The organism is Mucilaginibacter flavidus (assembly GCF_024055575.1).
Lineage (GTDB): Bacteria > Bacteroidota > Bacteroidia > Sphingobacteriales > Sphingobacteriaceae > Mucilaginibacter > Mucilaginibacter flavidus.
The window spans coordinates 634385-692055 of record NZ_JAMXOE010000001.1 but is presented as its reverse complement, the minus strand read 5'-3'; the positions used below and the strand labels follow the sequence as shown (position 1 = coordinate 692055).

Genomic DNA, 57671 nt, shown 5'->3' with positions numbered 1-57671 from the left:
ACTGGATGCGCCACCGAATGGAAGAAAAGTTTGAAAACATGACGCCCGAAGAACGCGAAAAGTTTAAGGCCCGCATGGAAAACTGCGGTCGCGGCCACTGGGGCCGTCATGGCGACCACCCTTACGCCAAATACTGGCAGGAAACAAAGGCGGAAGAAAAGCCGGCTGCTGAATAAGTCATTAGTCTATAGTCTTGAGTCCTTAGTCGTACGGCGGGGCTCAAGACTAAATAAATATAGGTGCTTTTGTCCAATATTTAAGTTGCTGATAGTTATTGATATAAAAGTTTAAATAATATACCATAAGTCGGCGGCCAACGCAGTTTTTCTGACTCAAGACTTCCGACTTTAGACTTAAGACTCACAAAAATGGACATCCTGATATTCACAACAAGCGTTGAAAAACCCGAACAGGTTACCGAGGTAAAACCCTTGCTAACCTCCGTTCCGGCTATTACCGGCTGGAATTTTGATTTGGAAGATTGCGACAACATCCTGCGCATCGAGGCCCACGATGTATCGCCACGCTACATCGAGTCGCTGCTGCAAACCGCCGGCTACCATTGCCGCGAACTGGAGTATTAAATCAGCAACCAATGAAAGCATCAACCGAACGTAATGTAAATACGCTGGGTGCACATTATCTTAAGCATCCCCGTTATCGGTTACATTTACGGCCCGGTTGCACAGCTGCACTATGCCGCGCTTGCGGTTAGATGGGTGTTTTTTCCTGTCATAATTATCTCGGGTTTTTGGTTGTGGAAGGGGTATTGGGTTAAAAAACAGTTCAAGAGCGTTTAACGGTAACCTACCTTCACCACGTACCAAAATATACCCAACCCCCGGTATTTTCAACAGGCAAACTAAAGGGTAAATTAGTACTAAAGAATCCCTCTTTATGAAAAAGTACTTATTTGCTATTTTGCTATTTGCCGCGTGCCATGCATCGGCCCAAAGTATTGAAAAATTGACGGAAGGCGCCCGCCCGATGGTGGATTCCATTAAGAACCTTATTAGTGAAGCCAACACTGGTTTTAAAAACCGGCTGGGGCAAAAAACGCCACAAGCCAACGGTACGGTACAATACGCTGTAAACCCTATTAAATGCTTTGATGCTGCCAGCCAGTACATCTGCCAAAAAGATGGCAAAGCCTTTTATGTTATAACCGTTAGCGGCAAAAAGCAATTCGCCTATTTCGACAGGGCTATTTACCTGCTTACCGGTTACTACAAGGATGTTGAAGGGCCATATAACATCGTTTCTGATTATATCGATGCAAATAACGATGCCCAAAAGTCATTGTATCACGGTGATGACGCTATATTTAACGGCACCAACGATGGCTGGAGCACCGCAACCGTTACTACAAAGAAAAGCCACACCATTTTGGCCCGATACCGGACCAGGGATAAGGACAATAAAGCCATTTTGATAATAGGCCCCGTGGTCGACTTTCACATTGAGCGGGACAGGCTAGCAGCTAAAAAGGATTCTGCCTGGCGCGACCGTACCCGTAAGGCTTACAAAATGACGGGCTATGCCGAGCAGGACTCGATAGGTATATCGCACTATGGCGATATCTGGGGCGATGGCGGCATTGGCGCAGCGGTCGAAAAACTGTACGGGTTACAAGCCAACAACGATTACGACCATACCATTGGCGATGCCTACAAAACAGCCGACGGCGAAACCCGCTACCGCGCACCAGCCTGGCTAAATGCCGATGCCGCCTATTACAAAAAGGATACCAGCGGGCTTGGCACCATGCTTTATGTTTACCTGAAAGGGGGGCAACCCAAAACACTGGCTTTGCTACAGGCGATACGCCGGATATACAGCCCCAATAATTATAAAGTTTATGGCACACCTGGCCCGCATGAAATTTTATACTTTAACCGCGAGGGCTCAACCATGATGTACCGGCACGATACCACCGCAACCAGCGTTTATAAGGGCCTCACCATAATTGTAATGCAAATGTGGAAGCTGAAAGAAAAAATAGCCGAGGCTAACCGCGCCCGTAACGCCGAGGAAGCTGCGGAACGCTACAACAATCAGCACGCTAACGATAATACCGGGCACGTACAGTTAAGGACCTGCATTTGTTGCCACGGCCGCCGCACGCAGCCTCAAAAAACCGACAAGGTTTATGCTACCTACGATAGCTATGGCAACAAAACGGGAACTTCAACCTACATAGATGTGCCCTGCCAGTGTTGCAACGGTACGGGGTTGGAGTGAGTCGGGAGTCTTGAGTTTAAAGACGTTTCAATGAGTGCCTACAGTCATCACGTACCCAAATATACCCAATCCCCGGTATTTCAAACAGGCAAATCAAAGCGTATCTTTAGTACCTAAAGAATCCCTCTTTATGAAAAAGTACTTATTTATTGTTTTACTATTTATCGCCTGCCAGGCATCGGCCCAAAGTATTGAAAAACTGGTTGAAGGTGCACGCCCGATGGTGGACTCTATTAAAAACCTTGTTATTGAAGCTAACAATGGCTTTAAAAGCCGGCTGGGGCAAAAAACTGCACAGGCCAACGGCACGGTGCAATATGCCGTAAACCCTATCAAATGCTTCGATGCTGCCAGCCAGTACATCAGCCAAAAAGACGGCAAAACCTTTTACGTGATAACCATAAGCGGTAAAAAACCTTATGCTTATTTCGAAGAAGCCATTTATTTGCTCACCAACTCTTACAAGAACGTTTATGGGCCTTATAACATGCTGGATGATTACATAAATGACAAAACACCCAAAGACATGTACCGGGATGATGATGCTTTGTTTAATGGCAATAACGATGGCTGGCGTACCCAAACTATTTACCAGAAAAACAGCCAAAGCACCCTGGCCCGTTACCGCGCCACATTGAAGGACCATAAAGCTGTTTTGATAATAGGCCCCGTGGTTGATTTTCATATTGAGCGGGATAAAGCGGCAGCTAAACAGGAGGCCGCCTGGCGCGAAGATACCCGCAAGGCCTATAAAATGACCGGCTATGCCGAGCAGGACTCGATAGGAATATCGCACTATGGCGATATTTGGGGCGATGGTGGTATAGGCACCGCGCTCGAAAAACTGTACGAATTACAGGCCAACAACGATTACGACCATACGGTAGGAGATGCCTACAAAACATCAACAGGTGAAACCCGCTACCGGGCACCCGCCTGGCTTAATGCCGATGCCGCCTATTACCAAAAAGATACCAGCGGACTTGGTACCATGCTTAATATTTACCTGCAAGGCGGGCAACCCAAAACCCTGGCTTTGCTGCAAGCTATACGCCGGCTTTACAGCGCCGCAAACTATAAGGTTTTTGGTACACCGGGCCCGCACGAGTTTTTATACTTTAACCGCGAAGGCTCGAACATGATGTACCGGTACGATACGACTGCAACCAGCGCTTATAAGGGACTTACCATAGTTATTATGCAAATGTGGAAGCTGAAAGAAAAACGTGCCGAGTATAACCGCGCCCAAAGCGCCAATGATGCCATGGACCGGTATAACAATCAGCACGCTAACGATAAAGGCCAGCCGGTATATCTTAACGCCTGTAGCTGCTGCCACGGCAGCGGCAAACAACAAACGAAAACTGATAAGACTTATTCCACGGTTGATAAATATGGCAATAAAACCGGCACAACAAGTTATATTGATACGCCCTGCCCGTGTTGCCATGGTACAGGGAAACAATAATGCCAGGAACGGTATTTTACGCTAAGCAATGTATTGTTTTACAATTGCAATCAGTTCGTTAATATCAAATGGTTTTGATAAATAGGCATCGGCCAGGCATTCTTTGGCAACGTCTTTAATCTCATTCATGGCTGATACCAGGATAATAGGGTATTTGGCGGTCGATGGGTTGCTTTTTAGCTTACGGCAAAGGCTGGAACCCTTTTCATTAGTAAGGCTGTTGTCGAGTACAATCAATGCGGGGGCGTGTTGTTCAACCTTACCGAGTACACTGCCATCTACTGAAGAAATTACTTCGGAACCCTCATCTTCCAAAATGTATTGCATAAGGTCGAGGATATCACGGTTATCCTCAATAACAATTACCTTTTTTGCCACGGCGGTGTAATTAACAGTTAATTAGTAACTTAACAGCGACCGTAATTTAGCTATAAATATTTAGTTATTACTAAAATACTTATTTTAATAACGTTACAGTTGTGACTCAATATCCTCTGGCCGTGTTATGGCTTCATTTACAATGATCATCGCATTGCTGTTTTAGGACAGCAATTTCTTTTTTGAGCACTGCTATGGCGATAATAATCAATCGCAGCTGTTACGGCGCTTATAAATCTTGACTCTTGGTTCTTGACTCTTGGCTCTAAATCTTCACCCCTCCAATATTCTCCGCAAATAATTTATCTGCCCTAAATGATAAGTTAAGTGCCCGTAAAGAGTGGTAAGGTACCAGGCTGTACTTTTTGGGCCAAAAAATTCAAGTGGATAAATGGCCTCCAGTTGTTGTTGGGTAAGGCCGGGAAGGGTGTTTTTTACTATTTCAATTACCCCGTCGATACCTGCAATAAGTTGGGCACGCGGTACGTCCGTTGCCGAAAATTCAAGCTCACGATTGCGTACATAGCCTGTGTTACCCAGCGTGGTGCCAACGCAAAAGTTAAGGTTGCCTGTTAAATGCAGCACCAGCGTTCCGGCCGAATTGCTTACACCATCTTCTTTGCGCCACAGGTTATCATCGTCTTTAAAGTTTTTGATTTCGTCGCGCAGCTTTAGCAGGTCGCGTTCATAAAGTTCGGCAAAGTAGTTTTCCATAGGCCCCCCAGCCTCCGCTACATAGCGGAGGAGCGTAACAGGGTGGTCAAATATCGTAAAAAAAAGCCCCCTGACCCCCTAAAGGGGGAGAAAAAAACAGCTAGTCAAAAAACTTCCCTTTTAGGGGGCCGGGGGGCATGTTAAATTATGTTAATCTTCTTCCACTTACCTGCTTATACCCTATTTTTAATCATCCAAACAAAAACATAACCTTATGCTGCAAAATTACTTCACTATGGCCTGGCGCAGTTTGTTAAAAAACAAAGGCTTTTCAATCATTAATATCCTTGGCCTTTCGGTAGGCATCGCTTTTACATTGCTGATAGGCGCCTATGTTTGGGGCGAATTGCAGGTAAACCATGATTTAAAAGATGCAGACAACCAATACATCATCCAAAGCAAATGGAAAGATCCTAACCTGGGTTTGGAGCTTACCACTATTGCACAACTGCCCAAAACTTTAAAAGAGGTTTACCCTGGTTTGGTTGCCAATTATTACCATTGGGACGGGGTCGGCTCGATAGTTTCCAGGGGCGACAAGCACTTTCGCGAAAGCATCCAGATTGGCGACAGCACCCTGTTGAGAATGTATGGCTTTGGCCTTGCGCACGGCGATGCACAAAAAGCGTTTACCGATCCATTTTCAGCAGTGATTACCGAGCGGCTGGCAATAAAATACTTCGGTAAAACAGATGTGGTTGGGCAAACCCTTACTATTGAAAGCTTTAAAGGTGATAAACACGGTTTTACTATTTCGGGGGTGTTGGATAAACTGTCAAAAAATTCGGTAACGAACGTGAATGATAACAACCAAAACAATATTTTTTTGCCGGCCAAGGCAGCCGATTTTTTGGGCCGCACCCTGGAGGGCTGGAATAATAATGTACTTGTAGGCTACATCGAACTAAAAAATGGGATAACACCTGCGCAGCTTGTTGGGCCGATGAAGCACTTAATAAAAGAAAATGCGCCACAGCAAACGGTCGATAATTTAACCCCGTACCTGGTGCCGCTAAAAGATTATTATCGTGAAGGCAACGGCGGGACAGTTAAGAAAATGATTTTCACGCTATCGTCTATTGCCTTCTTTATTTTGTTGATGGCCATCATCAACTTTGTGAATATTTGCGTGGGAAGGTCTGCATCTCGTATGAAAGAAATGGGTATCCGCAAGGTTTTAGGCGGATTGAGGAAACAACTGATTTGGCAGTTTTTAATTGAATCGGTGCTTTTGGTGATGATTGCCACACTAATAGCTTTAGCCCTATACTTACTGGCCCGTCCATATTTAAGCGATGCACTTGGCAAAGAGATAACGCTGCTGTTTGCATTCCCGGCATATTTTTACCTGTTCCCGTTTGTATTTGCACTGCTAGTTGGCTTATTGGCCGGGCTTTATCCCGCACTGGTGCTATCATCATTAAAATCTGTCGATTCATTAAAAGGCAAATTGAGCTCGGTGAAGGAGAGCGTGCTATTTCGCAAAATACTGGTGGGCTTTCAGTTTGGCATGGCAGCGCTGGTATTTATTGTTTCAATAATCATTTCCCAACAAGTTACCTATTTTCTGAAAGGGAACCTTGGTTTTAACAAAGACTATGTGGTTTATTCGCAGGTGCCACGCGACTGGTCGGCCAAAGGGGTTAAAAAGATGGAAACCATTCGCTACCAGCTTTCGCAGATGCCGCAGGTGAGCAGTGTCTCGCTATCCTGGGAGATACCCGACGGCGCCGGCAACGGGGCACAACTTTACCGCCAGGGCGCCGACCCCAAAAAAGCAATAAGCATGAACGGCTTAGCAACCGATAACCAATACGCGGCTACTTATGGCATACCGCTAAAGGCCGGCACATTTTTCACTCCGCAATATACGCCCGGCGACTCAGCTAAAATCGTAATTAACGAATCGGCCTCGAAAGCTTTAGGGTGGAATAAACCTGAAGATGCTGTAGGCCAGGTAGTAAACGCGCCGGGTTCAAACATCCCGTTTACCATTTGCGGCGTTACTGCCGATTTTCATACGGGTTCCATGCAGTCGCAAATCGGCCCGCTTAATTTTACAAATGTTAACTATACCCAATATTATAGGTATTTGTCAGTTAAGCTAAAACCCGGTGATATGCAAAACAGCATTACCGCGCTTCAAAAACAATGGAGCATGTTAATGCCCGATGCACCTTTTGAATATCATTTTATGGATGAGGCTATCGCGAAACTTTACACTACAGAATTGCAATTAAAAAAAGCATCATACATTGCTGGAGTTCTTACAATTGTAATAGTATTGTTGGGCGTTGTAGGATTAATATCATTAAGCATACAAAAGCGTACCCGCGAGATCGGCATCCGCAAGGTGCTGGGCGCGTCGGTACCGGGGATTATCAACCTGTTTTTAAAGGAATTTTTAGGCGTGGTATTAATAGCTTGCGTAGTATCCTGCCCGCTGGCGTATTTAATAATGCACAACTGGCTTAACGGGTATGCCTATCGAATAAATATTACAGGGTATCCGTTTTTATTGTCGATTTTGTTGTTGACGATATTAACAGTAGTGCTGATAACCCTGCAAACTATTAAAGCAGCAGTAAGTAACCCGGTGAAGAGCCTCAGAACAGAGTAGCAGAGCCCCCCAGCCCTCTAAAGGGGGAGTTTTGATTTGCCGCCCGCATATTGCTCCCCCTTTAGGGGGCTGGGGGGCTGCGCTTTTATTTCGTTGGGTCGTTAACCGTCCCTGCAAAAACTATCAGCCCGCTTTTCATTTCTCGTATGGCAAAAAAGAAGGGATGGTTGAGCGTTACCATTGGAGCCAGCGGTGCGGCGGTTATGCCCACTTCAACCGATGTAGCGGCTGCTGCGGTGGTGCCGTCTTCATTTACTTCAACAAATGCTTTGTGCTTAACCTTGGTAATCAGCAGCGATGCAGTAGCATTTATCTTGCTGAAATCAGCAAGTTTGGTAAAGGCAATGCCCATTCCAAGCTGGGTTAAAGCATCGTTAAGGGTGGTCTCATAGGTAAATTTAAACTTAGGCAGCTGTATTTCCGGTTTACTGGGTGTAAGGCTGTTCATCCATAATTGCCATTTTGCAGAATCTATGCCGGCGACAAAATTGCCAATAGTTCCGCTTTGTGGCATAGCTACCACCATGCTGTATTTATCGCCCGAGTAAGGCAGCTCAGCCACAATAACATTATCGTTTGTAAATAAGTTAACGGGCATTATTTTGTCCATAAAATCGGCTTGCACACTACCGCCGCCGTCAAGATTAAAGGTGCGTTTGTTGGTATGAGTTGGGTCGAATTTTTCTTTCCAGCTGCTTTTAAAATAAATAGCGTTGATAAGGTACATCACCGCATCGGCCGGAATGGTCTCAACTATGGTGGGGATTTTACCGGCGGTTTGGTCGCTTACCCAGTTATTTATTTGTGTTACCGAAGCCGGGTTATTAAAATCGAGTCCCTGCACTTTGGCGTGGAAGGATGTAGTATTGGTTTGCAAAAAATCGGGCAGTGCGCTAAACTCCTGCCTGTACCAAATGGAGTTGGCAATTTTTAACGTTGTATTAGGGTCCAGCTGGGGCAGGTTGGTTATTAAATTGTTGTAATAGCTGTTTACCTGCTCCTGTGTTAGCCCGTTAAAGTTAAGGGTGTTTTTAATAGCGTCGTGCGTTTGTCCGTTGGCGCCGTTGCTTGTCATCCCCAGTGCAAAACTAACGCTTAAAGGCGATGCAAACAGGTTAGCGCCAGCAGTATTGCTGCTGCTCAGGTTTTTAAACAGCTTTAGGGTAAACACATTATCCGCCGTTACTTTTTGCTGCTCTAATGCTGATAATACCAGGTTTTTACCAGTAACAACCGGCTTAACATTGTTTTTTTTGCAGGAAGCAATAACAATAATCAAGCTAAAAAATAACAGCGGAGTTTTGTGCTTAAACATCATAATACCAATTTGGAGTAACAATCTATTTTCACCTGGTTATTAAGCATTACGCGGAAGGGAATTTAAACGATACACGGCAGCGTGAAAAAACATGTCAATATGCGATTGTACTTTAAGTTACCGTGAGTTCGGGTTAAGAATAGGAACTAATAAATCAACTTCGTTTTACTTAACGGATTGCGTTTCGCCTCACCTAAATCCTCTCCAAAGGAGAGGACTTGAGCTTCGCTCTTCGGAAATTCCTTTTCGGAACCCTCTCCTTTGGAGAGGGCAGGGTGAGGCGACGACCAGCTATTGTGGTGTCGAGTGCAACTCACAGCATCGTGTTCTTATATCGAACTTACTTTATGTTAGTCCGCATTTAAACAATAGCCCTTGCCATGCACATTGGTAATACTTACCGAAACGTCTTTTTCCAGCCTTTTACGCAGCTTTGAAACGTACATGTCGAGGCTGCGGCCTGTTATTACACCATCATCCTCCCATCCTTCCTTAAGCAGCCGGTTGCGATCAATTACCTGGTTTAAATCGCTGGTAAATATGCTCAGTAGCTTTCCTTCTTTTGCGGTAAGTTCGGTGCTTTCATGATCACATAGCAGCAAATACTTGTCCGGGTAAAAACGATATTTTCCTATCGGGATGGATGTCGAATCAAGCGCGTCGTCTGGTTTTACAGTTGCTACGGCCTTGTTTTGTTTTGATTTAGTCAGGACTTTCCATGCAATAATAAATATCAAAACAGCAAGCACCAATAAACCGGTTACAATTAACAAAACACTATTCCAGCCATGCACGCCTGCCGTGGCAATAGCCGGCACTACCAGGATCTTAATGACATAGTTTCGCTTAGGCAATGCCCTGCCGGTGCATGGGACTGTTCCTTTTATAATATCCGCTGTGGTAAAGCCATAAGCTGTTGCCTGACTTTCGACTTCAGTCACCGTAAAAATATATTCGGGCGGCGCTGCTATTCTGCTCAAATTTCGCCCCACTATGACCACTAACGAATCGGGCATAAACGCAAACGGCTTCTCAAAATCTAGCCGGTAACTTCCGTCGTCGATTTTTTGCAAAGGGGGTACGCGGGATGTACGGTCGTTAACAGATAAAAGAAGCTCGTGCCCTATGCTGCGGAAAAGTATCCTTTGCCTGGCCTCATCTATTGGGTTATCCATTCCCTTACCCGCAAAAGGGCACAGCAGCGCTACAATAATCAACGGCTTTAGTAAATTCATAATCAGGAAAAAAATTTACAATTCGGTTTACAATTTTTTACAGTTGGTTGTATGCCTTTTAAAGGTAGTTGACTTAGCTTAGGCCTAAGTTATTCATTTTTAAAAACAATTTATGCTAAAAAAATTGCTGTCGTCAGATCCTATTTTAAAAAACTGGCAGGTTATTGCCAGGGTTATTACAGGTATTATTATCGCTAAATATGGGTTAGATGTATTCAGCCATGATAAAATGAAAGGAAATGCCGACTGGCTTACCGAAATTCATTTTCCCGCACCTGTTTTTATGGCCTATGTTGGTAAAGCCACCGAACTTTTAGGCGGGATACTATTGGTCTTCGGCCTGGTCACAAGGTTTGCTTCTATTGCGCTGGTAGTAACTATGACTGTTGTTATATTTATCATGGGGAAAGGTAATATCCGGGGCGATGAGCAACTTCCATTTTTATTGCTGCTGTTTTTTGTGAGTTTTATTCTTGGCGATGCAGGCAAATGGAGTCTCGATTATTTGCTGTTCGACAAGAAAAGCCAGACTCAAAAACCATGAGGGTATTTACTCCACCTCAACTACCGACATTTCTTCCAGTTCCTTATCGCGTGTTTCTTTATTTATAAACTTAAAATTAAGCCGGGTTATCAAGTAACGCTTGAAGGTTGCCAGTGTGATTGTTTTTAAGCCTTTGGCCTTTAATGCTGGTAGTTCGGCAGCCTTTGCGTATAGTAAAAACGGCGTTAGGGGCAGGTTTGATTTGTCGATGGTAATTAGGGCAACGGGTTTGTTGTTATAAAATTCAAAGGGGGCAGTATTGTAGTCCTTTAATTCTGCAACGGGCAGGTTATGCTTGTTGTTGGCGTTTATCCAACTAGCAGCTTCGCTGCCCGCCTGGTATTTCATCAGTGAGGGATAGAACGAAAGGTTAAGATAAAGGCTAACAATAAAAGTACAAAGCACCGTGCGTATGGTGATTTTTTGGTAGCCGGGCAAGCCGATAAAGAAATTATAAAATATAAGCATGGCCAACAGCATACCGAGTGTGGCTGCCGTGTACAGGCTAAATACACCAGGTCTGAAGAAATAATGCAGTGCAATTAACCCTAGCAGCATCAAGCTGATGATTACTTTTTGGGTAACTTCAATAGTAACGATGGTGTTTTTACTAGTTACATAATAAAGATACTGTGCCGTAATAATGGCAAAAAATGGATACACAATATTTAAATAATGCGGCAGTTGAAAACCCGATGCCGAAAATAAAATAAACGTTAAGAGGCCGCCGCTAACGCAAAACCACTCCTTTGTATTGGATTGTTTTACCCCCTTTTTTATAAACTGGAACACAGCCGCAAAAAGCAGAAGCGACCATGGCAAAAATGCCCAAAGCGTAGGGTGTACAAAAAATGTAGGGTCGCCGGTGCCTTTTATGGGGCCAGTGTTAAAAAAACGGCCAAGCTGGCTATCCCAAAAGAAAAATTTTATGCCCGATACGCCTTTGTGTCCAAATACAACCTTCTCGGGGTGCAGGTCGAATTGCTGGTTAAGGCACCAAAGCTCGGGTAATATAAATATCCCTATTAAAACACCTGCTATCAGCCATTTAAAGCTAAATAACTGCCTCCATTGCCTGGTTATGATCAAGTGGCCGGCTATTGCCCCGCCAATTGGCACCAGGGCAAACATGCCTTTGGTCATAACCGCCCCGGCGGTGAACAGGCAGGCCCACAATAGTTGCCAGTAATTATTGCGGATATAAGCGTTATAAAAATGATAAACTGCAGCAATTATAAGCCCGGTTAAATAGGGCTCGGCATGCACGTCGTTATTCGAAAGCACAATGTGCTGGGCGGTTAACAGTACAAGTACACTCCAAATAGCAATATCCCTATTGTAAAGGGTTTTGGTAAACAGCCAGGTGTACCGGGCGCCCATCATTAAAAATAAGATGCCCGGCAACTTATAAGCCCAGGTTGTAAAACCAAAGAGTTTGAACGAAAGGGCGGTTATCCAAAAGGGGAAATGCGGTTTGTCGAGCCAATCGGCGCCATGGTAAAACAGCTGCACAAAATTGTTGTGCAGCACCATTGTTTTGGCTACTACAGCATAAACGGCAGCATCGGGCCCGGCAATGGGTATCAGCAGGCCGCTGAAATTTACTAACACTGCTACACCCATAAAAAGGTAAAGCAACTGGTTCTCGGTTGATAATGAATTCTCGTCAGTCATTGCAAAAGGCTTATAAAGATAAAATAATTTAACTAAATCTGTTACAAACGGTTGCGATGGTATTTTAGGGAGAAGATAAGGGGTAAATCGGAAGGATTTAAGTTAAACCGTTATATCAACATTTTTACACTAAAACTGCCATGTTTAATAATATATCCCGATATTGAAGACACAAACCAATCGGCCTTAATTATGAAAAAATTATTTAACCCCATCGTACTGTTACTGTTGTTTTGCCCGTTTTTATCAATGGCACAAACCGGCAAAGTTTACGATAACCTTACCGTGCCCAGCAAAATATTAAAAAGCGATCGCAAATATGCCGTTTACCTGCCGCCTGGTTACGAAACTTCCGAGCGCAGCTATCCAATCTTATACCTGTTGCATGGCAGCGGCGACGACCAAACCGGCTGGGTTCAATTTGGCGAAGTGCTGAACATAACTGATAAAGCCATTGCTGATGGTATTGCCACACCTATGATAATTATCATGCCCGATGCCAATACAGGTCGCCGTGGCTACTTTAACGACATTAAGGGCGACTGGAATTATGAAGATTTCTTTTTTAAGGAACTGGTGCCTTTTGTTGAGAAAAAATACCGGGTGAAAAGTGAGAAACGTTTCCGGGCGGTTTCCGGCCTGTCGATGGGTGGCGGCGGTACCTTTATGTACGCATTGCACCATCCCGAAATGTTTTCGTCGGCCTGCCCGCTGAGTGCATCGGTAGGGCCATTAACGTTGGAGGATGCCCGTACTAACATCACCAAAAATAACCCCGGTATTGCCGATTCACTTATTGTGAAGTATTATAACGAGCATAGCACCCTGGCGCTGGTAAACAACATGCCCGATGCCCAGAAGAAAGCTGTTCGCTGGTTTATTGATGATGGCGACGACGATTTTTTATACGAAGGGAATTGCCTGGTGCACATAGCCATGCGTAAAAAGGAAATCCCGCACGAGTTCCGCATCCGCGATGGTGCTCATACCTGGACTTACTGGCGCGCATCATTGCCAAATGTGCTCGAGTTTGTATCCCAGGCATTTCATCAATATTAACAACAACGGGCAACCGAAATATTAAAAACGACGTCATCATTAACAAACCAACTAATCTCTATTCAACTAACCTCTAATCTCTACCCACCATGGAACGCCGTCAATTTTTAAGAAACACCGCATTAACAGCAAGTTCGCTTGCATTATTAGGCCGTAAAAGTTTTGCCGCCATGCTTGCCGATCCAACTTACCAGTTTATACCTTTGCGTAACAACGTAGGCATGTTTGCCGAGCAAGGTGGTACCATAGCCTGGCTGATAAACAAAGAAGGAATTGTTGTGGTAGACGCCGAATTTCCGGACCCGGCCAAACACCTGATAGCCGAATTGCAAAAACAATCAACAGTGCCATTTGAGTGGTTAATAAATACCCACCACCACGGCGACCATACCGGCGGCAATATTTCCTTTAAAGGTATTGTAAAAAATGTTGCCGCACATGCCAACTCACTGGCTAACCAAAAGGCCGTTGCCGAAAAAAATAATAAAGTAGACCAGCAACTATACCCGGACACTACGTTTACCGATACCTGGAAAGTTAAAGTAGGGGATGAGCATATCAGCGCCCATTACTTTGGTACCGGCCACACCAACGGCGATGCGATGATCCATTTTGAAAACGCCAACATTGTGCATACCGGCGATTTGGTGTTTAACCGCCGTTACCCGTTTGTTGACAACAGCGCAGGCGCTTCGGTAAAACACTGGCCGATGGCTTTGGAACAGGCTACTAAAAAATTTGATAAAAATACAATGTTTGTTTTTGGTCATGCTTTCGACCCGCAAAAAGTGATCGGCACAATGGAAGATGTAAAGCTGATGCAGGACTTTATGGAAAAGTTGGAAGCCTATGTATCGGGCGCGGTTAAAGCAGGAAAAACCAAGGATGAGATAATGGCCGCTACTTCTATCCCTGGCGTAACCGAATGGCAGGGCGATGGCATACAGCGCGGTATACAATCGGCTTATGAAGAGCTGACGAAATCATAGTTTGACACTAATAACACGAATTTAGGCGAATTGCACGAAGTGGGAGCCTAGCTTTTGCGGATATAAACCCAATTGTCATTGCTGAGGAACGAAGCAAACTCTGCACACGCTAATCAGGAATCAATAGTATTGTGGTTACCAATCAAGCGGCTATAAGGTCTCTAAACCTACCGCGATTTAAAAGCAGATGAGCCGATAGATATGAAGGTTTTTGAGCCGGGACTGATGGAGTAAATCGCTGAATTTTATGATTACGCTGATTGCGTTGATTTTTTCGGCACAATCTTTTTTTCCTTCCAGATGGCATCGATAACCCATGCACATTCCACCAGCGCTGCAATTACGCCGATGAATGACTGTAATCGGCCGATAAAACTTCTATTATTCAGATAATTAGCGCTTTACAGCGTTTGCAGGCTGATTTTGGGCGTATGTCTATTACTATGCGGTAGTGGTCTATTTGGTTTTTTTAGTGTTTCAAGTTGTCGCACCTTTGAATTGTAAAACGATAACAAAAACATTCACATAACATTAAAAAGATTAAAGACATGAAAAATTCAATCAAATTAACCGCACTATTTTTATTAGCATCAGCAGGTTTATTCGCAGCGGTTCCTGCAAAAACAGTTAAAGCAGATGTGCCTTCGGTAACCATTTCAGCCCTTGCTTCTAACAAAGGCATAGCCGTTAAAGCTGCCGACGCAAAATCGATCGTAATGATTTACGACCAGGACAAAAATGTGTTGCGTAAAGACGTACTTGCAGCCAACGGTTCAAAAGGATACGTACTAAGCGGCCTTGACTACGGCGACTATACAATGGAAGTTACTACTGCCGGGCAGGTGGTTAAAAAGAACATCCACGTTTACAGCGAAGACAAAACAAAGACCTTCATCGTACAGGAATAATAATTGATTAACCCCTTATACTTGAAGCACCGCTCCTGAAAAGGGCGGTGCTTTTCTTTGGCTAAGATTTTTAAGATTGATAGGATTATACGCTTAATCGCCGACATGTTGCCATGAGAATCCTAAAATCCAACCAATCCAAAAAATTTTAGTTAATGCCGCCACCAAGCGCCCGGTACAAGTTAACCACCGCCTGCAATTGCTGCAGCCTGTCGTTAACAGCATCAAGCTGGGCGGCCAGTAAGTTTTGCTCAGAGGTTAGCACATCGGTGTAATTGGTTGCCGAGCTGTAACGTAATAATTCCTGGGTATAATCAACGGCTTTGGTAAGGGCTGCTATTTGTTTGGTTCTGGCACCTCCCTTTTCGGTAGCGGTTTGGTAGGAATATAAAGCGTTTGATACTTCCTGCCCTGCAACCAGTAATGTTTGCTGGAAACCGTAAAGGGCTTCCATTTGCTGGGCCTGTGCCGTTTTTAACCGTGCTTTATTAATGCCCTGGTTAAATATGGGCTGGGTTAAACCAGCTGCAACGTTATAAAATATCGAGCCTACAAAAAAGTCTTTCAATTGTAGGTTTTGCCAGCCACCACTGGCTGTTATGGTTAACGACGGATAAAAATAGGTGCGCGCCAGGTTGGTGTTTTCAAATGCGCTATGGAAAGCATATTCAGCCTGCTGCACATCGGGACGGTTTTTTAACAGTTGCGATGGGATACCGGTTTGCAGGCTGTCAATCGTTTTCTGTTCATCAAGCTTTGTCCGGTTTAATGCACCAGATGGGCGGCCAACCAAAATATCGATGGCATTCTCCGTTTCGCGGATGCTGCGTTTTATATCAGGGATAGCAACTTCTGCGGCGTAGCGATTGGCCTCACTTTGCACAACAGCTGCCCCATTAACCACGGCGCCTTCTTTAAGCGCTTTCATGGTTTCTACGTCCTTAATGCGGTTTTTTAATGTAAGTGTGGTAATCTCCAGCTCCTTGTCAAGCGCAAGCAAGGTGTAGTAGTTGTTGGCAATATCGGCGATCAACTGGGTTTGCACAGCTCTTTTGGCTGCATCAGTCTGTAGAAGGTTATTATAGGCAACCCGTTTGGCGCTGCTTAGCTTGCCCCAAACATCGGCCTCCCACGATGTGGTTAAACCCAGTTGGTAAAGTGTACTTGAGGGGTTTACGCTGCCGGCTTGCAGGCCCAGGCTTGCACCTGATAACTTTGACCGCGTTGCGCTTGCGCCTGCACTTAAGCTGGGCAATAATGCTGCCTTGCTTTGCCCTAAAGCAGCCTGCGCCTCATTGATTTTTTGTATTGCTATTTTGAGGTTTAGGTTATTGTATAAACCCTCATGTATCAGCGCTTTTAAAACGGTATCCTTAAACAGGCGCTCCCATGGAATGCTTGCCATGGTTGCTGTGTCCGTTGTTTGTTGGCCGCGATATAGGTCGCTGGCATTAAGCTGTGGCTGCTCATAAGGCTTAATAACCTTGCACGATAGCCCGATACTTAAAAAAGCAACTGTTAGAAATGTATATTTTATGGATGTTCTGTTCATCTGTACTTCAATAGTTAGTTTGCAGCCCCGGCTGCTGCATCTTCTTCGTCTTCTTTAAGCTGGCGTAAACGGCGCGGTTCGCTAATTTTCTCTTGTATGGTTTGGAAAATCATAAACAATACAGGGATGGCAAATAATCCAAAAAGGGTACCGATAAACATACCCCCGACAGCGCCGGTACCAATGGAACGGTTGCCGATAGCGCCAGCCCCGGTAGAAAACATCAGCGGCATGATACCGAATATAAACGCAAAGGACGTCATCAAAATCGGCCTTAAACGGGCTTCAGCGCCTTCAATGGCTGCTTTTAGTATCGGCATGCCGGCACGCCTGCGCTCAAGCGCAAACTCAACTATCAGGATAGCGTTTTTCGACAGCAGGCCTATGAGCATAATGAGCGATATCTGTACGTAAATATTACTATCTATACCGGCAATTTTGGCGAAAATATACGTACCCGATAAGCCTATAGGTAATGACAGTAACACAGCCAGCGGCAATATGTAACTTTCGTATTGCGCGCTTAGCAAAAAGTACACAAACACAAGGCACAGTATAAATATGTAAACCGACTGCGTGCCGCTCGATATTTCCTCACGGGTTAAACCCGAAAATTCATAACCATACCCCGCTGGAAGTTTTTCGGCAGCAACCGCTTTTATAGCGTTGATAGCATCACCCGAGCTGTAGCCGGGATTTGGCAACCCGGTAACAGATACCGCAGTAAATAAATTAAAGCGGGATATTGATTCGGGCCCGAAAACTTTTGTCAGGCTGATAAATTCCGTGATGGGTGCCATGGTACCGCTGGCATTGCGTACAAATATTTTGTTAAGCCCTTCGGGATTGGTGCGGTACGAATAATCGGCCTGTACCATTACACGGTACTGCTTGCCAAATTGGTTAAAGTTGGACGCATACAAACCGCCATAATAGCCCTGTAAGGTATTTATTACCGAGGTAACTTCGATACCCGCCTCTTTACATTTGGCCACGTTTACATCAACCTGGAATTGTGGAAAATTTGGATTGAACGAGGTGTTGGTGTTCTGAATTTCTTTGCGTTTGCCAAGAGCTGCCAGGAAATCAGTCATAACTTTGTATATCTCGGCAGAAGTGTGGCCGCCTTTGTCTTCCAATTGAAATTCAAAGCCGCCGCCCTGGCCAAAGCCTTGTATGGTTGGCGGCGAAAAAATAAACATGGAGGCACCGTGAATATTAGCGATTTTGGCATAGAGCTGACCGATAACTTTCTTTATGTCATCATTTTTCCGCTGATCCCATTTCTTCAGCTTCACAATGTCCATGCTATAGGCGCTGCCGCTGCCACCGGTAAAGCTAAACCCAATAATTTGAAGCGTATTTAATACCGAAGGGATTGAGTGTGCAACACTGTCTACCTGTTTGGTTATGGCGCTGGTGCGTTCCATGCCCGAGGCGGGCGGCAAAGTAATACTCACGAAAATGGTTCCCTGGTCCTCGCTGGGTACAAAGCTGGAGGGCGTTGTTTTTATCAGGAAGGTAAGCAATACCCCAAAGAACACAATGGCAACTATCACCACCCATTTTTTGGCGGCCAGCCACTTTACCGATTTTTCGTACTTTTTAGTAACGGTAAAAAACGCCTTATCAAACCGGGAATAAAAAAAGTTAAAAAGACGTTTCTTCTTATGCTCTTCATTATGCGGTTTTAAAAATATTGCACATAATGCGGGGCTCAGCGTTAACGCGTTAACCGCCGATAGCAGGATAGCCACCGCCAGTGTAATACCGAACTGTTTGTAAAATACACCTGTTGAACCGGAAATGAAGGTAACCGGTAAAAACACCGCCGACATAACCAGCGTAATTGAAATAATTGCTCCCGAGATCTCTTTCATTGCATCAACCGATGCTTTGCGCGCACTTTTATAGCCTTTATCAAGCTTGGCATGCACGGCCTCGACAACAACAATAGCATCATCCACTACGATACCGATAGCCAGCACCATGGCAAAAAGTGTAAGCAGGTTAATGGTGAAACCAAACAGATCTAAAAAGAAAAATGTACCCACAATAGCCACCGGCACAGCAATGGCCGGGATCAGCGTCGAACGGAAATCCTGCAGGAAAACGAATACCACTATAAACACCAGTATAAATGCTTCTATAAGTGTGCTGATAACCTTTTCGATAGAGGCGTTCAGGTATTCATTAGCATCAACCAGGTAGGTTAATTTTATGCCCTTGGGGAATGATTCCTGGGCTGTTTCCAGTATTTTTTTGGTATTGTTGATTACATCGCGCGCATTTGAGCCTGATGCCTGGGTAATGCCTACACCGATGGATGGCAAGCCATTTGTTTTTAAGATGGCCGAATAATCCAACGCGCCCAGCTCGATGCGGGCAACATCTTTTAAACGCAGCAACTGGCCTTTGCCAACAGATTTGATAATAATATCGCCAAATTGCTGGGTGGTTTTAAGCCTGCCGGTATATTTTATCACGTATTGAAACGATTCTTTGCTGTTTTCGCCAAACTTACCGGGCGCGGCCTCAATATTTTGTTCGTTCAGGGCCTGGGTAACGTCATCAGGTACCAGGCTATAGCTGGCCATAACGTCCGGTTTTAGCCAAATACGCATAGAGTATTCCTTTTGCGTAAATATCTGTGTGTTACCCACGCCGTTTACCCGCTGAATGGCAGGCACAAGGTTTATCTGGCAATAGTTTTGCAAAAAGGTGTCGTCATAATCCTTGTTTTCGCTGTATAGCGAGAATATCAGAAGGTTACTATTCTGGCTTTTAGCAACTGTAACCCCTGCCTGCGTAACTACCTGTGGCAAAAGGCTCACCGCCCTTGATACCCGGTTCTGCACGTTAACCGCAGCAAGGTCGGGATTGGTGCCCACTTTAAAGAAAATAGTTATTTGTGCCGAGCCATCGTTACCTGCCGATGAGGTCATGTAGGTCATGTTCTCCACACCATTAATCTGCTCCTCCAGCGGAACGATAACGCTTTTCAAAACAACATCGGCATTGGCGCCGCTGTAGTTGGTAGATACAAATACTGTCGGCGGAGCAATATTGGGGTATTGGGATATCGGCAGGTTAATTAAACCTATCACCCCCAAAATAACCAGTAATACCGATATCACCGTGGAAAGTACCGGCCGCTCTATGGATTTTTTTAACATGTTTATTTTCTATGTAGAGACGCAATACTTGCGTCTCAGGATATTTATGTATTGGGGCATTTTATCGTCCGGGCAAATGTATTTAGAGACGCAAGTGTTGCGTCCCTACAGGACTATTTTAAATCTTTAAAAACCACGTCGGGGCTTACTTCAACGGGTTTAATTTCAGTGCCGTCTTTTAAGTTGGTTGCACCTTCGGCAATTATTTTGTCGCCATTTTTTATACCTCCGGTAACCACGTAAAACTGGCCGGGGGTATTATCCATAGTAGTGATGGCCACGTTTTTAACCTTGTTTTGGTTGTCTATTACATAAACAAAACGTTTGTCCTGCAATTCGTAAGTAACGTTCTGCGGCACCAAAATGGCTGATTTTAATAAAACGGGCATACGGACAGTCGCGCTGCTACCAGTGCGTAAAAGTCCCCTGGGGTTTACAAATGCAGCCCTGAAATTGGCCGATCCGGTGCTTGTATTGATTAGCCCGTTTACAGTTTCCACCTTGCCGTTGTGGTCGTAAGTAGTACCGTCAGGTAACAGGAGCGAAACTTTTGGAAGGTTGTTTAATTTTGATTTAAGCGATGTGCCCGTGCTGTCCCTGTTGATGTCCAGCAATTGTTTTTCGTTAATGGCAAAATAAGCATAAACCGTTGCGGTGTTGTAAACTGTTGTCAAAGGGTCTACGGTGGCGCTGCTTACCAGGCTACCCAGTTTGTAGGGCAGCGAACCTATAACGCCATCAACCGGGCTGGTAATTGTTGTATAACCCAAGTTAACTTTAGCATTGGCAAATGCCGCCCTGGCCTGCGCCAATGCCGCCTGCTTGGTTTGCAATGTATTTTGTGCCGATTCAAGCTCATAATGGCTGATGATGTCTTTCTCAACCAACGGCTTTACCTTGTTTACCTGTAAATTGGCGGTATTAACGTCGGCCTGTGCGGTTTGTATACCGGCTTCGGCGGTGCGCACATCCTGCTCGTATTGAGGGGCTTTAATTTTGAAAAGTAATTGACCCTTTTTAACCAGGCTGCCTTCATCTACATAGATACCTTCCACAAAGCCGTCGACTTTAGGGCGTATTTCGATGTTTTGCAGGCCCTGAATGCTGGCCGGATAGTCGGTATTTAAAGTGGCTTCGCGCGGTTGCAGGGTAACCGTTTTGTAGCTTTGTGCCTGCTGAGGGCCACCTGCACCGTTTGCTTGTTTACCTTTTTCGCCACACGACGTTAAAAGCAACGAAAAGCCGGCAATTGCCAGTGTTGGTTTTATTAACCGGGTAAAAGAACGGCCTGTAAAAAAAGAAATTATATTGTTGTTAGTGGTCATGAGCGTGATGGAAAACAGGGGAGTTAAAAAGCCCGCAAATATAGCAGCATTATTTTAGTAGATGTTGGACATAAGTATTAATTGATGAATGCTTAATATTTACCTTTTAAAAGGGGGTTTATTATAGTTGCCGGTTAATCAGGCGCAAACATATTTTTATTTGGGCGGAGTGAAAATAATTTCAATCCAAAGGGCATTTTATTAAACCGAATGCCCTTTTGTTTAAACAATGATACTTGTGTATGACGCGAGAGAGGGGATTGTGTTACAAAGAATGTAGTCTTTTGGACTATTCTATTACCTGAAAAGATTTAAATATTCTTCAAAAACATAAATTTTACCCCTTTGCCCGCCGGTTGTTTCTATGAATATTCCGAGGCGTTCCATATCCCTTGCTAGTTTATAGGCAGATGCTGCCGACAAATCTGCTGCCTTACCTATAACTGCCGTATTTATTATTGGCTTTTGAAACAAATGATGCACTACTTTTTGGGCGTTTGCCGCCCTGCTGCCCAGCGTATTTATTTTTAACTCGATTGTTTTTTGCAATTGCAGTATTTTATCAAATGTTTCAATTCCCTTGGTTGCAGTTTCGATTATCCCCACTAAAAAAAACTTAAACCAATGGTTGATATCATTGCGTTCGCGAACGTTCATCAAATTATCAAAGTAATTACTCCGGTTTTTCTCGAAAAAATCCGACAGATATAAGATAGGTTGATTTAAAATGCCTTTTGAAACCAAATACAAGGTGATAAACAAACGCCCAATCCTTCCATTACCATCTAAAAACGGGTGGATGGTTTCAAACTGGTAATGTATCAGCGCTATTTTAAGCAGCTCCGGAAAATAGGCGGTTTCATTATGGGCAAATTTTTCCAAATCACTCATTAATTCTGCAATGCTGGTATGTACAGGCGGAATAAACTTGGCATCATTTATGGTTGCGCCACCAATCCAGTTTTGGCTCGTCCTGAAATTGCCGGGATGTTTCTGCTCGCCCCTTGAACCTTTTAACAATACCTTGTGTGTATCTTTAATCAAGCGTGATGAAAATGGTAAATGCTGCAAACGCTCAACCCCATAATTCATGGCGCTGATATAATTTTGCACCTCAATCCAATCATCCACACGGTTTGAAGCAATATCCTCCTTTTCCATCATGGCATCGGTAATATTGGTTTTGGTACCTTCAATTTTGCTGGATTGTGTAGCCTCTTTTGCAACATGCATCTGGATAAACATATCCAGGTTTGGAACATATTTTGAGTACATGTCCAGCCGCCCAATTTGCCTGTCGGCGTTCCCCAGCAGTTGAATAAGCTCCATATCATCCAATTTCCACGCCTTATCAATCAAATTTGGCTGAAAGCTTTTGTAATACCCCTGGTTTATGTAAACACCTGCATCAAAGGTTTTCATTTGTTATTTTAGTTTTTTGAATTAAACTAAAATAAAGGTATGAATTATTTTAGATTTTATAAAAAAACTAAAATAAGAAGCGGAGCTGTTTTAGTTTACTAAAATAAGGAATAATACTATTTTAGATTTTACTGGAAAACTAAAATAAGGCTAGCCATTGTGTTAGGAAACTAAAATAACAAATTGTGTTATTTTAGATTTTGCCAAAAAACTAAAATAAGGTGCGGTATTGTTTTAGAAAACTAAAATAAGGAATATTTAACCCTTACAGCCTTTACAACAAATTCAACCACCTCACACCCACTTACTCAAAAACTTGCCAAAGGCTTCCTTATACTGGTCGCCAACGGTGATGTTTATTTTGCCTATTTGCAGGGCATTGCGAGTGATTGAATTTATCTTATCCAACGAGACAATGAACGAGCGGTGTACCCGCATAAACCGTTTGGCGGGCAGCTTTTCTTCCAATGATTTCAAACTGGTTAATGACAGGACCGGCTTTTCGGCGCTTTGCAGCCAAACTTTTACGTAGTCTTTTAACCCTTCGATGTACAGTATGTCGCTGAGTGCTAAACGCACCAATTGGTACTCAACCTTTAAAAATAGATACTCGTCCTCAATACGTTCTTCAACTGCGGCAGCCGGCGCGGCTATGGCTGCTGGAACGGTATTTGATTTCTCAACAAGCTGGGCATAGGCCAACGCTTTGTGGGCCGCATTTAAAAATTCCTCATAATTAAATGGCTTCAGCAGGTAGTCAAGCGCATCAACCCGGTAACCCTCAAGAGCGAATTGATTGTAGGCAGTGGTGAAAATAATTCGGGGCTTGTTTGTTTTGCTGTTATCGAGCACGCGCGCCAATTCAATGCCATTCAAATCGGGCATTTGTATATCTAAAAACAGCACGTCTATTTTTTGCGAGTGTATGGCCCGCAGCGCTTCAACCGCGCTTGAGTAGCGGCCAGCCAAATTTAAAAACGGGGTTTGCTCAATAAATGAGCATACCAGGCCAAGCGCTAAGGGCTCGTCGTCAACAGCTATACAATTAATTGTCATGCCAGGTTAAGTGTTAGGTTAACTAAATATGCGTTTTCGGTAGTGCTTTCGTTTATCAGCAAAGTATGTTTGCCGGGATACAATAAATCAAGCCGGCGCCGCGTGTTATTAAGCCCAATACCGCTGCCTTCCTCTAAGTTATTGTTTTGTTCCTTAATTATAGTGTTAACCACATTTAATTCAATAATACCGTCCTTTTGATTGACAATTATACTAATGTAGCTTGGTTGGGTAGCACTTACACCGTGTTTAAAGGCGTTTTCAATAAATGGCAAAAATATCATCGGCGCAATACCCATGTCTTTCAATGCAGCCGGTGTGCTGAAATCTATTTTAACCACATCGGTTAGGCGCAATTTCATCAGGTCAATATAATCTTTTATAAAAGCAATCTCCTGGCTTAACAGCGTTGTGCTGTTTTGCGTATCATACAATACATACCGCATCATGCGCGATAGCTGGTGAATAGCTTTGCGTGATACTTCTGCATTAATATGTGTCAAAGCATAAATGTTATTAAGCGTATTGAAAAAGAAATGCGGGTTTATCTGCGCTTTAAGGAATGATAGTTCCGAACTCACCCGTTCCTGCTCCATATCCTGGTGAAGTTGTTTATCTTTCTGCCATTTTTGTATGGCGGTTATACTGGTGCTGATGCCTAATACCAGGGCCACATTGGCCAGCATCAAAAAGTCCCAATTGTGATCGCGGCCATGACTCTTTCTCGGCGGGCCGCCTTTATGAAAAGCTATATCCATCAGTCTGTGGATATGAAGCCATTCATCCACATAAATATTGAGCAACACAACTATAGCAACAACGCCGGTAATAATAAGAAAGTAAATGCTGGTTTTATTTTTTAACAAAATTTTTGGCACCAGTACAAACGAATTGACATAAAAGGCCACAACCAATAACCCTAAAATTATGCTTTGTTTTATCCAAAGCTGGTAGGGTACGGTAATGTTCCAGTTAAGCAGCTGAAAAAAATATATCAAACCAAATACGCCCCATATTAATATGTGGATGATAAAGGTTATTATTTTACTTTTTGATTTTGGTATCATTATCCTTAAATTATTAAAAATCAAACGCTTATCACGGTCAATTATAACAACAATATTACAAAGCAAGAGCACACAAACCCAATCAAAATCTATAAGCGCCCAAAACTTATCGACAACGGGGCAAAAACTACCGATAGAAACCGGATTTTATAAACGACAGTAAAAATTCAGCTTTTATAGGTTAAAAATTGGGTTTAGTCTACTCTTATTAAGCCTCTGTCTATCCTGTTTTTTGGTGCCAAAGGTTTGTTATTTATTTGCGGCATCTAAAAAAGAAAACAAGATATGAAATCAATATACTTTTTTATTGCCGCACTGCTTTTAATAAGCGTTAACAGCTTTGCACAAACGGGCCGCGACGTACACGGAACGCTAATAGACAGTACCAAGGCGACCCTGCCCGGCTCGAGCGTTAAATTACTAACCGGGAAAGATAGCGTAAGTACAATCACAGACTCGAAGGGTGCTTTTGTTTTTAACGGCGTAAAGGCGACGCAGATTAGCCTGGTAATACAATCGATAGGCTACGAGCCAAAACGTATACGGCTTACATTTGATAACACCAACAACCCGGTATTTTTAAAACCGATTATATTAAAACGGTCGACAACGATGCTGACAGGGGTTACAATTACCGACGTTGTTCCTGTTAAAATAAAAGAAGATACTGTTGAATTTAATGCAGCCGCCTACAAGGTACGTGACGGCGCACCTGTTGAGGACCTTATTAAAAAGATCCCTGGTGCCGATGTAGATAAGGATGGTAATATGACCTTTCGCGGGAAGAGCGTTACCAAAGTGCGGGTAAACGGCAAAGACTTTTTTGGCGGGGATTTAAAAACGGCCACCCAAAACCTACCTGCCGACGCCGTACAGAACGTACAAATGGTAAACGACTACGGCGACCAGGCAAACATGACCGGCATTAAAACCGGCGACCCTGAGACCGTTTTAAATATCAACATAAAGCCAAGCCGTAACCATGGCTATTTTGGCCAGGCCAGTGTTGGTGCGGGGCATGACCTAATACCCACTAAAGATGGTATTGGCGGCGGCGCCCGTTACTTAGCGCAGGCAAACATGTTTAACTTTAACGATGCCCAGCAAATTGCCGTATTGGGTAACCTTAATAATACCAATACGAATTTGTTTAACGGCGGCGGTCCCGGTGGCCGGCAAGGTGGAGGCGGCGGGCCTCCGGGAGGCAATAACAACCCAACTGGTATATCAATAAATCGTTCTATTGGTTTTAACTATCGTGATAGCTGGGGTAAAAAGATTACAGTGTATGGTAGCTACAGTTTCTCGGATAAGTCGACAAATACTATCAGCAGTACTATTCAAAATAACATATCGCTCGTTAACCCCAGTACCAACTCGCAAAGCAGTGTTAAGGACGATGAAACCAAATTTCACCGTTTAAACTTTAACCTGGAGTGGAAACCTGATACCATTAACTATTTAAAGGTAAGCCCATCTTACACTTACACAGGTCTTAATACTGACCAAACAGGCTCCAACCTTTTAGCTAACCAGTCGGCCACGGTATCAAACTATAGCTTTAAATCACTCAGCAATTCATCAGCACCAAACTATGGCATCAATGCATTGTATAATCACCGGTTTAACAACCATGGCCGTAACTTCAGCATAAACATTGGTACGGGCCGCTCAACCAGCAGGGCTTATCAAAACCCGGTATACACCTATATCGACGGCGCTGCAAATGCCCCTCTCGACCAGTTTATCAATACAAACAGCCATACCGATACTATCGGTACATCGCTTTCGTATATCGAGCCGCTGTCAAAAAAGGCGTACCTGGAGGTTAACTACAACTACCGCCACAGCTATACCACTGCCGACAAACAAACCGATACACTGGTTACCAACAGCACACAAATAAACAATTATCCCCTGTTAAGCAATAACTACAATTTTACGTTTATAACCAATCGCTTTGGTTTAAACTATCGTTTTGTAGAGAAGAAGTACAATTATGTATTAGGGATTACCGCGCAGCCTTCTGTTTTAAAAGGCTACTCGGTAACTACAGGCATGCCAACCAACTCAACGGCGTTTAACGTATCTCCTAATGCGCATTTTATTTATAACTTCTCGCGGTCGCAATCATTCAGCGCCAACTATAGCGGCTCGAGCAACCAACCAAGTTTTTCGCAATTGCAGCCGGTTACTGATTTCTCCAGTGCATCGTACCCTATTACTGGTAACCCCGAGCTAAAGCCCGAGTATAACAACCGGATAGATTTCAGGTACAATAACTTTAGTTTCGAAACAGGAAATATCTTCTTCAGTAATTTATCGTACACCGCAACATCCAACAAAATTGTTTCAAATACAGTGACTTACCCTGTTAACTACCCGCTTAACAGCAAACTGGCAGGTACTATTGAAACGCAATATCTGAATACCAGTGGCTATTCAGCTTTGCAAGGTTTCTTTGTATTCAACAAGCCTTGGCAAAAACGCAAGTATAACCTGTTTTTGCAGGGTAATGTATCGTACATCAACAATGCATCATTCATCACAAATATCGATGCGACTACGTTTGACCCGACCACTGAAAAAAATAATGCAAAAACTTGGGTAATAGCGCCGGCAGTACGTTTCAGGGTTGATATTACAGATATTATTGATGCTGAAGCCAATACCACTTATACCATTAACTCTTCAAAAAACTCGATAAACCAGCCGGGAATTAACGACAATTTCCGCACCTGGCAGCTGGGCCTTAATGGTAAAAACTATTTTTGGAAAAACTGGACACTAAGCTACGATTATACCAAAATGCTGTACTATGGTTATAAAGGCTCAACCAATCCCAACATATTTAACACCTATGTTGAGCGCAGGTTCCTGAAAGGTAACATGGCAGCCGTACGTGCCGGGGTTTACGATGTGTTTAATGAGAACACCGGCTACACCAGCACGCAAAACGGAAACTTTGTGACTCAAACCAATGCCAATAAATTAGGCAGGTATTACTTGTTAACATTTACTTACCGTTTTACCAAAATGGCGGGCAAAGCACCTAATATGGGGCCAGGTGGTCCCGGTGGTCCGCGAATGGGCGGCGGCCCTCCGGGTGGTGGTGGCTTTGGCGGCCCTCCGGGCGGCGGCGGATTATAATTTTAGCTGATAGAGCTATGTTGACAATGTGTTCAACATAGCTCTATTGGTTGTTTATAAGGATTTTACATGAAATTTTTGTAACGATACCGTATAACTGTGCGTCATACAGGTATTCAGTAATAAAGACCTTAATGATTTTAAATAATCATGAGAAAAGGTGCGGGAGGTGAGATACCCGGCCTGGATTTAGTTGATTGGCCTGGTAACAACCGGGACTGATTTTAACATTAAAAGGGCGTTCCGGGGTGAGATACGGAACGCCTTTCTTTATTTTTTGATTTCACCGATTCGGGGATGATTGCACCGATTTGACACGATTCAGGGATTACCAGGATTGTATCATTTTCAAATCTTCAAATCAACTCATCTTCAAATTATTTTTCCAGCCTTTCTTCTAAAACCACCGTTACGCTGTCGCCTTCTTTTTTATTGATGAGTTTTTGCATTTCTGCTTTTACCGGCAGTTTGTGCGTACCATCGCCTAAGGCCATAAAGGAACTGCGGAAAGGATGACCGTCGACTGTGCCGCGCACTTTAACTAAGCCGCGGGTTTTAAAAAACGAAACTGATTCAGGCCATATTACATAGGTCCAGCCGCCTTTGTTGGGGCTTTTTAACAGCATTGCTGTAAATTGTTCGTTTAGCGTACTCATGTTACTATTATTTAAAGTTAACAGATTGAACAATACAAACATACTTTCATTATGCCGGGAGAGTGAGTGGCATTAATGACAACATGAGGTGGTTTAAATGACAATAATATGATGTGTAAATGTACATTGAAATTCTTTGGTGTAATTGGTAATTTAATAGATTTGCCGCCGCCAGTTATACTTTGATGCATCAAAAGCATCTTATTAAAATGCCGTTATAATGAAACACCTGCTTGATAATCCTGCCTGGAATGCGCTGCACTCCGGAAATTCCCAATTCGCTGTCGGTACCGGTAATGTTAAATATTTTCAGCCGGATGTTTCGCCATTTGCCGCGCTGAATGAAAATACAGTTGAAAACCTGCAGGCGCTTTATGACATGGCCCCGCCGCAGGCTTTTTTTGGTGTGATTTCACCGGTTGAAATAACTATCCCCGAAAGCTGGCGACTAATTGAACGTATGGATTGCCTGCAAATGGTGTGCGAAACGCCCGCCCGGCAGGTAGATAAGAAACAGGAATTTGTCACTTTAACCGAAGAACACGTGCCCGCAATGCTCGCGCTTACTAAATTGACCAATCCCGGCCCGTTTGCACAAAGAACCATAGAGTACGGGCATTACCGCGGAATTTTTGAGGGCGGGGAACTGGTGGCAATGGCGGGCCAGCGTTTAAACCCAAAACCCTATGCCGAGGTAAGTGCCGTATGCACCCACCCCGACCATGTTGGCAAAGGCTATGCTGCCCGGTTAATTATGTACCAGGTGGAGCGCATAAAGGCGGCCGGCGAAATTCCATTTCTGCATGTGTTAGCAAAAAACGAAAGGGCGATAAATCTTTACCACTCGCTTGGGTTTGAAACCAGGACGAGGATATTTTTTTACGTGATTAAGAAGGGGTAAGAATTGTAGAGACGCGATGCATCGCGTCTCCTGCTTGCAATTCAGCGCAAATTCGCGGTTCCCACAAAATTACAGCGCCCGGAATTGCAGATACCTGTCCTGCGTGAGACGCGAAGCATCAAGTCTCTACGAGGGAAATCTTATGATTTTCTCAATAAATCCGAAATCAAAATCACCCATTTATCGGGAAACAAACCACAAATTCCGTGTGGCCCGGTACCGAACTGACTTTTATCGAGCCGTTATGCTGGTTTACAATCCGTTGAACTACTTCTAATCCCATGCCCGTGCCTTTGCCCATTTCTTTGGTTGTAAAGAACGGGTCGAACACCCGTGAACGTATTTCTTCCGGGATGCCGGGGCCATCATCAATGATGCTGACACGAACAAATTCTTTGTCTTTTTCGGTTTTGATGGTTAATGTGCCTTTGCCGTTTTGGTCCATAGCGTCAAAGGCATTGTCAAGCAAATTGGTCCAAACCTGGTTTAGCTCGCCAATCAGGGCTTTTACAGGTGGCAAGGTAAAATCGAAATCTTCAACCAGGGTGATATTGCCTTTCTTTTTACGGTAGCCAAGCATGGTTAGGGTATTGCGGATACCGATGTGGATATCTGCATATTGCTTGTCTGCCCCGCGGTCCATGTGGGTAAATGTTTTAACTGATTTTACCAGCTCGGCAATACGGCGTGCGGATTCCTGGATATCTTCAACCATCTTTTCGGTAACCAGCAGGGTGTTTATCCACCCAAAAACTGGCGATAAAAAAGCATCCGGGATATTTTTTTTAAAGTCTTCAAGGTCTGTCACTTTAAAATTAAAATCAACCAGGGTTTCGGCCATATCGTAAGCATCTTCTATGCCTAGCCCATCCAGCCAATCGGAAATTTCTTCTTCGCGTTTGGTTTTTTCTTTCAGCGTTAGCCTTGGCCGGTCCGTTTCGGCCAATACGCGAAATAATGCATCATTAACAGCGTCAACCTGCCCGCTATCCATTTTAATGGCCGTAAGCTTTTTAAAAGTTTGGGGCTCGAGGCGGAGGTGCTCACGTAATGAAACGGAGTCGCGCACTATAGCCGATGCAGGGTTATTGAGTTCATGTGTCAGTCCTGCAGACAGCTTACCAAGCGCCATCATTTTTTCGTTTTGCTGCTGAAAGGCTGTAAACTCTCGCACCCTGTTGCTCATCACGTGCACCAATGCCTGGGTAAGCTCAAAGTGGTCCTTTATCATTTCCCGGATCCGTTCAGTTGGGAAGGTAAGAATGCGCGCTTCGTTCCGCACTTTCATGTAAACGCTTGAAGTTTTGCCACGCGAGTAGGGCAGGTAACCGGTAATTACCCCGGCGCCAAAAATTCCCAGTTCGCGTTTGCTGTTACTTTGCGATACAAATGCTGCGAACTCGCCGCTAATGATAAAATGGGGGCCAACCATCGGATCCCCGGGTTTTACAAATAGTGTCCCCTCGGGCAAAATCCGCTCTTCACAAGTATCTATCAGCCATTGCAACTGCTCATCAGGAACGTTTGCCAATGCTTCGAATGTTCTGAGGGTATTTATGGTAATGGGTTCCATGATAGTTATGTATAGTCCGAAAGTCGGAAAAGTCCGGAAGTTCGAAAGTAAAATCTTTCTGTCAAACTATCGCACACTAATTCCTATAACTAATAAATATCGTAATTTTATGACAAAATGCCAAGTGGCAGTTATGATCTAAAACATGCAGGTACAAAACAAAAACGACGGTAAACGCGGCGCGTTTTTTATAGAAGACAATGGTAAGGAAGTTGCTTTGATGCACTATATTTTTTCGGGGCCGGAAAAGTTTATTATTGACCATACTGAAGTTGACGAGGCCTACGAAGGCAAAGGCCTGGGCAAACAACTGGTAAGGGCCGGGGTTGAATATGCCCGCGAGCACAAGATGAAGATTTTACCCTATTGCCCCTTCGCCAAAAAGATATTTGAGTTAACGCCCGAGTTTGGGGATGTGCTTTTTTAGTTCATAGTTGATCCCGCACATGCGGGATGGTTGATAGCCGGAAAGGTTGTGATAGAAAAGTTCATAGTTGATGGTTCATAGTTTATAGTAGAAAAGAATAAAGGATGGAATACATATTAGCCAACCCGGTGGCTGCCAGCATTGGCACCGAAAAATTTAAATGCACAGTTGTGTGGCGCAATGGTAAGTTTATCTCGGACGAGCCTGAGATTGCCGGGGGAAAAGACCTTGGCCCCGACCCTTATACCTTGTTGTTATCGTCGCTGGGATGTTGTACGCTGGCAACACTGCGAATGTATATCGACCGCAAGGGCTGGGATATCCCTCAGATTGCAGTTGCCGTTAATATGTTTTTTAAGCTGGAAGGCGAAAAGAAAATCACGGTGATTGACCGCGACCTGAATTTTTTAACCCCGGTTACCGATGAACAGCGTGAACGCTTAACCCAAATAGCCAAAGTTTGCCCGGTATCGAAAATATTAGAAGGCGAAATACAGGTTCGTACTTTTGCCTACACCGGTACCGAAGTTGAAAAAACGCACACCTACACCAACGGCGAAATCACCGTTGAATGGCGCCCAGATCTTTGTAAGCATGCAGCGCGTTGCGCTACACAATTGCCGCAGGTATTTAACCCCAGCGCTAAGCCATGGGTGAATATGGATGGGGCTACCAGTAAAGAAATTGCCGAACAGGTGGCTAGGTGCCCCACAGGGGCGTTGAAGGTTAGAGATTAGTTGATTAGAGATTAGGAAATACTGAAAAGTCCTTTTTGTTAGTTACAAATATTTCGAAAATGCCCGCATTCCAACTAATCTCTAATTCACTAACCTCTAATCTCTAACACCGGCTTATTCATCACCCTATAAAAAAATAGCCCCCCAACAATATAAAGTAACACGTCCACCCAGTCGCCGGTATAGGTTTTGGACAGCCAGGGCAGCAACACTTCAAATGCCAGCGATACATACACTGTAATAAACACCACGTGCCATTTTGATAACGTATAAAAATTACTTTTAAATACAACAACCCGTTGAAAGCAAAGTGTCAGGGTAGCAATTACGGGAATAGCAAATACATCGGTAATGTAGCCATTAATGTAGGCAATGGGGTGATGCAGCTTCCGGGTGGCAAAAACCACGAGCCAAACAATACAGCCGGTTATAAACCATCTGTTGAGCAGGGTTTTCATTTAGCCCGGTATAAGGCTTATCAACACGATGATGATGGTTACCACTACAAAAAAAAGTATTTGCAGGTAAATGCCAAACCAGCGGAATGCGCTTATTGACCTTTTAAAGATACGTGTAAGGAGGCCATCGCCAGGGCGTATGTAAAGAAAGCCGCTTTCCATCAATGCCTGCTGCCGGGCTTTCCGTTCCACTCCGCGCGAAAACTGGTGTGTTTCTAAAAAGCCATTGCAGTTAATGCACCTGTCATCAAGGCCGCCTTCCCATAAAGTCCATTTGCCGCAATGCGGGCATTTAATTTCTCTCTGGCTCATTAGTTTAATCTCGCCTCAAATATAAAGAATAAGGCCACCCTTATACAAGAGAAAGCAATCAGGGTTTTGTAAAATAAAAAAGGACAGCCAATGGGGCCGTCCTTCAAATTTCTTAAGCGGTTTTTATATCTTAATTATTTCGCTGTCCTTTTAGCAGGAACTAACGGTAAAATGATAACTGCTAACAGGGCAACAACTTCTAATACAACTAACATGGGTCTAATTTTAAGTATTTATTTAAAAAATGATTAATAACTCTTCAGAAACTAAAATACGTTCTGCACTGGGGAGGCGACACAAAACATGCCATTTTTAAAAAAAATATTTTTCGTCCCAAAAACGTTGAAATAGAAATTTGCTATTTTTTTAAATTCACTTAAAAAACAGGTGTTATTTTAGTTTTTGTCGATATTTTGATGTTTTTAACAGGAAAAAACGGGTGTTTGGAGAAATAATATTCGTTTTTTAGTCGATTTTTAATATCAAGCCTAAAAAAGTGAGTTTTTTCGCGGGCTATTAACTTCAGGCTAAAAAATTAATTGCAGCGTTTTGTGTGGTTTGTTAACGCAGATTAACATGTGAGCGTTTGGATAAACTTTTCAAAAAAACCGGGCAGAAATTGGTATGTACCCGGTACATTAATCCTTTAAAATATTTTTTTGTCAATTTGGCAGTTGGCATGACAAGTGATAGATTTTTGTAAAAAACAGTTCATTTTTTTCATGACAGAATACTGCCAAACTGGCAATTGGCATTGATTGGCATAGTTGGGTTTACAAAATTGCTTTATTGGGCAACAACAACTGCCGCGCTGCCTGCGGGAACGGTAACAATAAAGCTTGTTTTATTAATAGTAGAGTTTTCAGATGTAACAGCGCCAAAAGTACCATCAGCTTTTACTGCCGTGCCGCCGAATGTTACCCCGGTTTTGGCGTCTATTGCGGGTGCGGTTAGCCTGGTCACGTTTATTGATGAGATAATTTTACCTGGGATAATATTAAAATCGAAGCTTTTGTCGAGGCTTTTATTTACCAGGGTGACTGAATACTTACCATCAACGAGGCAGGCGTGTGCGCTGCAAAATAGCGAGTTGTCAATTGTTGCCGGTATCGATCGCCCGTTTGCGCTGCCATATTTAAAGGCGAGCATAGCGTAGTATTCGGGCTTGGCTACAAATACGCCATTCTCCCGTATAACAGGTGAGTAGTGCAGGCCTACGCCCGTATGGAAATTAATGCCCTGGCAGCCATTATCGGCTAATGTCCACATTGCGTCGAGCGCCCAAATTGCTGATGCAAATACATCGCTTACGCCAACTTTGCCTCCGCCGTAAACATTATTGCACTCAGTAACCCTAAATGGCGGCTGGGTTTTGGATGTTGATGTTTTAAACGACCGTATAAGTTCTGCAAGCTTTATGCTATGCCCTAAAATTGACTGGTAGGTAATGCCGGCACTGGTTGCAGGTCCTGTTTCGTAATAATGGCCATCCTGTAATTTAACTTCATAGCCCTCATTGTCTGTAAATGATGTTATCCATGAAGTGTTAAATGCCACGTCTGGTCCGGCAAAATTGGCGCCTGGTACAGCTTTTTGAACGGCGGCCTGGTAGCCCCGCCACTCAGACAAGAAATCGCCAAACGAATAGGTAGGGTTGCGAAGGTGATTGTAGGGTGCGTAGGCATCGGGCTCGTTACCCGATTGAAAAGCATACAGGCTGCTGCCCAGCGAATGCGAAACGTAAGCCGCTTCGTCCGCCGCTACATCCTGGTCGTTATCAGCAAGGTTTAAGCCGAAGATAACAGGCCAGCCGGTAGCGTTTGAAAAAGCAGCCAGATGGTCGATATCTGAAGTTGTAATTGCATCGGGCTGGGTACCACCGCTGCGTGGTGATCCGGTCCAGGTTATTAGGTCGCTTGTGCCGCCACCCATCCGGATGATGCCGGGGCCAATGTTTTTCATTAGTTGGATCAGAACGCTGTTGTTTTCATTAAGATAATTAATATCCTGGCCAAAAACACCGTTTTCAAAGCTAAGCCCTTCAAATGTATCAGGGATGACATGCCCCGGGTGCTGTTCATCAAAAGTTACGTTAACGGTATGGTCGTTTGTTATAAATTGTTTTTTAATATCTGCGGAATTGTCCTTATGGCAGGAAACCAGCACTGCGGCCAGTAAAAGTATTAACCAGGTTTTTTGCATTGTGAAAAGGTTGTGAAACCGCCATAAAGATATGCAAATCCTGCTATTGTAGAAGGAAAGTTACAGAAATTTAGAGGGGAAATCTCAGTCGGTTACATTCCGCCCTTCATCCCCAAAACATGCCCCTTCATCTATATTTATTAAGGCCTCATCTATTACAATCGCCGCATATTATTTTTATATTTACTTTTAATTGTGTCAAATAAACACAATGTTATAACCAGCCTGGTTATTATAAACCGATTAAGCATTTGTAATTTAATTTAACCCTTTTTGCCGCGTATAATTATGAAGAAAAATTTTAAACCGCTCGCCATACTTTGCCTTGCCGGGGCATCGACTATTTTATTGGCCGGTATGACTGGTGGCGCCAATGTGAATATCTTAAACAAACAACCAGGGGCCGACAGCTCAGGCATTGTATTGGTTAAAAACGCCAATGGCCCAACGTTGGGCTATTCGACGACATCCGGCGTAAAAATTTTAATGGTCGATGGTTTTTCGTTTAAGGATTTAAACAAGAATGGTAAGCTGGATAAATATGAAGATTGGCGTTTAACAGTGGATGAACGGGCAAAGGATTTGGCATCGAAACTGTCGGTTGAACAAATTGCCGGGTTAATGCTGTACAGCGCGCACCAGGCTATACCCGCCATGCCCGGCCCGATGGGCGCGGCTACCTATAACGGAAAACCATTTCCACAAAGCGGCGCAAAAGCATCGGACCTTACGGACCAGCAAAAGGCATTTTTAATAAACGATAATTTAAGGCACGTGCTGGTTACATCGGTACAAAGCCCGGCTGTTGCCGCACAATGGAACAATAATGTGCAGGCTTTGGTTGAGGGCAGTGGCTTTGGCATACCGGCAAACAATAGCTCCGACCCGCGGCATGGCACCAACTCGGGCGTTGAATATACCGCGGGCGCAGGTGGCAAAATATCACAATGGCCCGACCAGTTAGGCCTGGCCGCCACGTTCGACCCGTCTGTTGTACAACAATTCGGTTCGATAGCAGCTCAAGAGTATCGGGCATTAGGAATATCCACCGCACTATCGCCGCAGATTGATTTAGGCTCTGAGCCACGATGGGCACGTATTAACGGCACCTTTGGCGAAGACCCGCAGCTGGCAGCTGATATGGCCCGCGCTTATGTTGATGGCTTTCAAACCTCTACAGGTGATAAAGAAATAAAAGGCGGCTGGGGCTACAACAGCGTAAATGCCATGATGAAACACTGGCCGGGCGGCGGCCCTGAAGAGGGCGGAAGGGACGCCCACTTTGCTTACGGCAAATTTGCCGTTTACCCCGGTAATAATTTTGATGAGCACCTGGTATCGTTTGTTGATGGTGCTTTGAAGCTTTCGGGAAGTACAAAAATGGCTTCGGCCGTGATGCCTTATTATACCATATCATACGGCAGAGATATCAAAAACAAAGAAGACCGTGGCAATAGCTACAGTAAATATTTAATAACCGATTTATTGCGCACAAAATATGGTTATGACGGCGTGGTTTGTACCGACTGGCTCGTTACTGCCGATGAAGGAAAAACTCCAGACGTTTTCGCAGGTAAATCATGGGGAATGGAAGACAAAACAGTTGCTCAAAGGCATTATAAAGTTTTGATGGCCGGTGTCGATCAGTTTGGCGGTAACAATGTAGCAGGTCCGGTAATTGAGGCCTACCAGATGGGCGTTAAAGACCACGGCGAACCGTTTATGCGGGCAAGGTTCGAACTGTCGGCAGTAAGGCTATTGCGCAATATTTTCAGGACAGGCTTATTTGAGAACCCATACCTGGATATAGAAACATCCAAACAAATTGTTGGCAAGCCGGAGTTTATGAGCGCAGGCTACAACGCGCAGCTGAAATCGGTGGTGCTGCTAAAAAATAGCGCTAATGTCCTTCCGCTGCAAAAGGGTAAAACTGTGTACCTGCCAAAAAAATACAGTCCATCGGTTAAAGGCTTTTTCGGACCGCCGTCAAAAGAGAAATTTGAAGATGCTGTTAGCGCCGAACTGCTGAAGAAATACTATAACGTTACCGATGACCCAAGCAAGGCTGATTGCGCCATTGTGTTTGTAAGCAGCCCAAGCGGCGGCGCAGGCTATGATAGCGAAGATGTGAAAAATGGCGGCAGCGGCTACGTACCGATTACCCTGCAATACGGCCCTTACACCGCTACCGATGCACGTGAGCACAGCATTGCCGCCGGTGACCCTGTGGAGCCAACAGTAACCGACCGTACTTATAAAGGCAAAAGTATAACAGCCGCCAATATCACCGATTTGAAAACTATACAAAGTACCAAAGCCGCCATGAACGGCAAACCGGTAATTGTGGTAATTACTTTATCGAAACCTGCGGTGCCGGCTGAATTTGAAAAAGATGCCAATGCCATTGTTGCCAGCTTTGGCGTGCAAAACCAGGCGATATTGGATATTTTATCAGGTACTGCCGAACCATCGGGATTGCTGCCGTTCCAGATGCCGGCCAATATGCAAACGGTTGAATTGCAGGATGAGGATATTCCGCATGATATGCAATGCTATACCGATGCGGATGGCCATACCTACGATTTTGGCTTTGGTATGAACTGGAAAGGTGTGATACAGGATGCCCGTACCCGCCAATATGTAAACCGGGTGATAGAACCAATTATCAGCGTAAAGGGCGGAACGGTAAGCCTGAGCAGCGCAACCAATGGCGCCAAAATTTATTATACAACAGATGGCAGCACCCCGGCATTTGTTAAAGAGAACGAATACATAAAACCATTTAAGGTGGCTAAAGGTTTAACCATAAAAGCAATAGCAAAGGTGTATGGGGTGGATAACAGCGGGATAGTGATGTATAGGGAGACGAAATAGAGAACACATCCGGCGTCATTGCGAGGAACGATCCGCCAGCTGGCGGACTACGCAGGACAATCAGGGACCTTGATGTTTATGGTGATCTCAAAGCCGCTTTTAGTTCACCACAAAGTTTTTGGTCCGTTGATTAGCGAGTGTAGTCCGCCAGCTGGCGGATCGTTCCTCGCAATGACGGCTTTTAATTGATATTATATTGTTAAATATCGCCATGAAAAAGATACTAGTTATTTTACTTTTAGCTGGCGGCCTGGCAACCGCCACCCGCGCCCAGGGCCATTGGCAACTGATAAAATCCACCAATAAAGTTGCGCCCCGCAGCGAATGCAGCCTGGTAGTTGTTGAAGGCAAGCTATATTTAATTGGCGGCGATGGCCCTGCCCGGCCGGTTGAGGCTTACGACCCCAAAACAGACAGCTGGGCACAAAAAGCTATGGCCCCTTTCACCATGCACCATTTGCAGGCGGTTGGTCTTGGCGATAAAGTTTACGTGCTGGATGCCTTTTACCAGGGAGGCTACCCCGACCAGGTACCTTTGCCAAATGTTTACAGCTATGACACCAAAAAAGACAACTGGCAAAAACTAGCCGAAATACCTGCCGAACGCCGAAGGGGCGGCGCAGGCGAAGCTGTTTATAACGGCAAACTTTATATTGTTTGCGGCATAACCCACGGACATCGTAGCGGTACCAACAGTATGTTCGACTGCTACGACCCTGCAACCGACAAATGGACAAGCCTCCCCGATGCACCCCACATACGCGACCATAGCATGGCTGTTGTAGTGGGCGATAAGTTGTATGCCATTGGCGGCCGCAATACCAGTTTGCACGATGCTGATAACTTCATGTCGTTTTTTAACAAGGTCGTGCTTGATGTGGATTGTTACGATTTTAAAACAGGCAAGTGGAGCACGCTGGACGCTAAACTGCCTATGGGAACAGGCGGTGGTACAGCCGTTAATTTAAACAACAAGATATTTTACATCGGCGGCGAACGCGCCACCGATACCCAGCCGAATGGCCCGCAAAAGGATGTTTACTGCCTTGACCCTGCCAAAGATACCCAATGGCAAAAAGTGGCTGATTTAAACCAGGCGCGAAATGGCGTAGGCGGTACGGTGCTTAACGGAAAAATATACATTGCAGGTGGTGGCGGTGGCCCGGGCGGACCGCCGCCACCAAATGGTGGTAAACCGGGCGCTAACCCGCCACCAAATGGACCGCCGCCCGGTGGCAATGAAGGCGATATCGCGTTGGAAGTGTTTAGTCTGAAATAAAATCGTTGCAGAAAATCGCATAGTTTAATTTGGCTAAAGCCTCTTTTGTTGCCCGCTAATCCGTTGGTTTTAACCGACGGCAATGAATAATCGAATCAAAAAAATTCATTGCCGTCACTTTTAAGTGATGGAACGTCAGGAGTCAGCCCGGGGGCTTTAGCCAAAAATTGCAGGGCGGCAATGTAATTTGTACCTGTTGCCATGGGCGCGTTAAATAGTTATATTTAACAACTCAATCAACCTAACGATGCGTAAAATTTGTTTAATCCTATTGTTGTTCCCTGCCCTGTTGTGGGCGCAAACCGAACCTGCGGTGATTCCCCTTTGGGAAAAAGGTGCGCCGGGCTTTGAAAACCGCAGTAACGAGCCTGAATTAGCCAAAGATTATTGGGTGAGGAATGTACACAACCCATCACTCACCGTTTTTTTACCGCCTAAGGATAAGGCTACCGGCGCTGCCGTAGTGGTTTGTCCGGGTGGTGGTCATCGCTTGCTGGTTTACACGGCAGAGGGTATTGACCCCGCTAAGTTTTTAAATAACCTTGGCGTGGCTGTTTTTGTATTAAAATATCGTTTGGGGCGTGATACCTTATCACCCTATAAAATTGATGTACATGCCAAACAGGATGGGTTTAGGGCGATGCGCCTGGTACGCAGCCGGGCCGCCGAGTTTGGTATCGATACTAACCGCATTGGCTTGATGGGTTTTTCGGCAGGTGGGGAAGTGGTGGATATGGTGGCATTTGATAAAGGCAAAGGCGACCCTAACGCCGCCGATCCGGTAGACCGGCAAAGTTCAAAACCTGCTTATATCGTGCAAATATATCCGGGTCCGCTTTATGTACCGGATGTTGTCCCTTCAGACGCGCCACCGGCGTTTCTATTGGCTGCCAATGACGACCCATGTTGTTCGGTGCCCGTAATGCAATTGTTGCAGCGTTACCGCGATGCTAAGGTGCCGGTTGAGGCACATTTGTTTACACAAGGTGCCCACGGTTTCAATATGGGGCAGCGCTCAAAGCTAAAATCAATAAATACCTGGCCGCAGCGTTTGGCCGATTGGTTGTCGGATAATAATATTTTACAGCCAGTGAGACCGAAGGTGATGCATTAGGATGATTTGATCTTTACCGTCATTGCGAGGAACGAAGCAATCTTTACTTAGGACATTCATGGACGTTAATTTTGATGGAGACCTTACAGCGGCTGATAGGTCTCCATGTGTTTTATGCTTCGTGATTAGCGTGTGCAGAGGTTGCTTCGTTCCTCGCAATGACGCGCGGGTAATAGTTGGTATCTATTGTATCGCCAGAGTAATATTCCGTAAATAATAAACCATATCGCCACAATAAGTGTTACCTTGTTGTAAACCCAAAAGATTATGGCAAATTTTCAGGAGATAATAGCGTCGGATAAACCGGTATTGGTTGATTTTTCGGCAGAGTGGTGCGGGCCGTGTAAAATGATGCCGCCTATACTAAAGCAGGTAAAAGATGCCTTAGGCGATAAAGTTACCATCATCAAAATAGATATCGACAAAAACCCCGCGGCAGCTAATGCCTATAAAGTGCAAAGTGTACCCACTTTAATGATTTTTAAAAACAGCGAAACCAAATGGCGCCAAAGCGGCGTAATGCAGGCCGGGCAATTGCAGCAGGTTATACAGCAGTTTGTTTAGGGTTGGAGGTAATACTCCCGCGTCATTGCGAGGAACGAAGCAACCTCTTCACATGCTAATCAGGGAGCAATAACACTGTGGTGACCTATCAGCTGCATTTAGGGCGCCACAAATATCCAGGTCCATGACTGTCCTACGCAGAGATTGCTTCGTTCCTCGCAATGACGGTAATTATGTTTAGCGTAAGCCTCACACCTTCCCCATCTGCGGGTCACTAAAGCTGGGTTTACCGGTCTCAACCCGGCCGGCGTAGCGTTTCTCAAAGGTTTGTATACCGCTTACTTTTACTGTAAAATCGTACCAGTTATGGCTTGTCGCCAGGTTTAACAATATGGTTGATGCTGCTCCCGGTTTTATAACCGCCACATGGTTGTTGGTTTTGTAAGCATTATCGGTTATCACTACACTTTTTTGTTGTGCGCTGTGGTTATGCAACTTTAGTTCAATATTGCCTGTAAGTTTTTTGGCGTCAGGGTGGCCGGCCTGGTATTCGGCAGTAATATCTAAATCAGGGTCGTTAACGGAGCCTTTAAATTCGCGGTAAAAGCCGTTGGGGCCATAAACGCGCAGGTGGTAATTGTCGTTTTCAAAATCGCTTAACGGCCATTCGTCGGCAAGGGTGTCACCGGCTTTGGCAGTGTAGGCCCAGGTACGCAAATCTTCCTTCAGATACTTGCCCGGCGCATAAACGTTAAACGGTGAGCCTGATGCAGCGCTTCCGAAATATTTATTGCTGGCTGTAAGTTTTAGTCCGAATGTTTTTTTATCGGCACTCAATTTGCCATCAGCATACAGCTGGTAAGGCAGGGGGCACGATGGTTTTATACCCGGTTCCTGCTTCGGCATGTAGGGCGACGCATGAGGGTTTTTGTTAATCAGTGCAATTTCATCGGCAGTAAGCACCTTATAATCATCAGGCAGTTTTTTAAACTGGGCCTTGTGTATGCCTTCAATCGATTCATTTTTTGGTACAAAGGCAGGTGTCGGGATTGCTTCGCCATTATAAGGCCTGAAAGCCGAAGTCAAATCACCACAAACAGTACGACGCCATTCGCTGATATTTGATTCAACGATGTTTTTGCCGGTTTTTTTGCTGAGGAATTTCTCTAAAAATTGTAGTGTGGATGTATGGTCGAATACTTCGGAGTTCACCCAGCCGCCTTTGCTCCATGGCGATGCTATCAACAACGGCACCCGAAAGCCAAGGCCGATGGCATTCTCTTTTTCGTAATGTTCCGGGAAATCTTTTCGGGCCAGTTCCTGCTCGCGGGTTACAAACTCAACGCGGGTATCAATACCTTCAGATACTTTGCCGGTTCCGCTTTTGTGCGAATGCGGCGCGGTAAATGGTGGTACGTGGTCAAAGTAGCCGTCGTTTTCGTCATAGGCCAGTATAAATATGGTTTTCTTCCAAACTTCAGGGTTTTTGGTAAGGATATCCAATACTTCCGAAACATACCATGCCCCAAACCAGGCCGCGCTGGGATGATCGGAGAAGTTTTCGGGTGCAGTTACCCACGATACAGTTGGCAGCTTGCCGGTGTTTACATCTTCTCTGAATTGGTGCAGCACATCACCCTTAGGTACTTTCAACTCACGCATGGTGCCGTTGTCGGTATATTTTAAATCAGTAAGCGTTCGGTAGTCCGGGTCGTTTTTATTATTGCTGAAAGCTTTGTTGTGCAGGCTTTTTTCCCTGTCCGACAGCTTATCAAACATTTCCGGGTTATACGTTTCACGCTCTTTCAATACGCCTTTAAGGTAATTCTGCATCTCCCTTAATTGTTTTTTAAGGTGACTGATATGTGCATCGCCGGCAGGGAGGGCGTCTATTTTCTTTTGCAGTTCATCAATTTTGGCAGGCAATTCAGTCGCCCTTTTTTCCATGGCGATGATGTGCGGCTTGTGCAGGTGGATGTTGTATTGTTCGAAAAATTCCAGTGCGTTATCCTGGAAGTTTGAAAGCCAGGGGTCTTCCTCGCCCTCAAAACCGGTATCAATAGCTACTTCATTTTGGTAGCAGTTCCATGATATGCCGGCATCTTCCAAACGTTCGGGAAAGGTCTTCCATTTAAGGGTGCCGTAATCCATATCCTCGTTCCAAACGTGGGCCAGTGCATCTTCGTTTTGTTCTTCGCGGATAGTACCGGTCCAAAAATAAAGGCGGTTGGGATTAGTACCGGTCAGTGCCGAGCAAAAGTTTTGGTCGCAAACGGTAAAAGCATCAGCCAGAGCGTAATAAAAAGGGATGTCTTCACGAGTGTGGTAACCGAGGGTAAGCGGCATATTTGCGTATTCCTTGTTGCCGCTGCGTTTATTGTCGAGCCATTTATCAAACTTGCCATCGTTGCGGGCATTCACCTGGTTGCGCCACGAGTGCGGCAGCGAATTCATCCAGGTGGTTTTTGTGTTTTTTATATCGAGGCGGAAAGGTGCATAAGTTTCTCCCCTGGCGTTTGACTGCAGCCATACTTTATTTTTATTAGGGAGATTGATGGCGCGCGGGTCGTTGTAACCACGCACACCTTTAAGCGTACCATACACATGGTCGAACGAGCGGTTTTCCTGCATCAGGATAACTATGTGTTCGGCATCCATGTAGGTGCTTCCCGGCGCCGGGTTAATGGCCATTGCCTTCTGTATTGAAGCCGGTATTAAACCCGATAAGCCGGCTGCACCTGTTAGTAACGCCGCTTTTTTAATAAAATCTCTCCTGGTATCCATTTTGTTTGTAGAAGTAAATATAGTACTGTTTAGTTTGCAGTTGCCGGTTTGCAGTGGGCAGTTTTATCCCAATGAAATCAAAATTAACGACTCTTTCAGTAAATTGTATTCCGTTTTTAAAAGCAAATTACTGCCAACTGGAAACTGTTAACTGCCAACTCTTTGCCCAATTACCTCCTCGCACAAGCCAAACGACAACGTCATCCCATTGCCGCCAACACCGTTTATAACGGTTACGCCGGGGGCAATATCAACAATCAGTTCGGTTGCGCCATTCATCATTTTTGGGTAGATGCCGTGCCACGATTGCAGCAGCTTCCAGTCCTTAAAAGTGGCAAAAGTTTGTAAGTAGGAAGTTATCATAGTATTAATAAATTCCTTGTCGAAAGGGTCGTGCACCAGGCCGTATTCGTGCGAGTCGCCGATGGTTAGTTCGCCGCTGCCGTTTTGCGATACCATAACATGGATGCCCCATTTAAGGTATTCGGCGTACTGCTCCTCATAGCGTTTGCGCAGGGCTGGCAACGAAGCTGCCGCCTGGAAACCGGGGTAGTGTATCATGGAGAGGCCGCCGCATAGTGATGGGCCTATCCGCCATTCATCCGGCTGGGTAACCAGGCGCATCATTTGCAGTTTGCATTTGGTAATGTTTGTTTCTAAAAACAGTTCGGGGTACAGCGTTTCAAAATCGGCGCCGCTGCAAACAAATATCTCGTCTGCTTCCCAAACACGGTTGCCGGAAAAAACTCTTGGATGTTCAATCTGGCTGATGGCAGTGTTCCAGTGAAACACTACGCCATATTTTTCGGCCAGGTATTTTGCAACCTGCCCAACTGCTACGCGCGATTCGACAATCATTTCTTCGCCGCTCCACAAAGCGCCCTTTAACCCATCCGGATTAACTGCCGGGGATTTTTGCAAGGCCTGTTCGGCGGTAAGTAAAGCGCAGTCGCGGTGGTTATGGTTAACCTCCACATATTCTTTTATAACCTGCAGCTCGTCATCATGGTATGCCAAATGCAGGGAGCCGACTTCGTTGTGCCAGATGCTGGCTTCGGTGCAAATTTCTTTCCAGATACTGCGCGACAGCATGGCCCTTTCAAACAATGGGCCGGTTGCCTGCCCTATGGGCCACACCATCCCGAAATTACGGATGGATGCACCGACGGCGCGTTCGTTACGCTCAAAAATGGTTATGTTATAGCCTCTGAGTGCCAGCGCACGGGCGGTAGCCAAACCAACAATACCGGCACCAATTATAATTGCCGAGCCCCCCGACCTCCGCTGATTAGCGGAGGAGGCAGAAGATGTTTGTGTCATACAGGTAATATGTTTAATTCGCCTTGCGGCTCTTCGCTTTTATTGATTTTGCGGGCGCTTCGTAAAAAATAAATAAGGGATAATATACCACCGATGCCACCTATTATCGCCACGAACACCACACCTTCTTTAAAAAAGTCGGCCCAGCTTATGGTTGGTTTACCCAGTTCCTTTATCAGCAGCAGGCTAACGCTACCCAGGTAACCGATTGAGTCGGCAACGTAAATAAGGAAGCCCACGTTGCTTTTGTAATGGAACGTAGCTATCATCCGCTCAAAAAATATGGCGTTATAAGGGATATAGCCCATGTAAAGGCCCAAACCGGTGACAATCATCCAGTTGGTAGGGCTTATCATATTTAAGGAGAAAAGCAGGGTTGATACGCCGATGGCTGCACAACCGCCTATTATCATCAGGTGGATAATGGTGAATGCCCGCAGGTTTTTACGCACCAGTATCATCAGGCTAATGGCGATCAATACGAATATCGATATTTGGGTGCTGGTTGTGGTGAAAATCAGCGGATCTTTTATGCCAAAGCTATCCCATAGTTCGCGTTCAAAGCTGTCGCGCACATCGCGCATAACAGTTAGTAAAACGTAAATAACAAGGGTGATAATAATGCCGGGTAAAAACCTTTTTAAGAATGCCTTGCGCTCTGCTGCATTCATGGGTTTGCGTTTGGTGCGCAGTTTGATGTCTTCTTCCGAAGGCGCTGGCATAAGCTCAAGTAACAACACGAACAGCAACATCGGGATCACGAACAGCGCCCCCGTTAAAAACGGCATCTGGAAATCTGTTATAGGTAATGCTTTTAAAAGATATTTACCTATTGTTTTCACAAACCCCGAGGCAAATATCAGGCTCACTGATAGTACTGCAGCCATGAATTCGGTCGACCGCCTGCCTTCGAGGTAGCTAAATACCAAACCCCATATTAAACCCAGCGGGAAGCCGTTTATTAAAAGGAAAACAACATTATAAGGAGCGGGTACCAAAGCGAAACCCAGTAAAGCCAGCCAGGCAATGCCGATAAGCATTAAAATGGTAATGCCGCGTTTTTTACCCGTTATTTCGGATATAAAACGGATGCCGTAGAACTTGGCCATTGCATAGCCCATTATCTGGGCAATTACCAGCCAAACTTTAAAGTCGATATGGAAATATTGATAGCCCGTAAACGTACCGGCAACAAAAGCTTTGCGGAACGCATACATTGATGTGTAGGCCCCAAAGGCTGCAATACCCGCCATTACCGATAAAAGCGCATAAGGCCACTTGGCAACTTTAGCGCGCAGGCTATCCATTATCGTCATACAACTATTTGCTTATGATGGTTAATACATCAGCAATATCGTCAATAATATGTGTAGGATTGTATGATTCAAGCTCCTGCCGGGTAAATATGCCGGTAGTAACGCCAATTACATATTTGCAGCCAGCATTTTGCCCTTCGCGCACATCAACTTCGGTATCGCCAACTTTGGCAACTTCGCGCGCCCGGTCAATTTTACCATCAACCATCATTTTCTGTATCATGTAAGGGTGGGGACGGCCAAGTTCAACCTCGTCCGAACCAATTACATGATCTATCAGTCCTTTTTTTACCCATTGCAGGCGGTTAACAATGGTGTCGGCAATGTCGCGCGAAAAGCCGGTGTTGATGCCCACCTGTACGCCTTTTGCACGCAGGGCGGCAAAGGTTTCTTCTACATTTGGCAGGGGTTCAATACCAGGGGCCGATTTATAATGTTCTATCATTTGGTGTACAAATTCCTTATGGATTTTGCTTACCAACTCAGTGGTTATCTTGGCATCGTTGTGCTCGTGCAGACGCAGAATTTGCTTAATGGCAAGGTTTTTTTCGTAGCCCATCAACGGGTTTATCAGTTCGAGCGGGACCTCGTACCCTGATTTTAATAAGGCAGCCTGGAAGGCCTTGCTCACATCGTGGTCGTCTTTCACCGTTGTTCCGGCTATATCAAACACTACTAATTTTATCGACATAATTGTTTAAGGATTGTTGAGCAATACTAAACTAAGTTTATTAATATCAAACTAAATTAAGATTAATTTTGTGTGAAGAAAGTTAAGAAGTCCGAAAAGTCGGGAAAGTCCGGAAGTCCGAAAGACGCTTCGGTGGCGGAATGCCTCACCGCGTCATTGCGAGGAACGAAGCAACCTCTACGTATGCTAATCAACGGGGCAAAACTTTGTGGTGACCTACCAGCCGCTGTAAGGTCACCATCAATAGAGAGGTCCGTGACTGTCCTTCGTAGAGGTTGCTTCGTTCCTCGCAATGACGGTAGTTTAAAACGGACCTACTTCTTCTCCTCAAAAAAATAAATAACCAGCATGCTGGCTGTGGTTGTGCCCATGTTTTTTGGGGTGTGGGGTATGCGGCCATCAAAAAGCATGGAGTCGCCCTGGTTTAGAATTATCTTTTCCTCGTTAAACTGGTATTCAATTTCTCCGGATATGATATACTTATATTCAAAGGCGTCGGTTTCAACCAGGGGGCGGGTGGCGTCGGGTTCCAGTTCAAGTATTACAATGTCGACGGTAGAGGGGTTAATGGATTGTGTAAAAATGCGGTGATACAGAAAGCCGGTGGCATGTTCTTTTTCAAAGTGGTCGTACTCGGCTTTGCGTTTTACGAGGATGGGGAGGTCGGCGCTTTTTGATCGGATGTCTTTGAAAAATTCGTTAAGGTCAATTTCAAGGGCTTTAATAATTTCGATCAACACCATTAACGATGGTATGGTGCGGCTGTTTTCAATTTGGGATATTAATCCTTTACTTACATTGGCCCTTACGGCAAGTTCCTGTACGGTGATGTTTTTTTCGCGCCGGCGCTCTTTAATGCGGTTACTTATCTGTATAAGAATGTCTTCTTCCATTATTGTTAAAAAGGTTGGGCGCAAAGTACTAATAAACCAATTCGCGCAAAATAATATTTTTGTTAAGATTAGTTAAACTAAGATTTATAGGATGAAATGATTATTGGATTCGCTTTTTTAGTTGTTTAATAACAATTCAATTTTTAGACATTAACACATCCTTAATAATAGTATAACATCAAATCATTTAATTTGCGGTAAAAATTCCAAATATGAAGTCCTCAACCAATCACCTCAAAGCTACCGTTAACCAGGTTTTCTCGCTGTATGAAAAATATGGCGACGAAGATTACATCGGCGAGCCGGTTTCGCAACTGGAGCACATGAGCCAGGCAGCAGCATTGGCCGAAGAGGAGGGTTATGATGACGAAGTAGTGCTGGCGGCATTTTTCCACGACATAGGCCACTTGTGTGCCGAAGAAGGCGAGAGCGAAAGCATGGATGGTTTTGGAAACGTAGACCACGAAAAGATTGGCGCCGATTATTTACTGGAAAAAGGTTTTTCGGAGCGTGTTGCTGCATTGGTACAGGGCCACGTTTTAGCAAAAAGATACCTTACTTATAAATACCCTGAATATTATAATAAGCTGTCGGATGCCAGTAAAGCTACGCTTGAGTTCCAGGGCGGAAGGATGGATGCAGCCGAAGCCGAAGAATTTGAACTAAACCCCGATGCCGATTTAATTATCCGCATGCGTTACTGGGATGACAAGGCGAAGGAAACGGAAGTGTCTGTTCATAATATTGATTATTTGAAAGAGATGGCGCTAAGACACCTTTCAGAAAGAGAATAGTCCGAAAATCGATTGCACCCGCCGCGCGTCATTGCGAACGAAGCAACCTTTACTTAGGACAATCATGAATCCGAATGTTTGTGTAGACCTAAATGCGGCTGATAGGTCCCCACATTTTTTTGTTTCTTGATGAGCGAGTGCATATGTTGCTTCGTTCCTTTATAATGACGATGGTTTAATATGGTCTTTTTCATCTTTCGGACTTTCCGCCTTTCCGACTTTATTGATTACTTAATCAATCAATATTAAATATTTGTAAGCAAACAGTAACGCCTCTGTTACAAAAACCCACCCATTTAACATTTTCTACATCTATTGTTAAGCATTGCTTAATACTAATTTAGTTTACTAATAATAAACAAAGTTTAGTATTGCTGCATGAAAACTTCCTTTTCCTCACATTCAAAAATTAGCAGATGAAACAGATTTACATGCATTTACGGGTAGTAATAACCGCGTTGTTATTCTGCCTTGCCCCGGTACTCTTGTTCGGGCAAACAAAAATTGACGGTACGGTAACCGACAATAAAAAATTGCCTTTACCTGGCGTAAGCGTTACGCTAAAGGGCACTACAAAAGGTACTGTAACAGACCTTAACGGACACTTTTCACTTACTGCCGAAAAAGGCCAGGTGTTCACGTTTAAATTCCTGGGTTTTTTAACCCAGCAGATCACCGTTGGCGACCAGGCCAGCTATGATGTAACAATGGTGGAAGACTCTAAAACATTAAATGAAGTTGTGGTAACTGCATTAGGTATTAAGAGGGAAACCAAAAGATTAGGTTATTCCGTTCAGGAACTTAATGGCGCAGAAATTACCAAAGCCCGTGAGCCGAATGCCATAAACGGCCTGACCGGTAAAATCTCAGGCTTAAACGTTGGTATTAACCAGGAAATTTTAGCTGCGCCAACGGTGTTGTTAAGGGGATCGCCCTTGAACTTTTATGTTGTTGATGGTATTCCAATCAATACCGATACGCAAAACATAAGTACGGATGACATAGAAACCTTTACTGTACTTAAAGGCCCGACTGCCGCTGCAATTTATGGTAGCCGCGGTATTAACGGTGCCATTTTAATTACCACAAAAAGAGGCAAAAAAGACGACAAAGGCTTTACGATTGAATTTAATTCGAGTACACAGTTTACTGCCGGTTTTCTTACCATTCCGAAGGTTCAAACCAACTACGGTGGCGGTGATTATGACAAGTACGCGTTTGGCGATGGCACCGGAGGTGGTGTTAACGATGGTGATTATGACGTTTGGGGCCCGCGGTTAAACTCAGGCTTGTTACTACCTCAATATAACAGCCCTTATGACCCAACCCAAACTTATACTACCACCTTTGCAGATGGTTCGAAATTTACCGGCCATTACAAACCGATCCCATGGATAACCAGGGGTGCAAACAACCTGCAAAACTTTTTGCAAACGGGTGTTTTAACCAGCAATAACGTCGCTTTTTCTGCGACAACCGATAAGTCGAATGTCCGGATGTCAATTACTGATGGCCATCAAACAGGTATCACGCCAAATACAAAATTAAATACGGTTAACTTTAACATTTTGGCCAGCTATAACTTTAGCAAAAAGTTTAAAGTTGAAGGTAACCTGAATTATAACCGCCAGTTTACCGACAATATTCCGGATGTTGTTTACGGCCCGAACAGTATCATCTACAACATTGATATCTGGACCGGCGCCGACTGGGGCCTTAAAGATGTGCGCAACTACTGGCAGCCCGGAAAAGAAGGCATTCAATCGTACTTCGTTGAATATAAACGTTACCATAACCCGTATTTCCAAAGCTATGAGTGGTTAAGGGGCCATTATAAAAATGATGTGTATGGCTGGGCAGCTTTTACTTATAGCCCAAACAAAGATTTTGATATAACTTTACGGTCGAACGTTAGTACTTACGACGTTTTAAGGACTGAAAAGGAACCATTTTCTGCGCACCCTTACGGAGATGAGCATAACCACGGTAACTACCGCGAAGACCGCCGTGACCTGTTTGATAATAACACTGACCTGTTGTTAAAATATAACTTTAATAACATAGCAAACAGTGGTCTTAGCATCTATGCATTAGCAGGTTCTACTTTGCGTAACATGAAATATACTTCATTGTACACTTCAACCGACCAGTTATTGATACATGATGTTTATACTTTCCAAAATTCAATAAACCCGTTAAAGGTCTATAATTTCGACTCGAACATGATTACGCTGAGCGAGTATGCCTCGGCCGATATCACGTTCAAAAAATATTTTACAATCACAGCTACGGCCCGTAACGAAAAATCGTCGGCGTTGCAAAACCAGTCTTACTTTTATCCATCAGTAAGCGCAAGTACACCGATTTCTGACTATGTTAACCTTCCTGATTTTATATCTTTCTTAAAAGCAAGGGCAAGTTATGCTAACGTAAAAGAAGGTGGTACTTCCGCGTATATCGGCCAGGCTGGTAACGCTGCCGGCTACGGAACCGACTATCAAACTAACTATGGTGGCCCTGCTTACGTTTCATCCCCTCCTGCTTATAATTTAGGCAAGTCGAGTAATAACGTTACCATTGCTACTGCTCCTACTTACGCAATTGACCCAAGCTTGAAACCATCTACCCGTTCAAACTACGAAGCTGGTTTTGATATACGCTTCCTCAAAGATCGTATTGGTTTGTCAAGTACTTATTTCATCTACAAAGACGGTCCGAAAATATTTACGGCCTCAAGTTCTGAAACTAATGGAAGTGCACAAAGCTTTGTAACCAATGGTTTTGCTACAAAAAGAACAGGTTTTGAGTTCTCTTTAAGCGGTAACCCGGTACTTTCTTCTGATTTTAGGTGGGATGTGTTAGTTAACGTAGGAACTTATAAAGAAGTATACGATCAATTCCCAAGCCAGTTAAATGGTACTTATGCGCAATTCTTTCACATCGGAGATCGTGTAGATAAGTTATACGGTGGGCAGGAAGCAAAATCTCCGGACGGAAGGGTTATTCATGATTCATCGGGTTTGCCAATGTATTTACCTGTTGCCCAATACTTAGGTAATGCCGACCCTGATTTTAGCTGGGGCATTAACAACAAATTTAAATATAAGCAATTTAGCCTTTCTTTCCAGTTTGACGGTGCAGTGGGTGGTAAAATCCAGGACCGTGTTTATCGTAAACTGGTTGAAGGCGGCCGTGGTGCAAATACCGATGAAGGCGTAATTGGCGCTGCCCGTTTATACGAGTCGCAGCATTGGGGAGATCCTGGATTTAGGGGAGCGGTTTACGCAGATGGTACACCAATTTTAGGTCATGACGGTGTTACGCTTGCCGCAGGCAGCCCTGCTATTCAGTACAATCCTACTACCGGCGTTATTACAAATTTAAGCCAGTTGAAATTTGCTCCAAATACTACTCCTGTTAAATATGTTCAGGATTACGTAAGCAGCTTTTATAACGACCCCGAGCACACGGTAATCAGCCGTACTTATGCTAAATTAAGGGAAGTTGTGATCGGCTACTCGTTGCCAAAATCGACATTGCAAAAATTACACCTTTCAAAGGTAGATCTTTCATTAGTTGGACGTAACCTGCTTTATTTCTTCCATCCAGGATATAAAGATATTGATGTTGATCAATATCCGGGCCGCGATCAATTGGGTAATGCCCACCTTGAATATAACCTGCAAAGCCCTACAACCAGGAGTATTGGCTTTAACATAAACGTTGTTTATTAAGCGGTTTAAATATTTTTTAACGAAAAAAAGACATTAAAATGAAAACATTAAAATTAACCATAGCTTCCTTAGCGTTCCTGGTAGCAGTATCGGGTTGTAAGAAGCAGTTCGATGCAGATGTTGTGAACAAAAACCTGCCAATAACAGGTCTTTCACCAAGCTTATTATTGCCGCCTATAGAACAGGACATGTTTATAGCCCCGTTTGGCGACGAAGAAAAAGCGGGCCAGTTCACAGCAATTAACTATACTTATTACGGTAGCAACCAATATTGGACAGGCAGTGCCGGTTTTAATTACGGCACATTAAATAATGTTGTCTCGATGGAAACTGAAGCGGGCAAATTAAATGCTACGCTCTCAAAACCATACCTTGCTTTAGCGAAATTTTTCAGGGCTTATTTTTTCGTAAACATGAGCCTTAAAGTTGGCGATGTGCCAATGACCGAGGCGCTGCAAGGTTTAAAAAACCCAACTCCTGCTTATGATAAGCAAAAGCAAATATTCATCAACGCTTTAGCCTTGCTTGAATCCGCAAACGCTGATTTGGGGGCCATGAATTCGGTTAATGCTTTAACCAGCGGTACTTACTCTATTCCTGCTACCTACGACATCTACTACGCAGGCGACTTAACAAAATGGCAAAAAATAGTTAACGCATACAGGTTAAGGGTACTTATTGCTTTAAGTAAAAGGGTTGGTACCGATGCTGATTTGAATGTTGCAGCACAGTTTTCTGCAATATTATCAAACCCATCTAAATATCCGCTGATGGCATCAATGGATGACAACTTGCAGCATGTTTACGACGGTGTGTTCTCTATTTATCCAAATAGCCCCAGGAACTATGGTAATGATGCAACACGTGATAACATGGCTGCAACCTACCTGAACACCCTTGCTTCGCTGAAAGATTTGCGTGCTATGGAAGTTTCTGAGCCTGCCCGCGGTTTGGGTTTTGCCGATACTTCTTACAGCTCGTTTGTTGGTGGTGCGTCGGGCCAGGCATTGAGTGCCATGGCTCAGTTAATACAGCAGCAAAAAATTTCATTGATCGGCCGTCACCGTTATTATGAAACGCTGACTGGTGAAAACACTTTTATCATAAGTTATCCTGAAATGTGCTTCAATATTGCTGAAGGTATAAACCGCGGTTGGGCTACAGGCGATGCTGAAGCCTGGTATAAAAATGGTATAAATGCCGATTTAGGTTTCTACGGTGTTAAAAACGGTGCTAATTCCATCACTTTCCAGAAAAGCTATTTTGGAATATTATATGATGATATTACCTATACCGTGCACTTTAGCTATGATGGCTATTATAACCAGCCAGTCGTTAAATATGCCGGAAACAATGCAAATGGTTTAAACCAGATATTAACACAAAAATATCTTGCTTTTGCGCGTAACTCAGGTTTGGAGGCTTATTATCAGTGGCGCCGTACCGGTGTGCCAGCGTTTGATATTGGTCCCGGTAACACAGTAAATGGTAAGATACCTTTAAGATACCAGTACCCTGTAAATGAAAGATCTGCAAATGCGAAAAATTATAACACAGCTGTAACAAGCCAATACAGTGGTTCTGACGATATTTACCAGGCAATGTGGCTTATTAAATAATACCTGTTAATTTTCCCATAAGGGAATAATTAATATACAATAAAGGCAGGCGTAAAATCCTGCCTTTATTTTTACAAAAAGACAATGAAAAATTTAATATTGTTTTTGTTCGTTCTGATTTTTCGCCAGGTTGGGTTTGCTTTTAAAGCAGGTACCGTACACGAGGTTGGCGACGGGACAGGAACGGTAACGGTTAAATAAATAAACTTACTAACCAGGCACTAGTATGAATAATAGATTTTTTTTAGGTGCAATGTTATGCTTGTTTGCATGCAACGCACTGTATGCACAAAAACAGGCAACTATTTTGCAGGTACCCGGTTTTGACCGGTATAGTAAAATTGACACAGCCGGTACCTCAGTTTTACCAAGCGGCAGGTTTGTAAAACCTGCGGGGAAAACCATTCGCATAACACACGATCCCTTTGGATTGTCGATATCGCCTGATGGTAAAAAGGCTGTAACGCTACATAACGGCGTTTTAACGCTTATTGATGTAGCTACTATGGATGCCACCAGGGTACCGGCTTTTGGCAAAGATAAAACATCACCATTATCTGGCGGCTCTTTTTTAGGCGTTGCTTTCTCTCCCGATTCAAAAACTTTATACTTAAGCGGCGGTGATAACGGCTCGGTGATTGTTTATGACGCACAAAATTTTGTAAAAACAGATTCATTAACACTTAATGGCAAAGTTGGCACAAAAACTTATGATGATAGTTTTACCTCCGACCTTTTGTTTAATGCCGATAAAAATGAATTACTGGTTCTTGATCGTGGAAACTTCCGCATGGTAAGGATCGATCTGGCCACAAAAAAAATCACCGCGTCAATTGACGCAGGCCGCCAGCCTTTCGGGCTGGCTTTAAGTCCGGATAAAAAAACTGCTTTTGTGGCTAACGTAGGGATGTATTCGTACCCGCTCATTAAAGGTGCCACTCCTAAAAATGCCGATTCTATCATGATATCCCGCCACCCCTATGGCGATAACACCAAAGAATCGCGCCAGGGGACAGTTGTCGAAGGCAGGAGGATCCCCGGAGTTGGCAGTCCGTCATCGCCTGAGGCTATGAGTGTGTTCACCATCGACCTGGCAAGCAACCGGGTTATTAACAAGTTTAAAACCGGCCACCAGGTAGGCCAGATGCTGGAAGATGCCGAAGTTACCGGCGGAGCAAGCCCCAACTCGATAGCCGTTGGGACCCGATACGCGTATGTTACCAATGCTACCAACGATAACATAACTATTATTGATTACAAAAACCATAAACTGCTCGGCGATATCCCCATAAAGGTTGATGCCCGCATTGATAAATTCAGGGGCTTGCTGCCTTTCGGTATCAGCCTTAGTAAAGACGAAAAAACACTTTATGTAGCCCTTTTGGGTTTTAACGCAGTTGCGGTAATTGATGTGCCTACAAAAACCACCAGGGGGCTGATCCCTACCGGCTGGGGAACGTCAAGAGTAAAATTATCTGCCGATGAAAAGGAATTATACATTACATCGTGCCGGGGCTACGGCGCAGGCCCAAATGGCGGGCAGGGTTTTGTAGCACCGCCCCAGGGAACGTACATTGGCGACATTCAGTTAGGTACTTTTCAAAAAGTTGATATGCCTAATGATGTTCAGCTTGCCGCTTATACCCGGCAGGCTATCGGCAATACTTTTGTAAGTAAACCGGTAACGGTGGCAACTCAAAACCCATTGCCTGTTTTACCCGGCTCATCGCCTACCCCAATAAAGTATATTGTATACATCACCAAAGAAAACCGCACTTATGATGAGGTGTTAGGGCAGTTAAAAAATGCAAAAGGTGATAGTACTTTAGCACGGTTTGGGATGCATTGCGAGTATACTTTACCCGATGCCTTGCGCGTACAATTCCCTAATCTTAATGTTTCGCCAAATCATATCAAAGCGGCCAACCAGTTCGCATTTTCTGATAACTATTATTGCGATAGCGATGCATCCATTCACGGCCACCACTGGATGATGGGTGTTATACCCAATGAATGGGTTGAAGCTAACTCCAATACAAGCAGAACCGCCAAACTGTTTTCAAACGCGCCCGGTCGCCGCTTCCCTGGTTCAACGGGCAGTATGGACCCCGAAGACTATGCCGAAACCGGTGGCCTGTGGGAAGCACTGGAGCGCAAACACGTAAATTTTTACAATTTTGGCGAGGCCAACGAAACCGCCCACGTACGCGAAACTTGGGAAGATACCAATACAGGTGCCGCCCACCTGGTTATGGTGCCTATGCAAAAGGCTTTATTTACCCGCACCAGCCATAATTACGCCGGCTTTAATACAAACATCCCCGATCAGTTCAGGGTGGAGCAATTTAAAAGCGAGTTTACCAAAATGTGGATCACCGGTAAAAAGAAAATGCCATCGCTCATCACTATGCAGGTACCTAATGACCACGGGGCCGATGAAAGGCCCGAAGATGGTTACCCGTACAGGCAGTCCTACATGGCCGATAATGACCTGGCCGTTGGCCGTATACTTGATTTCCTGTCGCACACCAAATACTGGAAAAACATGCTGGTAATTATTACCGAAGATGACCCCCAGGGTGGTGTTGATCACATCGACGCTCACCGCTCAATCCTTATGCTGGCCGGGCCGTACGTTAAAAAGGGATATGTAAGCCATACACACGCCAATTTTGGTTCGATATTAAAAACCATTTATAACGTGTTGGATGTACCGTATGTAAACCAATATGACGTTACCGCATCGTTGTTACAAGACTTTTTTACCGATAAGCCCGATTATACTCCATACACATTTGTAAAAAGTGATACCCGGATATTCGATACTAAAAAAGCGATGGCCCGTTACGGCAAAAACACCAATTGGCGAAAAATTAAAAAAGGTGCCGAGATGGATGACGAAGACAGGGAGCGCGAAAACCATTACAAACAAAAAGGCAAAAAAACATCGGGGACGATAGTTAACTAACGTGAGTTCGATATAAGAATTGGTACACCACAATCTCTTACTTCGCCTCACCTAAACGGCGCAGCCCTCATGTAATAATCCTCTCCAAAGGAGAGGACTTTAGCTTCGCTTTTCGTAAATCCATTTTTAGAACCCTCTCCTTTGGAGAGGGCAGGGTGAGGCCACGACCAGCTATTGGGATATCGCCCGCAACTCAAAGAATCGTGTTCTTATATCGAACTATAGTTAATTAATCGACAAAAATTAAAGCTAAACCACATGAAATTCTTATTTATTGCTGTTGCCGGGATATTATTGATGACCAGCGCAAACGCTCAAAACCCCGCACCGGCGGCAAGGCACAGATACATTGTTGCCGCCCACCGCGGCGACCATACCGTATACCCCGAAAATACCCTGGAAGGCTATGCAATGGCTATTAAAGACGGTGCCGACTATATTGAAATAGATCTGCGTACCACGTCCGACGGGCAGCTCGTTAGTATGCACGATGCCAGTACCGACCGCATGACAGGCTTTAAGGGATTAATAAAGAACCTTACCCTGCAGCAACTGCGGGATTTAAAAGTAAAAGCTAAAAACAATGCCGACACGGCAACCTACCGCATTCCGTTATTTG

At 44.4% G+C, this 57671-nt stretch carries 43 protein-coding genes (2 of these 43 running past the window's edge); 22 read left to right on the top strand and 21 right to left on the bottom strand.

Annotated features, from left to right (window positions below; genetic code table 11):
• The 4 genes from NAF19_RS03100 to NAF19_RS03085 form a co-directional block, all read left to right on the top strand.
• Positions 1 to 176: the end of a hypothetical protein gene (locus NAF19_RS03100; RefSeq protein WP_252788284.1), read on the top strand. Its footprint begins 217 nt before the window's first position; the window shows 176 of its 393 coding nt (coding positions 218–393); its start codon lies off the left edge, out of view; it ends in the stop codon at positions 174 to 176.
• Between the two features lie 192 nt (positions 177 to 368).
• On the top strand, positions 369 to 584 hold the full coding sequence (locus NAF19_RS03095) for a hypothetical protein (RefSeq protein WP_252788283.1): 216 nt from the start codon (positions 369 to 371) through the stop codon (positions 582 to 584).
• A 313-nt stretch (positions 585 to 897) separates the two neighbouring features.
• Entirely contained in the window at positions 898 to 2241 is a 1344-nt protein-coding gene (locus tag NAF19_RS03090) for a hypothetical protein (protein ID WP_252788281.1), read from the top strand.
• A gap of 130 nt (positions 2242 to 2371) precedes the next feature.
• On the top strand, positions 2372 to 3709 hold the full coding sequence (locus tag NAF19_RS03085) for a molecular chaperone DnaJ (protein WP_252788280.1): 1338 nt from the start codon (positions 2372 to 2374) through the stop codon (positions 3707 to 3709).
• A 21-nt stretch (positions 3710 to 3730) separates the two neighbouring features.
• Here the strand turns inward: NAF19_RS03085 and NAF19_RS03080 are convergent, their stop codons facing one another.
• Both NAF19_RS03080 and NAF19_RS03075 read right to left on the bottom strand, forming a co-directional pair.
• The gene (locus NAF19_RS03080) at positions 3731 to 4087 is read right to left on the bottom strand and encodes a response regulator transcription factor (protein ID WP_252788279.1); all 357 of its coding nucleotides are present in this window, start codon (positions 4085 to 4087) and stop codon (positions 3731 to 3733) included.
• Between the two features lie 273 nt (positions 4088 to 4360).
• Positions 4361 to 4801 (bottom strand): DinB family protein, encoded by a 441-nt coding sequence (locus NAF19_RS03075; RefSeq protein WP_252788278.1) that lies wholly within the window; start codon positions 4799 to 4801, stop codon positions 4361 to 4363.
• A gap of 214 nt (positions 4802 to 5015) precedes the next feature.
• Here NAF19_RS03075 and NAF19_RS03070 point away from each other — a divergent pair, with 214 nt between their 5' ends.
• Complete coding sequence (locus tag NAF19_RS03070) at positions 5016 to 7421, top strand: ABC transporter permease (RefSeq protein ID WP_252788277.1); 2406 nt, start codon at positions 5016 to 5018, stop codon at positions 7419 to 7421.
• Between the two features lie 85 nt (positions 7422 to 7506).
• On the opposite strand, the gene NAF19_RS03065 is transcribed toward NAF19_RS03070, so the two are convergent.
• Both NAF19_RS03065 and NAF19_RS03060 read right to left on the bottom strand, forming a co-directional pair.
• Entirely contained in the window at positions 7507 to 8739 is a 1233-nt protein-coding gene (locus NAF19_RS03065) for a serpin family protein (protein ID WP_252788276.1), read from the bottom strand.
• Between the two features lie 350 nt (positions 8740 to 9089).
• A complete protein-coding gene (locus NAF19_RS03060; RefSeq protein WP_252788275.1) occupies positions 9090 to 9974 on the bottom strand; it encodes a winged helix-turn-helix domain-containing protein in 885 nt (294 codons plus the stop codon).
• A gap of 112 nt (positions 9975 to 10086) precedes the next feature.
• On the opposite strand from NAF19_RS03060, the gene NAF19_RS03055 reads away from it, so the two are divergent.
• Positions 10087 to 10518: a DoxX family protein gene (locus NAF19_RS03055; RefSeq protein WP_252788274.1), complete on the top strand. Its 432-nt coding sequence runs from the start codon at positions 10087 to 10089 to the stop codon at positions 10516 to 10518.
• A gap of 6 nt (positions 10519 to 10524) precedes the next feature.
• Here the strand turns inward: NAF19_RS03055 and NAF19_RS03050 are convergent, their stop codons facing one another.
• Complete coding sequence (locus NAF19_RS03050; protein ID WP_252788273.1) at positions 10525 to 12192, bottom strand: ArnT family glycosyltransferase; 1668 nt, start codon at positions 12190 to 12192, stop codon at positions 10525 to 10527.
• A 192-nt stretch (positions 12193 to 12384) separates the two neighbouring features.
• Between NAF19_RS03050 and NAF19_RS03045 the strand changes: the two genes are divergently transcribed.
• From NAF19_RS03045 to NAF19_RS03035, 3 genes are all read left to right on the top strand, one after another.
• Entirely contained in the window at positions 12385 to 13251 is an 867-nt protein-coding gene (locus tag NAF19_RS03045) for an alpha/beta hydrolase (protein ID WP_252788272.1), read from the top strand.
• Positions 13252 to 13340: 89 nt separating this feature from the next.
• Positions 13341 to 14240 (top strand): MBL fold metallo-hydrolase, encoded by a 900-nt coding sequence (locus NAF19_RS03040; RefSeq protein WP_252788271.1) that lies wholly within the window; start codon positions 13341 to 13343, stop codon positions 14238 to 14240.
• A 548-nt stretch (positions 14241 to 14788) separates the two neighbouring features.
• Positions 14789 to 15148: a hypothetical protein gene (locus NAF19_RS03035; protein WP_252788270.1), complete on the top strand. Its 360-nt coding sequence runs from the start codon at positions 14789 to 14791 to the stop codon at positions 15146 to 15148.
• Between the two features lie 148 nt (positions 15149 to 15296).
• Here NAF19_RS03035 and NAF19_RS03030 read toward each other — a convergent pair whose 3' ends face one another.
• The 6 genes from NAF19_RS03030 to NAF19_RS03005 form a co-directional block, all read right to left on the bottom strand.
• Positions 15297 to 16700 (bottom strand): efflux transporter outer membrane subunit, encoded by a 1404-nt coding sequence (locus tag NAF19_RS03030; RefSeq protein ID WP_252788269.1) that lies wholly within the window; start codon positions 16698 to 16700, stop codon positions 15297 to 15299.
• Between the two features lie 14 nt (positions 16701 to 16714).
• Entirely contained in the window at positions 16715 to 19876 is a 3162-nt protein-coding gene (locus NAF19_RS03025) for an efflux RND transporter permease subunit (protein WP_252788268.1), read from the bottom strand.
• Between the two features lie 113 nt (positions 19877 to 19989).
• The gene (locus tag NAF19_RS03020) at positions 19990 to 21201 is read right to left on the bottom strand and encodes an efflux RND transporter periplasmic adaptor subunit (protein WP_252788267.1); all 1212 of its coding nucleotides are present in this window, start codon (positions 21199 to 21201) and stop codon (positions 19990 to 19992) included.
• A 297-nt stretch (positions 21202 to 21498) separates the two neighbouring features.
• Positions 21499 to 22623, bottom strand: coding sequence for a Fic family protein (locus NAF19_RS03015; protein WP_252788266.1), 1125 nt, complete (start codon positions 22621 to 22623; stop codon positions 21499 to 21501).
• Between the two features lie 294 nt (positions 22624 to 22917).
• The gene (locus NAF19_RS03010) at positions 22918 to 23679 is read right to left on the bottom strand and encodes a LytR/AlgR family response regulator transcription factor (protein ID WP_252788265.1); all 762 of its coding nucleotides are present in this window, start codon (positions 23677 to 23679) and stop codon (positions 22918 to 22920) included.
• Positions 23676 to 24746 carry a sensor histidine kinase gene (locus tag NAF19_RS03005; RefSeq protein ID WP_252788264.1) on the bottom strand — a complete coding sequence of 357 codons (1071 nt, stop codon included), beginning with the start codon at positions 24744 to 24746 and terminating at the stop codon, positions 23676 to 23678. Before NAF19_RS03005 ends, NAF19_RS03010 begins: the two co-directional genes overlap by 4 nt.
• A gap of 285 nt (positions 24747 to 25031) precedes the next feature.
• Between NAF19_RS03005 and NAF19_RS03000 the strand changes: the two genes are divergently transcribed.
• Positions 25032 to 27896 carry an outer membrane beta-barrel protein gene (locus NAF19_RS03000; protein ID WP_252788263.1) on the top strand — a complete coding sequence of 955 codons (2865 nt, stop codon included), beginning with the start codon at positions 25032 to 25034 and terminating at the stop codon, positions 27894 to 27896.
• 377 nt (positions 27897 to 28273) lie between these two features.
• On the opposite strand, the gene NAF19_RS02995 is transcribed toward NAF19_RS03000, so the two are convergent.
• Positions 28274 to 28552 (bottom strand): DUF1905 domain-containing protein, encoded by a 279-nt coding sequence (locus NAF19_RS02995; protein WP_252788262.1) that lies wholly within the window; start codon positions 28550 to 28552, stop codon positions 28274 to 28276.
• A gap of 220 nt (positions 28553 to 28772) precedes the next feature.
• Between NAF19_RS02995 and NAF19_RS02990 the strand changes: the two genes are divergently transcribed.
• The gene (locus NAF19_RS02990; protein WP_252788261.1) at positions 28773 to 29453 is read left to right on the top strand and encodes a GNAT family N-acetyltransferase; all 681 of its coding nucleotides are present in this window, start codon (positions 28773 to 28775) and stop codon (positions 29451 to 29453) included.
• A gap of 172 nt (positions 29454 to 29625) precedes the next feature.
• Here NAF19_RS02990 and NAF19_RS02985 read toward each other — a convergent pair whose 3' ends face one another.
• On the bottom strand, positions 29626 to 31026 hold the full coding sequence (locus NAF19_RS02985; RefSeq protein WP_252788260.1) for an ATP-binding protein: 1401 nt from the start codon (positions 31024 to 31026) through the stop codon (positions 29626 to 29628).
• A 145-nt stretch (positions 31027 to 31171) separates the two neighbouring features.
• On the opposite strand from NAF19_RS02985, the gene NAF19_RS02980 reads away from it, so the two are divergent.
• The gene (locus tag NAF19_RS02980) at positions 31172 to 31453 is read left to right on the top strand and encodes a GNAT family N-acetyltransferase (RefSeq protein WP_252788259.1); all 282 of its coding nucleotides are present in this window, start codon (positions 31172 to 31174) and stop codon (positions 31451 to 31453) included.
• 104 nt (positions 31454 to 31557) lie between these two features.
• Positions 31558 to 32190, top strand: coding sequence for a (4Fe-4S)-binding protein (locus tag NAF19_RS02975; protein WP_252788258.1), 633 nt, complete (start codon positions 31558 to 31560; stop codon positions 32188 to 32190).
• Positions 32191 to 32279: 89 nt separating this feature from the next.
• Here NAF19_RS02975 and NAF19_RS02970 read toward each other — a convergent pair whose 3' ends face one another.
• The 3 genes from NAF19_RS02970 to NAF19_RS02960 form a co-directional block, all read right to left on the bottom strand.
• Entirely contained in the window at positions 32280 to 32648 is a 369-nt protein-coding gene (locus tag NAF19_RS02970; protein WP_252788257.1) for a hypothetical protein, read from the bottom strand.
• Positions 32649 to 32960, bottom strand: coding sequence for a hypothetical protein (locus tag NAF19_RS02965; RefSeq protein WP_252788256.1), 312 nt, complete (start codon positions 32958 to 32960; stop codon positions 32649 to 32651).
• A 786-nt stretch (positions 32961 to 33746) separates the two neighbouring features.
• Positions 33747 to 35162 carry a glycosyl hydrolase family 79 C-terminal domain-containing protein gene (locus tag NAF19_RS02960; protein ID WP_252788255.1) on the bottom strand — a complete coding sequence of 472 codons (1416 nt, stop codon included), beginning with the start codon at positions 35160 to 35162 and terminating at the stop codon, positions 33747 to 33749.
• Positions 35163 to 35450: 288 nt separating this feature from the next.
• On the opposite strand from NAF19_RS02960, the gene NAF19_RS02955 reads away from it, so the two are divergent.
• From NAF19_RS02955 to trxA, 4 genes are all read left to right on the top strand, one after another.
• Positions 35451 to 38036, top strand: coding sequence for a glycoside hydrolase family 3 N-terminal domain-containing protein (locus NAF19_RS02955; RefSeq protein WP_252788254.1), 2586 nt, complete (start codon positions 35451 to 35453; stop codon positions 38034 to 38036).
• A gap of 211 nt (positions 38037 to 38247) precedes the next feature.
• The gene (locus tag NAF19_RS02950; RefSeq protein ID WP_252788253.1) at positions 38248 to 39315 is read left to right on the top strand and encodes a Kelch repeat-containing protein; all 1068 of its coding nucleotides are present in this window, start codon (positions 38248 to 38250) and stop codon (positions 39313 to 39315) included.
• Positions 39316 to 39562: 247 nt separating this feature from the next.
• The gene (locus NAF19_RS02945; RefSeq protein ID WP_252788252.1) at positions 39563 to 40429 is read left to right on the top strand and encodes an alpha/beta hydrolase; all 867 of its coding nucleotides are present in this window, start codon (positions 39563 to 39565) and stop codon (positions 40427 to 40429) included.
• A 267-nt stretch (positions 40430 to 40696) separates the two neighbouring features.
• On the top strand, positions 40697 to 40993 hold the full coding sequence (gene trxA / locus NAF19_RS02940; protein WP_252788251.1) for a thioredoxin: 297 nt from the start codon (positions 40697 to 40699) through the stop codon (positions 40991 to 40993).
• Positions 40994 to 41182: 189 nt separating this feature from the next.
• Here the strand turns inward: trxA and NAF19_RS02935 are convergent, their stop codons facing one another.
• From NAF19_RS02935 to NAF19_RS02915, 5 genes are all read right to left on the bottom strand, one after another.
• Complete coding sequence (locus NAF19_RS02935) at positions 41183 to 43717, bottom strand: phosphocholine-specific phospholipase C (RefSeq protein ID WP_252788250.1); 2535 nt, start codon at positions 43715 to 43717, stop codon at positions 41183 to 41185.
• A gap of 147 nt (positions 43718 to 43864) precedes the next feature.
• Positions 43865 to 45037 carry a TIGR03364 family FAD-dependent oxidoreductase gene (locus NAF19_RS02930; RefSeq protein WP_252788249.1) on the bottom strand — a complete coding sequence of 391 codons (1173 nt, stop codon included), beginning with the start codon at positions 45035 to 45037 and terminating at the stop codon, positions 43865 to 43867.
• Positions 45034 to 46353, bottom strand: a complete 1320-nt coding sequence (locus NAF19_RS02925; protein ID WP_252788248.1) for a DUF5690 family protein — start codon at positions 46351 to 46353, stop codon at positions 45034 to 45036. Before NAF19_RS02925 ends, NAF19_RS02930 begins: the two co-directional genes overlap by 4 nt.
• Positions 46354 to 46357: 4 nt before the next feature.
• Entirely contained in the window at positions 46358 to 47044 is a 687-nt protein-coding gene (locus tag NAF19_RS02920; RefSeq protein ID WP_252788247.1) for an HAD hydrolase-like protein, read from the bottom strand.
• 314 nt (positions 47045 to 47358) lie between these two features.
• Complete coding sequence (locus tag NAF19_RS02915) at positions 47359 to 47937, bottom strand: helix-turn-helix domain-containing protein (RefSeq protein ID WP_252788246.1); 579 nt, start codon at positions 47935 to 47937, stop codon at positions 47359 to 47361.
• A gap of 212 nt (positions 47938 to 48149) precedes the next feature.
• Between NAF19_RS02915 and NAF19_RS02910 the strand changes: the two genes are divergently transcribed.
• The 5 genes from NAF19_RS02910 to NAF19_RS02890 form a co-directional block, all read left to right on the top strand.
• The gene (locus tag NAF19_RS02910; protein ID WP_252788245.1) at positions 48150 to 48731 is read left to right on the top strand and encodes a phosphonate degradation HD-domain oxygenase; all 582 of its coding nucleotides are present in this window, start codon (positions 48150 to 48152) and stop codon (positions 48729 to 48731) included.
• Between the two features lie 416 nt (positions 48732 to 49147).
• Positions 49148 to 52465 carry a SusC/RagA family TonB-linked outer membrane protein gene (locus NAF19_RS02905; protein ID WP_252788244.1) on the top strand — a complete coding sequence of 1106 codons (3318 nt, stop codon included), beginning with the start codon at positions 49148 to 49150 and terminating at the stop codon, positions 52463 to 52465.
• Positions 52466 to 52503: 38 nt separating this feature from the next.
• Positions 52504 to 54084 (top strand): SusD/RagB family nutrient-binding outer membrane lipoprotein, encoded by a 1581-nt coding sequence (locus NAF19_RS02900; protein ID WP_252788243.1) that lies wholly within the window; start codon positions 52504 to 52506, stop codon positions 54082 to 54084.
• A gap of 226 nt (positions 54085 to 54310) precedes the next feature.
• Entirely contained in the window at positions 54311 to 57052 is a 2742-nt protein-coding gene (locus NAF19_RS02895; RefSeq protein ID WP_252788242.1) for a bifunctional YncE family protein/alkaline phosphatase family protein, read from the top strand.
• 258 nt (positions 57053 to 57310) lie between these two features.
• Positions 57311 to 57671: the 5' end (the start) of a glycerophosphodiester phosphodiesterase gene (locus NAF19_RS02890; RefSeq protein WP_252788241.1), read on the top strand. The gene runs 455 nt beyond the window's last position; only the first 361 of its 816 coding nucleotides appear in the window; it begins with the start codon at positions 57311 to 57313; the stop codon falls past the right edge of the window.

Excerpts from the sequence above, each read along its gene's own strand:
- NAF19_RS03095 (WP_252788283.1), top strand. The coding sequence starts at position 369 with ATGGACATCCTGATATTCACAACAAGCGTTGAAAAACCCGAACAGGTT.
- NAF19_RS03090 (WP_252788281.1), top strand. The coding sequence starts at position 898 with ATGAAAAAGTACTTATTTGCTATTTTGCTATTTGCCGCGTGCCATGCA.
- NAF19_RS03085 (WP_252788280.1), top strand. The coding sequence starts at position 2,372 with ATGAAAAAGTACTTATTTATTGTTTTACTATTTATCGCCTGCCAGGCA.
- NAF19_RS03075 (WP_252788278.1), bottom strand. The coding sequence starts at position 4,801 with ATGGAAAACTACTTTGCCGAACTTTATGAACGCGACCTGCTAAAGCTG.
- NAF19_RS03070 (WP_252788277.1), top strand. The coding sequence starts at position 5,016 with ATGCTGCAAAATTACTTCACTATGGCCTGGCGCAGTTTGTTAAAAAAC.
- NAF19_RS03065 (WP_252788276.1), bottom strand. The coding sequence starts at position 8,739 with ATGATGTTTAAGCACAAAACTCCGCTGTTATTTTTTAGCTTGATTATT.
- NAF19_RS03060 (WP_252788275.1), bottom strand. The coding sequence starts at position 9,974 with ATGAATTTACTAAAGCCGTTGATTATTGTAGCGCTGCTGTGCCCTTTT.
- NAF19_RS03055 (WP_252788274.1), top strand. The coding sequence starts at position 10,087 with ATGCTAAAAAAATTGCTGTCGTCAGATCCTATTTTAAAAAACTGGCAG.
- NAF19_RS03050 (WP_252788273.1), bottom strand. The coding sequence starts at position 12,192 with ATGACTGACGAGAATTCATTATCAACCGAGAACCAGTTGCTTTACCTT.
- NAF19_RS03045 (WP_252788272.1), top strand. The coding sequence starts at position 12,385 with ATGAAAAAATTATTTAACCCCATCGTACTGTTACTGTTGTTTTGCCCG.
- NAF19_RS03040 (WP_252788271.1), top strand. The coding sequence starts at position 13,341 with ATGGAACGCCGTCAATTTTTAAGAAACACCGCATTAACAGCAAGTTCG.
- NAF19_RS03035 (WP_252788270.1), top strand. The coding sequence starts at position 14,789 with ATGAAAAATTCAATCAAATTAACCGCACTATTTTTATTAGCATCAGCA.
- NAF19_RS03030 (WP_252788269.1), bottom strand. The coding sequence starts at position 16,700 with ATGAACAGAACATCCATAAAATATACATTTCTAACAGTTGCTTTTTTA.
- NAF19_RS03025 (WP_252788268.1), bottom strand. The coding sequence starts at position 19,876 with ATGTTAAAAAAATCCATAGAGCGGCCGGTACTTTCCACGGTGATATCG.
- NAF19_RS03020 (WP_252788267.1), bottom strand. The coding sequence starts at position 21,201 with ATGACCACTAACAACAATATAATTTCTTTTTTTACAGGCCGTTCTTTT.
- NAF19_RS03015 (WP_252788266.1), bottom strand. The coding sequence starts at position 22,623 with ATGAAAACCTTTGATGCAGGTGTTTACATAAACCAGGGGTATTACAAA.
- NAF19_RS03010 (WP_252788265.1), bottom strand. The coding sequence starts at position 23,679 with ATGACAATTAATTGTATAGCTGTTGACGACGAGCCCTTAGCGCTTGGC.
- NAF19_RS03005 (WP_252788264.1), bottom strand. The coding sequence starts at position 24,746 with ATGATACCAAAATCAAAAAGTAAAATAATAACCTTTATCATCCACATA.
- NAF19_RS03000 (WP_252788263.1), top strand. The coding sequence starts at position 25,032 with ATGAAATCAATATACTTTTTTATTGCCGCACTGCTTTTAATAAGCGTT.
- NAF19_RS02995 (WP_252788262.1), bottom strand. The coding sequence starts at position 28,552 with ATGAGTACGCTAAACGAACAATTTACAGCAATGCTGTTAAAAAGCCCC.
- NAF19_RS02990 (WP_252788261.1), top strand. The coding sequence starts at position 28,773 with ATGAAACACCTGCTTGATAATCCTGCCTGGAATGCGCTGCACTCCGGA.
- NAF19_RS02985 (WP_252788260.1), bottom strand. The coding sequence starts at position 31,026 with ATGGAACCCATTACCATAAATACCCTCAGAACATTCGAAGCATTGGCA.
- NAF19_RS02980 (WP_252788259.1), top strand. The coding sequence starts at position 31,172 with ATGCAGGTACAAAACAAAAACGACGGTAAACGCGGCGCGTTTTTTATA.
- NAF19_RS02975 (WP_252788258.1), top strand. The coding sequence starts at position 31,558 with ATGGAATACATATTAGCCAACCCGGTGGCTGCCAGCATTGGCACCGAA.
- NAF19_RS02970 (WP_252788257.1), bottom strand. The coding sequence starts at position 32,648 with ATGAAAACCCTGCTCAACAGATGGTTTATAACCGGCTGTATTGTTTGG.
- NAF19_RS02965 (WP_252788256.1), bottom strand. The coding sequence starts at position 32,960 with ATGAGCCAGAGAGAAATTAAATGCCCGCATTGCGGCAAATGGACTTTA.
- NAF19_RS02960 (WP_252788255.1), bottom strand. The coding sequence starts at position 35,162 with ATGCAAAAAACCTGGTTAATACTTTTACTGGCCGCAGTGCTGGTTTCC.
- NAF19_RS02955 (WP_252788254.1), top strand. The coding sequence starts at position 35,451 with ATGAAGAAAAATTTTAAACCGCTCGCCATACTTTGCCTTGCCGGGGCA.
- NAF19_RS02950 (WP_252788253.1), top strand. The coding sequence starts at position 38,248 with ATGAAAAAGATACTAGTTATTTTACTTTTAGCTGGCGGCCTGGCAACC.
- NAF19_RS02945 (WP_252788252.1), top strand. The coding sequence starts at position 39,563 with ATGCGTAAAATTTGTTTAATCCTATTGTTGTTCCCTGCCCTGTTGTGG.
- trxA (WP_252788251.1), top strand. The coding sequence starts at position 40,697 with ATGGCAAATTTTCAGGAGATAATAGCGTCGGATAAACCGGTATTGGTT.
- NAF19_RS02935 (WP_252788250.1), bottom strand. The coding sequence starts at position 43,717 with ATGGATACCAGGAGAGATTTTATTAAAAAAGCGGCGTTACTAACAGGT.
- NAF19_RS02930 (WP_252788249.1), bottom strand. The coding sequence starts at position 45,037 with ATGACACAAACATCTTCTGCCTCCTCCGCTAATCAGCGGAGGTCGGGG.
- NAF19_RS02925 (WP_252788248.1), bottom strand. The coding sequence starts at position 46,353 with ATGACGATAATGGATAGCCTGCGCGCTAAAGTTGCCAAGTGGCCTTAT.
- NAF19_RS02920 (WP_252788247.1), bottom strand. The coding sequence starts at position 47,044 with ATGTCGATAAAATTAGTAGTGTTTGATATAGCCGGAACAACGGTGAAA.
- NAF19_RS02915 (WP_252788246.1), bottom strand. The coding sequence starts at position 47,937 with ATGGAAGAAGACATTCTTATACAGATAAGTAACCGCATTAAAGAGCGC.
- NAF19_RS02910 (WP_252788245.1), top strand. The coding sequence starts at position 48,150 with ATGAAGTCCTCAACCAATCACCTCAAAGCTACCGTTAACCAGGTTTTC.
- NAF19_RS02905 (WP_252788244.1), top strand. The coding sequence starts at position 49,148 with ATGAAACAGATTTACATGCATTTACGGGTAGTAATAACCGCGTTGTTA.
- NAF19_RS02900 (WP_252788243.1), top strand. The coding sequence starts at position 52,504 with ATGAAAACATTAAAATTAACCATAGCTTCCTTAGCGTTCCTGGTAGCA.
- NAF19_RS02895 (WP_252788242.1), top strand. The coding sequence starts at position 54,311 with ATGAATAATAGATTTTTTTTAGGTGCAATGTTATGCTTGTTTGCATGC.